Origin of the sequence: Blautia acetigignens, assembly GCF_025566865.1 — a bacterium.
Lineage (GTDB): Bacteria > Bacillota > Clostridia > Lachnospirales > Lachnospiraceae > Blautia_A > Blautia_A acetigignens.
In genome coordinates, this window is sequence record NZ_JAOQJM010000002.1 from 155,859 (window position 1) to 213,529 (window position 57,671).

Genomic DNA, 57,671 nt, shown 5'->3' on the forward strand with positions numbered 1-57,671 from the left:
ATTAATTCTTTAAGCATTAATGTATAATATATTAATAAACTAAAAAATATAGTTTTAAATCATTTTTCTGGTGCGAATCACCTTATAAATTTATGTGCACTTCACATTCGCACCAGTAATTTACAGAATCAGTGGCTGATCTACCGCAATTCCACGTTCAACTCCAACATGTTCTACTTTTGTCTGGTATTTATTGCCCAAATAATAAAAGCGTAAACTATCTACATTCTCATCAATAATATCAATTAAACTTTGTTTTAACACTACACTTTGTGCCTGGTCTAAAATGCATTCAAACACTGAATTCTGAACACGTCTGCCATAGTTTTCACATTGTTTCGCCACTTTTCTTAACCGTTTTTTTCCTGATACAGTTTCTGTATTAACATCATATGTGATAAGTACGAGCATAGCAATTTACCTCATTTCCAAAGGAATACCGGATATCCGTCTAAATCACCGCGCAAATATCTGGCAAGCAGCATAGCTTGTACATATGGCAGCATTCCCCATTCAACTTTTTCTTTTAAAAATGGATGTGTAATAACCTCTTTCTTTTTATTTTGCCATTCTACTAATACCTTTTTGCGCAAATCATCATCCATCAAAATTGCTCCATTTTCTTTGCGTGAAAAATTTTTGCCATTTACAATCTTCTTATTAATCAAGGATAATACAAAGCGATCTGCATAAACGGCCCGAAATTCTTCTATCAAATCGAGTGCTAGTGACACTCTGCCCGGTCGGTCCGTATGAAGATATCCAACATATGGATCCAGACCAACAGTTTCCAGTGCTGAAGCAATTTGATTTGTTAATAAGGTATAAACAAACGAAAGCATCGCATTTACATTATCTAATGGCGGTCTTTTATTACGGCCACTAAAAGTAAAATCTTTTTTCTGTTGCAATATCAATTCATTAAAAACACCAAAATAAATGCTGGCTGCCTCACCTTCATACCCTCGTAACTGCTCTTTTGACTCTGCATTCTGTATTAATTCCAACGCATCCTTTAGCTGCAAAGACGCTTTTTTTACGCGTTCTGAATCAATTTGCATTTCATGGTCGCGTAAGGATCTTTCTAAAATCCATCTTGCATTGTATACTTTACCCAGAATACAGTTTTTCGCAATTTTCAAGCTTATATCTTCATCCTTACAACTCTTATATTGTTGTTCACGCAGAAGAACATTTCCTCTTGTTTTTCCAGATACCCTTGCCAGAAACTTTCCTTGTGGGCTTAGATAACATATAGAAATATTCCGTTCTGCGCAAGCACCCATCAGTGCCGGACTTGTTCCCCGATATCCAAATGATACGATACCTTCCAAATTATGTAATGGCAACCGCCCAATCTCTGTTTGATTGTCATATACTACAATCGTTTCTCCTTCCAATCCCAAATAACTATTTTCAGATGTCACATATAAAGTATTTAATAATTTTTTCACCTTGCATCCTCCCTTAATGACTGCGTTATATAAGCGGTCACTGAAGTCGTCTTTTCTAACTTAGGGAGACATATTTCTTTTAATGAACAGCTATTGCATGATTTGCCTGTTTTCACCTTTGGCGTATAGCCTCTACTATAATACTGATGCATTTCATCAAATAACTCTTTTACTTCATCTCTTAGTTCTTGTGAAAACAATACATTTTCTCGTCTTCTTGTCTCCCCGTAGAAAATTGCCCCTTCTGATATTTCAGTCGAAAACATTTCTTCCAAACACATTGCCTGCGCTGTAAGTTGTAGTTTGTCCTCTTCTGTAATTTTGGGTTTTCCTTTTTTATACTCTACTGGAAATACTGAATATAATCCTCGATGTCCAAATAACGGAATACCATCCTCACACTTATGAAATTCTACAACATCACATTCTCCTGAAATGCCCATTTTTCTGGATGCTATTGGAAGAGCTCTTACAATAATGGTATCTTTTCGTTTTTCTTTACTCATAGGATCATGCACTTTTTTATGCATCAACTCACCAATAACTGTATGAACATTTTCAGCCCATTGCTGTTCAATATGAATTAATGCCCACTGCCTCCGGCAAAATTTAAAATGTTGTATTCCCGACAACATCAAATAGTCATCTTCTTTATATTCCATCAAATCATCCTTTTCACTTCAACTGAATCCGGAATCGCTTCTTCATGAACACACACTTTATAATCCTGGTATTTTCTCGGATACTCCACATCCTCCTTTTTTGATACTTCCACTGCGTCAAACAGCTTATATGCCGGACAGTCTCCTAATTCCTTACTGTGCTTAAATACAATCAATTCTCGTACTGCCATTTTTCCTCTTGCAGCTGAATGATCATTTTCAAACATATTAATAATAGCATCCCATAAAAGTTCCAGATCATCCTCTGAAAATCCTGTTACCTTTCTCGCCAGATTTGCAGAAATATATCCTTCTACTCGGTATAATCCATATGGAACTATACATTTTCTTCCCATCTCTGTGCTCTTATTTTCAGCATCTTTCTCTGTTGTAATCGCCACTCTTGTAATAGTCACTTCCTGACTGATGATCGGATCAATACTTCTGGCAAAGCCAATCTGCACCGGTCCTCTTACTTGTCCACAATTCAAAGCAGCTTTGACAAATGTTGTCATAACAGCACCAAATGTACGAATATCATAAAAATTCTCGCACATGTAATCTCTTAACTTAAGATCTACATTTGGATCATTTTTCTTAAGTTTTTTGAGTGCTTCTGTTACCTTTTTATCGTCGTTCTCTTCCACCCCAAGTTCTTTGCAGGCTTCCCGATCACTTCTGTTAAGCGGCGCATCTTCTTTAATATAAATTTTATACCCTTTCTCCTCTTCTTTGATTGTTTCAATATAATTACGGATTTTTCGCTTAATACAAACATCCGTAACAAGACCCAGACCACTTTCCGGATCAATTCTTGGCATATTCCCTGCATCAGGATCTCCATTTGGATTTCCGTTTTCCACATCAAATAATACTACAAACTCATACCTGTTTTTTATTGCTTCGCTCATTTACTTCTCCTCCTTCTTCTCGTACCTTTTCTGCACCTGATGATAATATCCCAGCATAAATTTCCCCTGTTCTTCCAGTGAAAAACGGCTTGGAAATCCCTGCATTTTCTCAGACAATTCTATTTTACCTATAAGTTCAGTTAACAGCTTTTCATAATACACCTTCGTTCCTGCTGATTCCCTTTCTATTTTTTTCATATGACTGTTTTTTAATTTGATTAATATAGGGAATACAGATGCCGGTGTTGCACAGGCAGAATTAAAGTACCGATCTCTGATGGTAGCATTAATTCCTGGATTCGCCTCTCTTTGAATAAATTCCAATACCGCAAACAATCTTCCAAGAACATAAGCTGTCTCTTTGCAATCCTCGTTCAATCCCATGAATTTTTCGCCTTCCTTCCAATTGTAATTCTTCATTAAAACTGCTTTTATAATCGCCGCTCTTCCACATGTAATGTTCCCCTGTTCTGAACGGATTCGAATCAATGTATCAGTATACAAGGTTGCCGGATATCTATTATTCTGAAGAACTGCATTTAACACCATTGCCGCCATACTGGGAATCGGAGTTTTATCTTTTGACTTTTGATTGACCGTTTCAAATAACATTTTTTGAATACCTAAATAGTCCAATTCCACCCAGGCAGGTTTTACAATCTCCATTCTCTGATAATGCTTGGACAAATTCTCCATAATATTACCAAATGAATTTTGATAAAAAAAGCGCACAGAAAGCCTTGCTGCATTTGGTGCCAGACAAAGAATATAGAATTTTTGCTCCATGTTTAACTGGATATCTTGCACATCTACCCTTATACCTCTTTGCAGATTTCCGAACAGTTTTTTCATTTCCTCTTGATTATCCACTTGTGGATTCATCCATGACATAAAGGTTTTCTGGTATTCTTCTTTTCCGGATTCTGCCCAGAATACAATCATTGAATCGCCTAACGGAAAACAGTATTCTCTTTGATTGAGTAAATAGTTGAGTGCTGTTGTGTATGCAAACTCTGCATATTTACCAACCGGTGCATTATAACTTTGTTCTTTGCCATAAGATTCGAAAGCCGGTGCATTAAATGAAACCAGTGCAGCTCCACTTGACTGTGCTCCCGGAACCCCTTTTATCCCTTTATGAATACGTGAAATATCCGTTCTCTGTCCGGTTACCAGACAGATTCCTTGCTGTTCGTTGCTTTCTGCATTTCTCGCTTCTTCCCATAAAGCTTTTATTTCATCGTCCTCTTGCGCCTCCAAAGCTCTCATGCCAAAAATAATGTTCCCACCCTCATTCAACTCTTCCCAATATTCTCTTAAAATCGGATTCTCTTTTGCAGTTTTCGGATTCCAGTTTCTAAAATAAGCACAGATAGCTTTTGCCATTGCACCTTTTCCCTTACTTAAAATTGATAGGTGCTTATCCTTTGCCGCTAAAAAACAATCCATTATTCTTGGTTTTGTTCCATCCTCATCTATTCCAAGCAGATATTTCGCATTATCGCATAAGAAATTTGCAGAGATTCCAGAAGATCTTATAACCATCTCAGGAACAAAAAGCATTGGCGCAATCAAGACTTTCTTTTTCCCTCTCTCCTCTTCTTGTTTCAAAGAGACTATTCCTTTTATTGTTCCGTCCTCATTCAATTCAATTACGTGTGACACTTTAGCCTGACACCATCCTGCTTTTGCCACTTTTCCTTGCTGAAGAAGATTTTCATAATACTCTTCCAAAGCCTGTAGAATCATCGAAACACCTCACAATCCGTAAGATCTAATACCCCTTTCTTCATAACTGCTCTAAAAAACATGGGCTGAATATTCTCCAGATTACTATAGTCCATATCATATAACATGAATCCCAAATCCTTCTCTGGTACTTCACTATATATAGTTGTTATTTCATTTTCCTCACATAAACAAAACTGTGCCGGGAACTCTCTGCATCCAAAATATGGCATATGATAGCATTCACCCCGTTTCAGTCTTCGCATAATGATATCCTTAAATTTTCCTGCGTTATCAGATTCATTTGCCTTATTAGTCAATTCAAAATGGGCTTCTATCACATAACATACATCACATAAAATCAAAGATGCTCTCTGAACAATGTCTTCCTTTGTGCTTATATAAAATGGTCTCTCATCTCCGTTATATGCCTGTAAAGCATTGCTCCTGGAAACTTTGCTCTTTACTTCATTTCTTCGAACACTTGTAAAACGAATCGGATTTTTCACATAAATCTTATCGATAATCCAACGCATTCCGGGATGCCAGTAAATTGCTTCCAGAATTCCTCTTGCTGCGGACGGCGTCATGACATCATAAGAGCATCGTTCCACTTTAAGCTCGGGACGTGAAAACAAGGCATAATCCCCCCATACCTTTACTTTTACGCCAATCCCCATCTTATAATACCTCTCCTTTCTTATAACAAACTGCTATATAATCCCTTGGCTGATAATAAAAATCTGTATTGAAATTTGATATACATTGATTGATCCAGGAGTGATATACCTCCCACAGTCCTTCTAAAATCTCATCATCTGAATAGCTGTCTTCGATTAACCGTTCATATACTTCACCAATGTCCCAATAATCCGGGATTTTATAATGGCATTCAGATACATTGTCAAAATTTCCCTCTTCTATTTTGCATTCTTCCGAAAACTCATATGCAACTTTTTCTATAGGTTCACAGTGAAAAACATCTGCATATTCATAAATCCTGGCAATTCTTTCTTTTCCAAGAAAATCTGTCACCTCTTTTCTATCTCTTTTTTGTTGACGACCAATATATTCAATCAGACTACATGTATAAAACAGTCTATTATTATTTTTTGTTCCCATATACTTCCTCACTTCCCACATACTTTAGCGTATCTAATGCAGAGATCGTATGAAAACTGATCTGGTGTGTCGGATGACTGAATTTTGCCAGTTCCCAGAAAGCTGCTCTTGAAATTTTTCCATCTATATAATTCTGGATATAATTATAAATAGTGTCATCTGCCATAGGTCCTTCCACAATGTCGTAAGTATGTGATTTTCCACTTCTGCAATGCACGATAAAATCAAGCCACTCCTCTGTCATTTCATCAAAAACCAGATACTTCAACTTATTATCAGGTGTATATTCATAGCAATTCAATACTCCTGATGTTCCATAACGTGTTGCCCACCGTTTTGCCTGCTCCGGAAGTTTTGTACAATAAAAGCCAAAATAAAAATCTTTATGATACAGTGCTTTTCTGATTTCCGGAAATTCTACAACGTCCTTGCTTCCATGATATAAAACCATACAATGTCTCCTTATTAATCGCTTCTACGGTTCACTGCTATTTCTTAATCTCACTATACTACACTTCTACATATTAATCAATGCTTTTCGTGTTTGTTATATAAAATTTTAATGAAGATATAAAAAATACAATTGTAAAAACAAATTAATTCATGTATACTTAAGCTTGTCTGGGGAACCAGTGGATTGAAATATTAATATTTTTTTTAAAGCAAACAGGGTGTATGAATTTTTTTCATACACCCCATTTAATATTACATCATCAACACATCATCCACTGAAAAATCCAATCCCCACTCATCAGAATACTGTTTTTGCGACACCAGTTCATAAAAATCCTGCATATCTTCTGAGATTGGCCGAAGCATTCCGTTACTGTACAGCTTATCAAATAAACTGTTTTCGTTCCTTTCATCTCCATAAATCTGAACACAATATTGACCGGCTTCTCGAAGTCTTTCTTTCGATGCTCCCTTTGTTTTCAATTCGTTCAATAATTCTTCTGCTTTTAATTCTTTGTTGATATAAATCATCTTTGTGTTTTCTTCAATAAGCTTAAACTCTTTTGCTACTTTTGAAAAATTAAACCGCATCTGTTTAAATTCGCCCATGATGTTTTTCTTATCCAGGCTGGTTCCGCGATAATGATAAAGACGTTTAAAATAATCAGAAATCCCTGTCAAGTCATCTACTTTTTCATAGTCTTGTATAACAGATGCTGCTGTTTCAATCTGCAATTTTTGATTTGTCACTTTCTTTTCGTCAATGAAATCAAAAATATAAACTTTACTTTTCGCTAAGTCCTTCTTTCCATTCCGGTTGCACCTTCCGGCTGCCTGAATCAGAGAATCCAATCCTGCAATCTGCCTGTAAACAATGTCAAAATCCAAGTCTACACCAGCTTCTACCAGACTGGTTGAAACAACAATACATTTTTCATTATTATCCAGTCGCTCCCGAATGATTTTTAATACTCTTTTTCTATGTTTTGGATACATGTTTGTGGATAAATGATATATATTTTTTCTTTCTTCCCGCAGCTTTTTGTACAGCTCCTGTGCGGCTTTTTTCGTATTCACAATGCAAAGTATACTTTGATCTCCCTGCATTCGCATGATCAGCTCGTCTTGAGAAATTTTTCCTATTTTTTCATAAGTAACACGCTCAAAGAAACGAAATTGTTCTTCCACACGCGGACATAATTCTATCATTTTATCTTTGGATGAGAAAAACATTTCAAGCGCAGGCTGTGTTGCAGTACACAAAACAATACTTGAGGCATAATTATCGACTAATTCCTGTAAAACAGAAATACAAGGTTTTAAATAATCCATCGGCAACATTTGTGCTTCATCAAAAATTACAACACTGTTTGCAATGTTATGGATTTTCCTGCATTTTGATGATTTGTTTCCAAATAAAGATTCAAAGAACTGCACATTTGTTGTCACAACTACAGGTTTATCCCAATTTTCACTTGCAAGCTGCATTGGATAAAATTCTTCTGAATCTTTATATTCTACATTGCAATGATTTTCCAATACATTTTCTGCACCAAGAATTTCCCGAAACACCTGGGCATTCTGTTCAATTATACTCGTATAAGGAATCACATAAATAATCCGATCCATCTGATGCTTCACTGCATGTCTTAATGCAAAGGCCAGAGAAGCAATCGTCTTCCCTCCTCCGGTTGGAACTGTCAGGCGATAAATTCCCTTTTCTCGCTTCCCCATTTCCATGCAATGAGCTAAAATTTCTGTTCTTCTTCCATTGATACTTTCCAATTCAGTATTGCTTAACCAAGGCTCAATATATTGTTCTAATTTTTCCTCCAAAATCTGCATTGTTTCTCCCGCAACACGGCCAGTATTTTCATTTTTCATAAAAGCTTCCGTATCCAAAAAATCAGCATCTACCAAACATGAATATAACATCCTTACAAAAACACTTAATGAAAAATCAAGATTCTTTGTTGGATCAAACACAATTGGATCCGTATGAAGCTGTGGAATTTCTATTTCCTTTTCATAATTTTTAAAATCACAGATTTTTTTATTATATCTTCCACATAAGCTATTGCCTATTGCAGTGTTTCCATAGTCTGGAAGTCCGGCATGATGTCCGGCAATACAGTAACTTAAAATAGAATAGTAACCGCCTTTTTCATTGCAGACTTTCGCACCTGCAGTTGAATGATCTACTCTTTCACCTGTATCATTTTGAATTTTTCTTTGAAACTCTTTGGAATATTTCCCAAGATCATGTAACATTCCACAACAATAACCCCATTCTTTCTTCCCAAATCTTTCCGCAAAAAATCCTGCTAATTCAGCTGTACCATATAAGTGTTCTTTTACTGTCTGTACTCTTTCATTATCTTTATGCGCTATATACTCCATGATAACAACACCTCGTTTCATCCGGGACAATTTCTTCTGCCTTTGCCAGTACCGCAATTCCTGCCGGTATTGCAATTACAGTCAGTAAAATTATTTTTAATCCAATAATTTTCCTTCACGATACGACCATTCCAGATAGTCTGGATTTTGATAATATAAATCTGTATTAAAATTCGATATTTCATCACTAATAAAAGAAGAAATATTCCATAATCAATGTCATTCAGTTAAGTTCAGATTAGCGAAATAAAGTATATCACATCTTCAAAAACATAGGAAGCCTTTGTCCCACGCTATCAGAATCAGGCAATCAACTTTACCGGGGAAGATATGGGAAGTGACAAAGCTATGATGATCGTGCTTCTTTATATTGTCATAGTAATTATGGCTTTTGTCTTTGGAATTACAATCAGCAATACGATTCGAAAGGAAGCAGGTGTGATCGGAACACTGCGCGCATCCGGCTATACAAAAGGAGAGCTTATCAGGCATTATATGACACTTCCTGTGATCATTACCCTGTTCGGAGCATTGATCGGAAATATTCTGGGATACACCGTAATGAAAAATGTGTGTGCCTCTATGTATTATGGAAGCTATAGCCTGCCGACTTATGTGACAATATGGAATGCAGACGCTTTTTGGATGACAACCCTTGTACCGATAGCAAAATGGCGAAATCAGCAGATTATACATCTGGTCAACATCGGTCGTGGTAGTTCTCTGGCTTTTATTAAGTTTTCCCATTGAAAAAGCAGTCATGGAGATTCTATTTAGGGAAATGATGCTGACAAGTGTTTCAGGATGGATTGCACTTTGGATCGATCCAAAGATTTATCTGGAAATGTTCGTAATAGGTATAGGAACTTATGCAGCTGTGTCACTTCTTGAATACCGCAGAATCCGTAAAATTCCAATGGATGAAGCTCTGAAAAATGTAGAATGACCCCAAAAAATATTTTATTTTTTACGAAAATTTTATTCCATTTTTTAATTTCTATGCTATAATGCTTTGTTATCTAATATACGGTGTATAACACGAGGTGAAGTAAGTGAAGAAAAAAACACTTGTGCCTTTTATCGTTTTTTTGCTGGGCATATGTCTTATCAGTTTCATTGTATACAAAACAAATGCCCATGAGGAAAAACAAAAGCACACAACGGCACAATTAAATGCAACTACTTATGGTGAACGTATAAAAAATGAAATTACAGATGGAATGGAAATTACAGATGTCCTGAAACAGATTTTGATCAGTGAAAATGGGGAGCTTAATCAGTTTGATACGATTGCAAAGAATATTATGTCTGACTCCATTGAAAGTATTCAGCTTGCTCCCAATGGTGTTGTAACAGATATTTATCCTGCCGAGGGAAATGAGGCAGGTAAGATTGACCTGCTCCATGATAAAGACCGCCAAGAAATTTCCTGTTATGCCAGAGACAACCATACCCTGATCACACAAGGCCCCTTCGAATTGAAGCAAGGTAGCTATGGACTCGCTGTCCGTAATCCGGTTTATCTGAAGGATAACAATGGTCAGGAATATTTCTGGGGATTTACTATTGTTATTTTACGTGTTCCCGATATTTTTTCGAACTCGATCAGTGCACTCTCAGACTTTGGCTATGAATATAAGCTTTCCAAAACAGTCACTCCCTGGGATAACACTTATGAAGTTGTTTATCAGTCAGATGGCTCAATGATTCATCCTGTTTCTTATGATTTTACAATAGGTGAGGAAAACTGGAAATTTGAGGTAATGCCTGAAGGTGGATGGCAAAATACTGCGTTTATAGCTTTAACCAGCGGATTTTTTGCTTCTATTGTCTTACTTCTGTCAGGTCTTACCAGGGTTTGGTTAGTATCTAAGGAAAATAAAAACAAATTTCAAATACTGGCACGCATAGATTCTCTTACAAATATTTACAACCGTTATGGATTTGATGAATTAGCAGAGAAGATGATTTCAGAAAATCCCAAAGCGCATTTCATAGCCGCATTCCTTGATATAGATGACTTTAAATTAATTAATGATATCTATGGACATGCCTATGGAGACAAAGCATTAAAGAGTCTGGCCGATAATATGAAAGCATTTTTTCCATCTGATGCGTTGCTGGGCAGAAACGGCGGCGATGAATTTTGCATTCTTCTGCCAAACAATGTCGGTGAAGCTGCTGCGAAGCAGCTGCAGCAATTCACCAGGATACCAAAGACATTCTCATGCAATGGGAAAGAACATCCATTTTATATTTCTCTTGGATATGCGGAATATCCAGACTTTGCATCAAACTGTTCACAGCTCATGCGTTGTGCAGATGCAGCACTTTATGAGGTTAAGCTCCATGGAAAAAATGGATGTATGGCATACAAAGAAGGACTTCAATCAAGAGTTCGCAAGCAGCTTGGATTTGCACTTAAGGATATCTCTGAACACCTTCCGGGTGCATTTATTATTTACAGAGCGGATAAAAAAGAGGATGAGCTTTTCTATGCAAACCATGAGTTTCTCCATATGACCGGATATAAAGATATGGAAGAACTTTTTAGGCTTACAAAGAGAAGCTTCCGCAACCTGATCCGGGAAGATGAACGACAGCAGATCGAATCAAGCATCTGGGAGCAGATTGATAATGGCAATGAAAATGACTATATTCATTTTCATCTTCGGAAGGCTGACGGATCCTATCTTTCTGTGCTTGACCATGGCAGAATCGTAGAGAATCAACAATACGGCAGAGTATTTTATGTAATGTTTATGGACTGGAAAGACATGCACATTCATTATAGCGATAAATTTTCTTACAGCGATAAATTTTCAAAACGAACAGCAGGAAATATCATAAATTAAAATAAAGTCGGTACAGGATATGAAAATCCCGCACCGACTTTATTTGTTATGTTTTGATTTGTCAATACCTTTTTCAATTTATAAAATATATTCCATCTGTTTTTCTTTTGTTTTCATTCCCATCTTTTCATAGAATTTTTCTGCTGAAATATTTCCTGTCCATACATTCAAGGTTACTTCATAGCATCCCTTTTGCTTTGCCTCATTTTTTACATGTTCGAATAATCTTTCACCGATATGCTGTCCTCGTGCTTGTTGGTCCACACACAGGTCATCTATAAAAAGGGATTTAAACGGCACCATATTATTAGAAAAAGGTTGTTCCCGTAATTGACAAAATGCATATCCTACACAAATATCAGCTTCATTGGCGGCAACATATATTGGATTTTTTTCGTTTTTTAAAAGCTCAGTCAGTTCGTCTACCGTATATTTTGTAGTACCGGGAATAAAAATATCAGGTCTTATGTCTGCATGAATCTGCAGCACCTGTCCCAACAGTTCAATAATTCTCGGAATGTCTTTTTCTTCTGCTTTTCTGATGATCATTTTTTTACTCCTTCTAATCTCTTCCAAAAACAATTTTGCCTTCGTTTCTAATTTCTTATTTTAATCTCATTTCTGCTATTTCACAACCAAAACTCAAATCTGTTCGTTTCCATTTTTTTCTTAATTCTTTTCATTGAAAAATTGCATAAAAACAGTAGTATAAAATTGTTTAGTATATACAAAACACTTCTTGATTTTTTATAAAAAAAGTAGTAAAACATTAGATAATTAATAAAGAAAATTCTTCCTTTGTTATCACTTAGATGACAGGGGCGTTTTTAATATATTCCATATTCAAAGAAAGACGAGGAGAAAGATTATGAGTGGAATTATGATGATGGTGATTGCCATTGTAGTTCTGGGCGGCGCATATCTTCTGTATGGCCGCTATCTGCAGAACAAATGGGGAATTGATCCAAAAGCAAAAACTCCGGCATATGAGATGGAGGACGGAGTTGATTATGTACCTGCTGATACTAATGTTGTATTCGGGCATCAGTTTGCCTCAATTGCAGGTGCAGGCCCGATCAACGGACCTATCCAGGCTGCAATTTTTGGTTGGCTTCCGGTTATGCTGTGGATTCTGATTGGCGGAGTATTTTTTGGCGCAGTTCAGGATTTTGCTTCCATGTATGCATCTGTAAAGAACAAAGGACGTACAATCGGATATATTATCGAAGCATATATTGGAAAATTAGGAAAAAAATTATTCCTTTTATTCTGCTGGTTATTCTGTATTCTGGTTGTTGCAGCATTTGCAGACGTAGTAGCCGGAACCTTTAATGGATTTGCCACAAATGACGCAGGCGAAGTTACAAAGGTAGCAGCAAACGGAGCTGTCGCAACTACCTCCATGTTATTCATAATAGAAGCTGTTGGACTTGGATTTTTCCTGAAATACACAAGATTCAATAAATGGATCAATACAGCATTTGCGATTGTATTACTGGTAGCCGCAATTGCACTGGGACTTAAATTCCCGATGTATATAAATCTTGGAACCTGGCACCTTATTATATTTGCATACATCCTGGTAGCCAGTGTTGCACCTGTATGGGCATTGCTTCAGCCACGTGATTATCTGAACAGTTATCTGCTTATTTTTATGATTGTGGGTGCGGTAATTGGTGTATTTGTTGCTAACCCTTCCTGTAATCTAAAAGCTTTTACAAGCTTTAATGTTAATGGACAGTATATGTTTCCGATTCTATTCGTAACGATTGCCTGTGGTGCGGTTTCTGGCTTCCATTCCCTGGTATCCTCAGGCACTGCATCCAAACAGATTAAAAATGAAAAGAACATGCTCCCTGTTTCATTTGGCGCAATGCTCATGGAAAGCATGCTTGCCATCATCGCACTGATTGCAGTAGCATCTTTTGCAGATGGTGAGGCGGCAGCACAGGGACTGACAACCCAGCCGCAGATTTTTGCAGGTGCGATTGCAAATTTCCTTTCTGTGATTGGTTTGTCCCATTCATTAGTATTTACATTAATTAACCTTGCTGTATCTGCATTTGCACTGACATCACTTGACTCTGTAGCACGAGTAGGACGACTCTCTTTCCAGTAGTTTTTCCTTGATTCTGATACAGATGAAGAAAATATGAACCCGTTTTTAAAGGTGATGACTAATAAATATTTTGCAACGATTATCACACTTGTACTGGCCTATCTGCTTACAAAAGTGGGTTACGCAGAAATCTGGCCATTGTTTGGTTCTGCAAACCAGCTGTTATCTGTGCTTGCGCTTGTAGCCTGTGCAGTATTTTTAAAGAAGACAAAACGTCAGGGCTGGATGCTCTGGGTTCCAATGGTATTCATGATGGCAGTAACCTTTACAGCACTTGGCATGACAATTGTAAAGCTTTCCAAGGCATTTGTTACCACCGGTCTTGATCTTGGAAATTCTTTACAGCTGATATTTGCAGTCCTGCTGTTAATACTTGGTGTACTGGTAGCAATCCAGGGCATTAAAAAGCTTTTGGAAAAACCAGAGGTTAAAAAGCAGTAAAATCAGTAAAATCAGCATAGACTGACAGATTTCTTCAAACAAACCGCTGCAGCTATTTGCAGCGGTTTGTTTTCATTCCCCAGAATATGGCATTCATGATAATCACAATCAGCAACACAGCAGCCATAGATACCCAGAATCCCATATTGAGTCCGAGCCATTCACAGGTTCCAAAAAGTGTCATCCATAATTCTTTCCAATTCATTCTTTCCACCTCCTAGAGCGTGTTTGAAAAAGGCTTTCTGCAAGATGTGCGTCACAATTTGTGGGAGATTTTGTCCGGATGAGGGCGCCGTAGCGGGCTACGGCAACTGAATTCGGGCAAAATATACCGCAAAGTGGGGCGTGCAGATTGTGGGAATGATTTTTCAAACACGCTCTAGAGCAGTTCGCCATAATAGCGGACATATGCTTTTTTCAAGCTTGTTGCCAGCAGATTGCATCTGCAGTAGATGAAACCAGTGAGTTCACAATGTATATTCGTGAGCAGGTCATTTCAGGAGCGCTCTTAACGGAGACGAGATCCACTGTCTACGAAGACTTAACATCGAAGGCTCTCCTGAGATGTTTAGTCGTAGTTGGCAGTTAGCTCGGCGAAGTGTTGCGACGACCTGCGATGAATATACATTGCGAACTCACGTCCTGGTAACAACTGCTTCACTAAGCACCTGCTTATTTTGTTAATTTCCTGTAATTCTCCGGGTTTTCATATTCCTTATGGATTCCATCATCCTCGTACAGAAGATAGCTGCTGCCATCATAGCCAAGAAGCTGCAGCTTTGCTGTGTCAATGTCCTTTACGCACTGGGCAGCTTCAGCAACAGGGATACATTTGTGATTGCGGATAAAGAGAGGAACCTCATTTAATGCAATGTCTACATAATGAACACCTTTTTGCAGAACCTCTTCCGAAATAGTTCCATCGGCAAGGAATTTTACAAACTTCATTTCCTCAGGCAGATATACGTAGCGTCCTCTTGCATTCTGCTGGTAAACAGGAGCGATCATAATCTCGTTTCCAAGAATCAGCTGATCCTCTATCCGGACCGCCATCTTGTCATCCGGGTAAACGAAGCCAAGAGGTTTAAAATACATATCATCATTTAAAGCAGCCTTCATGTACTCACTGTACAGATACGGTACCAGACGGTATCTGACATTTACTACATTGCGAAAATCCTCAATATCCTCAAACTGGTAGCATTCCTGCTCTCTTGTTCCAAGAGCTGCATGGTTCCGCATAAGAGGCGTAAACACGCCAAGTGCCATATGGCGAAGCACCAGATCTCTGGTTGTATCTGCACCAAATCCTCCAAGATCAGCACCTGTATACAAAAAGCCGCACATATTCAAAGATGGAAGCATTTTCAGATTCAGAAGAATATGTGACCACCAGGACTTGTTATCTCCCATCCAGATTCCACCGTAGCGGTGCATTCCAATATAGGAGGATCTGGAAAACATCAGGAAACGCTTTTGCGGGTCAATGCGCCGGAAGGCTTCGCCGGCTGCTCTTGTCATGTTGTAGCCGAAGAGATTGTGTACCTTATCATGACGGATCTTTTCACCATTTACATTGTGATAAAATCTACAGTAATCCTCTGAATTATTGGCAATCCCGTTTAGTTTGCCCTGCATTTCCCAGACATGAATCCTGCCATCCTGATCCTGTGCAAATTCTCCGGCAAGCTTTTTTGCCTCTTCCAGTCCCTCAGAGGAATAAAAAATAGCCGGCTCGTTCATGTCGTTCCAGAAGCCTTCGATGCCCTGGTCAATAAGAATACGGTATTTATCACCGAACCACCTTCTGGCATCCTGATTCAGAACATCTGGAAAATGGGTATCCCCAGGCCATACGGCTGCAACGAAGTCACTTCCGTCCTCTCTCTGGCAGAAGTAACGGTTTTCTACCCCTTCCTCGTAAACATCATAGCCCTTTTCAACCTTCACACCAGCATCAATGATAGGGATCAGATAAAGATCCTGTTCTTTCATTTCTTTTACAAATGCAGGAAAATCAGGGAAATTTTCCGGATTTACGGTGAAATCCTTATAAGCATCCATATAATCAATATCCATATAGATCATGTCTAATGGGATATGATTCTCACGGTATCCTGCTGCCACCTTGCGAAAATCTTCCATTGTCGTGTAGCCCCATCTGCTCTGGCCGAAACCAAAAGCAAATTTCGGAGGAATGTAGCTGCGTCCGATTACATGACGAAACTGCTTCACAATGTCATAGGCAGACTCCCCTTCAAGCACATATACATCCAGGTCAGCCGCTCCACAGGAAACCTTTAAGGTATCCATTCTGGTGTATCCGATGTCAAAGGTAATTGCTGATGGATAATCGAAAAACAGACCAAATGTAGTTTTACCGCTTATAATAATAAAGTTATGCGCGCCATACAAAGAGCGCTTGTCTTCCGTATGATTGGGCTCATCTGTACAATTGCTGATATAACAATATCCTCTTTTGTTGATTCCACGGTTCGCTTCTCCAAGCCCATAGACGATATCATCCTCATCCATTATATATGTAAAATCAAAGCCATTGTCCAGACTGATTTTTCCGTAGGGAAATTCTCCATTCGCGCTGTCAACATTCTTAATCAAGGCCTCTGTATCAAATGGCGTGCCATATCGGTATTTTCTGATCATCTCATTCTTCCTTTCATCTGGCTTCAGAACAAATTCTGCAGACTCTTACTTTATGGGGTCTTAACAGTAATTTATCTGAAATCGCAGGCTATCCATAATTTTCACTAAGTTATGTACATAACTTATGTAAAATAAACATATCATCATGTTTGTCATTCGTCAATAGGTTATGTATATAACCTACTTAATGTATAATAGAATATTTTTGTTTTTGTGTACTTTTGACAAGCGCCAAAAGCTTTGCTATAATTTGATAAATCAATTATAGGAAGTATTTATATGACAACAATCAAAGATATTGCAAATCGTGCCGGAGTAAGTACTACTACAGTATCAAATGTAATTCATGGAAAGACAAAGAAGGTTTCTCCTGCTACAATAGAATTAATTGAAAAATTGATTCAGGAAATGGGATATGTGCAAAAATTAGGACTGAACGTATTAAATAACACCAGCTCCAGAATGATTGCTCTGGTCATACATGCACATAGAAAATATGAAAATTCTATAATATCTGATCCATTTTATGGGAAAATCATCGGATTTATTGAAGAAAAGCTGCAAATGCAGGGATATTATATCATGCTGTATTCCACAGATGATGTAAATAAAGTTTTCCACACTGTAATGGCATGGAATATTGATGGTGTTGTTGCCTTATCCTTTTCTCGAAATGACTGCAATAAGATCTGGTCTCTGATTCACAAGCCAGTTATTTCTATTGATGCCTATGGAAGCTCTCAGGGCAGCCCTTTTGTAACTAACATTGGTTTGGATGATTTCACCGGCGGTTCCCGTATGATCGAATATATTCTGGGATGTGGCTATCACGATATCTTTGTCTGTGCAACCAGTGATTATGGTATTGATCAGACACGCTGGAACGGGGCAAGAGAAATGTTTGCCAGGCTTACAGAAAAAAACAGCAGCAAAAAAATCCGTTTTATCAATATCGGAGAAACCACTCTCACCAGAGAAAGCTTCTATCAGCAATTAATACGACGGATTCCTTTTCCTCAAAAAACTGCGGTCTTTTTTCTGTCTGATTTTTATGCAATAGAGGCTATCAGTTATCTTGCCACCAGAGGTGTTTGCATTCCTGCAGATATTGGAATTGCGGGATTTGACGATATTACATATGCCCGTCTTACAGTTCCAAGGCTTACTACCATTCACCAGGACATGGAGAAAAAAGCTGAGCTGGCTGTTTCAGAGCTTTTAAAAGCAATTGAAAATCCAGCTGCATATACAGGGAAAGAGGCTCTTCTGGATGTAATACTGATAGCCCGCGACTCCATATAGAAGATACCAGGGGCAAAAGGTCAAAAAGCCGATGCCGGACTATTATAAAATCCGGCACCAGCTTTATGATTTAGAAGGAAACCAGTCCTCCCTTTAGCATTGAATCTGTAAATTCAACAAAGCCGCCATCTGAATTCAGATTCAGATACAGGTTATCCAGGTCCGTTTCATCCACGATCCATGCCATCACCACCTGAACAGATTCTCCCGGAGCCAATGCTCCAATATAATTGCCGCCGTTTCCATAATCTTCCACCGCACTGCAATATGTCATGGAGCCTGTTTTTGCCACGCCATCTTCCATGTAATAATCGTAGCCATCACCAGGCTCTTCAGATGGGAGATAAATCCTGTACGAACCGTTTTCATGTTTGATTGTCACCAGGCTGCCATGATATAAAATATTTCTCATTTCAGCATCTGTATTGTTGGTATAGGTAACCTGTGCATAAACCAGCTTCTGATTTACAGCTGCTTCGTCTACAACTTTGTCCAATGTATTTTCTCCGTCACCGGATTTAACATAAGATAAATGGTTCTGTTTGAGCTTGCCATCACCTGTAACAGCCGTTTTCCATTCTTCCGGAATGTCTGCTCCCTCAAGTACGCTAAGGTTATCCAAAACCTGAATGCTGTCTGCACAAACCGAAATCCCATCGGAAATATCCGTATTTCCTTCTGTATCCTCATACATTGCTTCTAACGCCATGGTATCCCCAATGCCATTTATGGTGATCTGATCCTCCGCAACTTTGTTTCTGATTTCGCCTGTATCTGCCACAGGATCTACCATATCACTCCAGGTTTGCAGTCCCTTTGTTTCAATTAGGTCTTCTTTCTCTGTGATGGTCATATTTTCAGCAAATTTAATGGCATCTTCCTTTGTAACATCATCGCCAAAGTAAATAGTGAATACCCGATATTCTTCCGGATAAAACAGATATATCCGTTTATCAAAGGATTTGTCCTGTTTCAGGTCCAACAGCTTCACATATACGCCCTCATGTTCACCAAAGGTCAGTTCTTCGCTTTCAATAACCCCTTTATCGATCCATGTCTTGCCCAGATCATCCTGATCTATAAGCACAGAGGATATGGAAATACCGCCCAGGTATGGTGTGTCCGAATAACTTAGCTTGTAGTCATCCATCCATTCCATTCCCTCAGGAATATATCCGGCTGAAATTTCTATATCTTTTATTTCTTTGGGAAGCTTTGTCTTCTTTGCGCCTTCGTCCACATTAATTCCTGTGGCAACACTATATTCCCCCCTATGCTCCAAATACATGTAATACAGCTTGGTTCCTGCATAGGCTGCCGCAGATGTTCCCATTATACAAATTAACGCAACAGCTGCAGCATGTCCCATTTTCCATTTATATTTGTGTCTCTTTTTCATTGGAACCATATTCGTTATTTTTGTCTGTCTTGCAACCTCTTCCTGTATCATATTGTGAATAAAATCCGGTGTTTCCGGCAAATCATTTTTTAATCCGTCTAATCTCATGCAAATATCTCCTCTAATTGAACGACTTTTTTTAGTTTTTCCCTGGCTCTTGCAAGTCTCTTTTGTACCGCGCCTTCTGATATGTCAAGAATCTGTGCAACCTCTTTTACACTGAATTCTTCCATGTAGTACAAAATAACCGGTACTCTCAGTTCTTCCTTAAGGGTATTGACTGCTTTATAAAGCTCGCTGTAGTCATAATGTTCCTCGTGCCAGGTCAGATTTTCAACATAGGACTCATCTAACTGCTCACTCATTTTGTTTTGCCTCGCAATGTTATAGCATTCGTTGATCAGTATTCGTATCAGCCATGTTTTTGCGTAACGATCCTTTTTTAATGTATGAATTTTTGTAAATGCTTTTACAATTGATTCCTGTATTGCATCGGCACAATCCTGATCATCCGCAAGGATTGTTTTTGCAGTTGCATATAGTTGTCGTTCTGAAGAAAGAATCAACTGTCCAAGTTCTTCTTTTGTCAATTCGTTACCACCTTTCATGCCGGCCAGCTTTTTTATTTACATAGATTAGACGGATAAAAACCAAAAATATCCCTGATTTCAGAAAAAAAATCCCCTTAAGCAGATTTTGGTTATTTACCTTGTCTGCTTAAGGGGAATCATATCACAGAATATCATCCGGCGAAATGGCTTTTATTAATCATACGATACCCAATTCCAATATGCGTCTGGATATATTGCATCCCATTTTTTTCCCGTTCCAGTTTTTTTCGCAGTGTTGCCATAAAAACGCGAAGGGAGGCAATGTCATTTTCGGAGCACCGTCCCCAGATCTGCTGGGTAATATAAGTGTGCGTCAGTACTTTTCCTACATTACGGGATAAAAGACAGAGCAGCTTATATTCGATGGGTGTCAGATGTAATTCTTCGTCCTTCAGATATGCACAGCCGGCGCTGTAATCTATCTTCAATTCACCATTTGTAAAAACAGAGGTTTCCTGCTGTTCACCTGTCTGCGTGATTGCAAGTCTCCTTTGTGTAACGCGAATACGCGCAAGTAATTCCTCTACGGAAAATGGTTTCGTAATATAATCGTCCGCACCTGCATCCAGAGCTTCAATTTTATCTGTATCCTCACTTCTGGCACTGATCACAATAATCGGCATGTTGGACCAGGTACGGATTTTTTTTATCACCTCTACGCCTTCCATATCAGGAAGTCCAAGATCCAGAAGAACAATATCCGGATGATGGGAGGACGCTTCCAGAATGGCCGATGAGCCGTTTTCTGCTGCCAGATATTTATAATCATGTGTCTTTAATGTAGTAATGATCAGGTTTCTTATAGGTCTGTCATCCTCAACCACCAGAATTAATGCTTTATTCATTTAAAGTCACCTCACTTAAGGGTAAAGTAAAAGTAAAATTACATCCATGAGGATCATGGTCAGTCAGTATCAGAGTTCCGTCATGGGCTTCTATAATAGAGTGGCAAAGTGCCAGGCCAAGTCCCAGACTTCGGTGACTGTCCGCAACTGTTGTTTTCCCGGTATAAAACATCTGGAAAATATGCGGCTTCATTTCGTCTGGGATTCCGGGGCCATTGTCTTTTACGCTGATCTGCGCTTTTCCATCTGTTTTTGTTCCCTGAATGCAGATGACTGTACCCGGCGGCGTATATTTTATGGCATTGTCAATTAGATTTACCAGAACCTGAATGATCAGGCGGACATCCATACGTGCAAGAACAAGCTCTTCGCAATCGGATACAATTCTATAGTCATCATGTTTCCTGCTGATATGCCGCAGGGATTCTGCAATCACCTCATCTAAAAGCTGATCTGAAAATTTAAATTTCAGTCTCCCATCATTTAGCCTGGTAATGGAAAGCAGATTCTCCACAACTCCGATCAGCCATTCAGAATCATCATAGATGTCCGTATAAATCTGGTGCTTTGTAGCTTCGTCCAGGCGTTCGCTGTTGCTAAGAAGCATATCTGCATTGCCTGAAATGGAGCAAAGGGGAGTTCGAAGATCATGGGAAATTGCCCGAAGAAGATCTGCCCGCAGCTGTTCATTTTTGGCTATCACTGCATTTTTCTCTTTTTCCATGGCATTTTGTGCGTTTTCCATTGCAAGTGCACATTCATTTATCACAGACAGCAGGATGCTGTATTCAAAAGAATCCAATGTTTCTTTTTGCAGCGGTATTCCAATTACACCGTAAACATTGTTCCCGCTTCGAATTGCCAGATATAAGCATTTGGCCTGTGGAAAATGATGTGTGGATGCACCGGCACGCTGCCTGTTTTCATAGGTCCATCTGGCTATCTGCTGCTCTTCTTTTGTCAGGAAGTCTTCTGTGTCCTCTCCTGCCCCGGAGAAAAGCTTTCCCTCTGATAAAGCGTTATTTTCTACTACATATGCTGTAATATTACGGTTCAGAAGACGAAGAAGCTGTGTACAGGTAACATCAAGAATTTCTCTTTCTCCTTTTGCCTTTTGCAGCAAGCGATCTGTATCAAAGAGAATCTGCGTGCGAAAGGCAAGCTGTGCGGAAAGCTTTGCATGTGTTTTCAGCTTTGCTGCAAGTGCCCCTGTAAGCACAGATGAAATAAGCGTTATGAGAAAGGTCACGGGATAACCCACAGCATAGGTCTGAAAAGACATTCTTGGTTCTGTCAGGAAAAAACAGAATAAAAAAACACTTAAGAAAGAGCCTGCCACACTGCAAAGATAGCCATCTGTCACAATGGAGGTAAGCAAAACTCCCAGAATGTATATGGTTACAATATTCGTATCCGTAAAATTCAGCTTCTGAAACAAAAGACCAATCAGGGTACACACTGCAAATATAAAAGCCGTCAGGAAATAATCCCTTGCAGATGGTTTTTCCATATACCATGCAAATGGCCGTTTCTGATAGGTTTTGGTTTTGACTGCATCCGGGATAATATGGATATCAATGTCCGGTACAAGCTCAATCAGCTTTTCTGTCAGAGTCATCCTGCCGAAAAAGTGATTTCGTCTGGCATTGTTTTGTCCAATCACGATTTTGGTAACATTGGACAGCCTGGCATACTCTGCAATCTGTACCGGTATGTTTTCCCCATGAGTCATTACGATTTCTGCTCCCAGCTTTTCTGCATATCGGATATGCTCTTCCAGCCTTTCTTTATCCATGGCTTCTGCTTTTGTACCAGTTTGCACATACAGGGCGGTGAAACGTGCATGCAGCACTTCTGCCATTTTGGTCGCTGTATCTATTATTTTTTTATTGGAGGGTGCTGCTGACAAACAAACAAGGATATGTTCCTCTGAATTTATGTTATTCTTCTCTGTTATTAAGCTCATCCGGCCTGCTCCCTTTTTCTGCCTTTTTTGCAATTATATCATGCAACTGTATTATGGTCAAAATCCTTTTTTTCATCCCTGGACTGTGCATCAAAAATTATAATTTCAGCTTCCTTATATTCAATTTTACACTCATGAATCTTTCTTAACAGCTCTTCATCCGAAAGAGTATTCAAAAACAATGTCTTTGATAAATGCTGCTTTTCTTCCGTATTTTCCTGAATTTCGCCCCAAAACTGATCTGCTTTATTTGCAATATAAAATCCAAGTCCAAACATACAAAATACAGTAACTATCAACATTACTTCTGCCATTATCTTCACCTCTATAGCAACATCTTTATAACAAATGACTATATGCGGAAGCACTTCTGAAGTGCCCTGTATTCTCCTAACACCAGCAATTTATTGTGCTCTTCAAAATACGTATCCGGGGAAATTGCAATACCAAATTCTCCTTCATTTTTCACTGCCAGAATATTAATGTTGTAGCGTTTTCGGATGTCCAGCCCTCCTACTGTTTTTCCAACCCATTCTTTTGGCACCTCCACCTCAAAAATTGCGTGGGAAGCATCCACCTCCATATAGTCGAGGATGTGATCATCTGTGTAACGGATAGAGGCCCATTTTGCGACCTGCTTTTCCGGATAAACCACTTTGTCGGCACCGTTTCGCAAAAGGAATTTTTCCTGAACATCACGTTCAGCTCTGGATATTACCAGTTTTGCTCCCAGTTCCTTTAGAAGTGAAGTGGTTTCAAGGGAATTCTGAAAGCTTCCTCCAATGGTCACAAAGCAGATATCGTAATTTCCAATTCCAAGGGAGCGCAAAAATTCAGCATTGGTACTGTCGCCGATCTGTGCATTGGTCACAAATGGCAATACTTTATCTACCCTTTCTTCATTCCAGTCAACTGCCATGATTTCATGCCCCAGCTGGCTTAACTGCATGGCAATATGACGGCCAAATCTTCCAAGTCCAATAAGCAATACACTTTTCATAATTTTATTTTCTCCTTCTTATCCAACTGTTATTTTCTCCAGCGGCAGCTTTGCATTCCCCCTGTTTTTTCCGGAAAGCACCGCATAAATCAGGGTCAGACCACCTACACGTCCCAGATACATTAGTATAATCAGCACAATTTGCGAAAAAATATGAAGCTTTGGCGTAACTCCCAATGTAAGTCCTACTGTTCCAACTGCTGAAGCAGACTCATACAGACAGTCTAAAAGAGGAAGCTCTTCATATATACTGATTGCAAGCCCGCCGCAAAAAAACAATGCAAAATAAAGCATGGCGATTGTTGCTGCATTTTTTATCACATGATTTTCCAGTCTTCGTCCAAAGGCCCCTGCATTTTCCTGGCTTCGGAATGTGGCAATTGCATTTAAAACAAGAACTGTAAATGTTGTGGTTTTCATTCCACCAGCTGTAGAACCAGGCGAACCGCCGATCAGCATTAGCAATATCATAACTGCCTTTGAGGGTTCACTCATCTTTGAAATGTCAATGGTATTAAATCCGGCAGTTCTTGTAGTTACCGATTGAAACGCCGCAGCCAATAAACGGTTTCCTGTGGATAAATTTTTCAGATCGCAGGTGAAAAAGAAAACAACAGGAAACAAAATCAGGCATGCGGTAGTCATAAGAATAATCTTGCTTTGCATGCGGTAGCGTTTAAAATTCAGTTTGTTCGTATAAATATCATCCCAGGTGAGAAAACCGATTCCCCCTATGACGATCAGAAGCATAATTACCACATTTACAAGGGCATTTGCAGAATACCCGGTCAGGGAAGGAAAGGGATTGGCAGCGGTTCCCAGAATATCAAATCCTGCATTGCAAAAAGCGGAGATGGAATGAAAGACGGACAGCCAGATTCCCCTTCCCCCGTAATCCGGTAAAAAAACCGGCAGCAGAAACAATGCCCCGGCAGCCTCAATCAAAAATGTTCCCTTTAAAATAAACCTTGTCAATCTGACGATTCCACCAACCTTAGGCGCAGAAATTGCATCCTGCATGGTGCTTCTTTGCATGAGGGATATTTTTTTACCGGAGAGAAGGGAAACGGATGCAGCTACAGTTACCACTCCAAGTCCGCCTATTTGTATGAGCATAAGAATAATCGTCTGGCCTGCCACCGACCAGTAGCTTCCGGTATCCTTCACAACAAGCCCTGTAACACATACCGCCGAAGTGGCTGTAAAAAGAGCCTCATGAAACGGAGTCAGTGTTCTATCAACAGATGAAAAGGGAAGCATCAGAAGAAAGCTTCCCAAAAGGATCACTCCTGCAAATCCCAGAATTATCAGCTGAAAAGATGTCAGATGTTTTTTCTTATATGATTTTTTCGGCATAAATAATCAGAACTCCTTACGAACAATTACTTTTTTGTTGCATCCCATTATATATAATTGCCCTTAAAGATGGTATAAGAGTATCTGATTTCGTATTAAGATTGTATAAAGATGTGTAAAAAATCAAATCATTAAAGTACAAATTAAAAAAGAAGGCGCTATCTGCGCCTTCCAAGTCTTCCTTTAAAATCTGTATAATCAAAATCTGTAAGCTGCACCATAGTGTTATCGGCTTGTCTGAGCCAGATATCAGGTAATGGCATTCCGTTAAAGGTATTGTTCTTGCAGGTGGTATAAATGGCCATATCTCCAAACATAAGAAGATCTCCATATTTAGGAAGCTGACCAAATTTATAGTCTCCGATCACATCTCCTGACAGACAGGTGGGACCTCCCAACCGGACGGTAATTCCCTCTTCCCTCTCATCAGCTCCAAGAAGCAGCGGACGATAGGGCATTTCCAGTACATCCGGCATGTGACAGGCTGCGCTGGCATCTACAATCGCAAGTTGTGTCTTTCCGTTTTTCAAAACATCCAGCACACTGGTCAGAAGAAATCCGGCATTTAATGCCCACGCTTCCCCCGGTTCCAGATAAACCTCTACATTCCATTCCTCTTTTGCCATCTGAATACATCGCTTAAGTCGTTCAATGTCATATCCCGGTCTTGTAATATGATGGCCGCCGCCAAAATTGATCCACTTCATCCGGGATACCAGATCGCCAAATTTCTTCTTTACAGAAGCAAGGGTTTTCTCCAGATCATCCGAGTCCTGTTCGCAGAGAGTGTGAAAATGAATGCCATCCAGTAAATCCAAAAGCTCCGGATTCTTTAAAATTGCTTCGTCCCACTGAGCTCTTGTGGTGCCCATGCGGCTTCCCGGTGCACAAGGATCATAAATCTCGTGTCCTTCCTGGGTAGAGCATTCTGGATTGATCCGAAGCCCCACGCTTTTCCCTGCTTTTTTCGCCATCAAGCCAAAACGAAGAAGCTGAGAGGGAGAATTAAACACAATATGATCTGCATAATGAAGCAGCTCCTTAAATTCATCAGCCCGATAGCCGGCACAAAATACATGTACCTCTTTTCCGGGCATTTCCTCTGCACCAAGCCTTGCCTCAAACAGTCCGCTGGCCTCTGTGCCTGCAAGATACGGCTCAAAAAAGCGGTAACAGTCATAATTGCTGAAGGCCTTCTGTGCCAGAAGCATCTTACAGCCTGTCTCCTTCGCCACTTTACCAAGAAGCTTTGCGTTTTTTATGAGTGCTTTTTCATCCAGAATATAGCAGGGTGTTTTTATGTTCCGAAATTCCGGCGGAATGCTTCCGCCGGCTGCTGTAAATGGTGCTCTTTTATCCAGCTCTTCCATCAGTCTACCAGCTTCGGATTATGGCTTTCGCTGCGTGGCAGACCATACTGATCAAGAGCCTCCAGGAACGGATCCGGATCAAATTCTTCTACTGTATATACACCTGGTTTGATCCATTTCCCGGTCAGCATCATAAGTGCGCCGCACATTGCCGGAACACCTGTTGTATAGCTGATTGCCTGGCTTCCAACCTCATGATAGCATTCCTGATGATCGCATACATTATAAATATAATAGGTTTTTTCTTTTCCATCCTTTACGCCGGTAAAGATACAGCCAATGTTTGTTTTACCCTTTGTACGTGGTCCAAGGCTTGCAGGATCCGGAAGCAGTGCCTTCAAAAACTGAATGGGGACAATTTCCTGTCCATTGTACTGGATCGGGGTTGTGGAAAGCATGCCCACATCCTCAAGACAGCGCATGTGATCCAGATAGCTCTGTCCAAAGGTCATAAAGAAACGAATCCGTTTTACACCTGGAATTGTTTTTGCAAGAGACTCAATTTCCTCATGATGGAGCAGGTACATGTCCTTGTCTCCCACCTGGTCAAAGTTATATTCTCTCTTAATTGCCATCGGCGGGATTTCCACCCAGTGTCCGTCTTCCCAGTAGCTTCCCGGTGCACTTACTTCACGGAGATTGATTTCTGGGTTAAAGTTTGTGGCAAATGCATATCCATGGTCTCCGCCGTTGCAGTCCAGAATGTCAATCGTATCAATCTGGTCAAATTCATGCTTTAATGCATGAGCGCAGTATGCCTGTGTAACGCCTGGATCAAATCCGCAGCCAAGCAGTGCGGTAAGCCCTGCATCTTCGAATTTTTTACGATATGCCCACTGCCAGGAATAGTCAAAGTAAGCGGAAAATCCCTCTTCTTTACAGCGTTTTTCATAAATGGCACGCCACTTTGGATCATCGGTATCCTCCGGCTCATAATTCGCTGTGTCCATATAATTTACGCCACAGGCCAGACATGCATCCATGATGGTCAGATCCTGATAAGGAAGTGCAATGTTCATAACCAGATCCGGTTTATAACCATTGATCAGTTGGATCAGCTGCTCCACATCATCTGCATCAACCTTGGCTGTAGTAAGAACAGTCTTTGTCTTTCCCTTTAATTTTTCTGCAAGTGCATCACATTTTTCCTTTGTACGGCTTGCAATACACAGCTCCGTAAATACCTCATCTGCCTGACAACATTTCTGAATTGCTACACTGGCTACTCCTCCGCAGCCGATTACAAGTACTCTGCTCATAATCATTCTCCTTTTCATATTGATATATAACTGTTTTTCAACAGCTTTTGTTTACATATTATTGATTTATTCTGTAATTGCCAGAAGCAGCTCTCTGAGAACCTTACATGCTGTTGCAGTGGAAACACCACTTACATCCAGCATAGGTGCCAGCTCATTAACGTCTGCCCCCACTATATTTGTCTGGGAAACAGTGCGGATCGCATCAAGAAGCTCAAGGAAGCTTACCCCTCCTGCCTCCGGTGTTCCTGTACCTGGAAATACTGATGGATCCAGGCAGTCCAGATCAATTGTAAAATATACCGGAGCCTTTTTTTCCTTCAGGTCCCTCACGGTCTCCTTCAGACCATCAAAGGTAAATGGATGAAAGTCAGTATGCAATCTGGCAAACTGAAATTCTTCCCTCTCACCGCTTCTGATGCAGAACTGATGAATGCGGTTATCTCCCAAAAGGTCGTGGCATCTTCGCAGCACGCAGGCATGGCTTAGCCTTGCCCCCAGATAATCATCTCTTAAATCTGCATGTGCGTCAAAATGAATAATATGAAGATCCGGGTATTTCTCAAAAACAGCCCGTACCGCCCCTAAGGTCACCAGATGCTCCCCTCCCAGCAGCAGCGGGAGCTTATCTGCTTTTAATATTTCCTTTGCTCTCTTTTCTATATCCAAAAGAGCCATTTCACTGCTTCCAAAGCAAAGCTCCAGATCTCCGCTGTCAAATACCCTGATATCCATAAGGTCTCTATCCTGATAGGGACTGTAGGTCTCAAGGCCAAAGCTTTCATGGCGCATGGCTGACGGGCCAAATCTGGCCCCCGGGCGAAAGCTTGTTGTGGAATCAAACGGTGCCCCGTAAAGAACTACAGATGCTTCCTCAAAGCTGCTTTCACAGCCGATAAAGGTTTCTACGTTAGGTCGGATCATATGTTATTCCTCCACTTCTTTTAGCATCTCCTCCAGAAATGCAGGAAGATAAAATGCTCCTTTATGAAGCCTTGTTGTATAGTAACGTGTGCGAAGATTTAATGCATTCCATGCCTCAGGATCCAGGTCATCTACCGGATGATATTTTTTGCTTGCAAATCCAAACAACCAGTAGCCTGCAGCAAATGTGGGGATATGTGCCTGATAAACACGGCTGATCTGGAAGGTACTGGCAATTTTCTTATGGCTGCGCTGCATGGCATGTGCATCCTCGGTATAGAAGGGGCTTCCCTGCTGATTTACCATAATTCCGTCGTCCTTTAGTGCATTGTAGCAGTTCCCATAAAATTCACGGGTAAAAAGTCCTTCGGAGGGTCCAAAGGGATCGGAGGAATCTACAATAATAAGGTCGTATTTTCCCTCACACCTTCTGATAAATTTCAGTGCATTTTCGTAATGAAGATGTACTCTTCTGTCATCCAGTCTGCATGCATTTCCGGGAAGATATGCGCGGCAGGCTTCCACAACCATAGGGTCCATTTCTACCAGGTCAATGCGTCTGACTCTGTCATATCTGGTCAGTTCACGGACAACACCGCCGTCTCCGGCACCAATTACAAGGATATCCTTTGCCTCCTTATGGATTGCCATGGGCACATGGGTGATCATCTCATCATAAATAAATTCGTCTCTCTCCGTGAGCATTACATTTCCATCCAAAGTCAGCACACGGCCAAATTCCGGTGTCTCAAAAATATCAATTCTCTGATAATCACTCTGTTTCGAATAAAGCTGACGGTTTACCCGAATGCTATGCTTCACATCCGGTGTATGAAATTCTGAAAACCACATTTCCATTGCCTTTACCTCCCTTTCAGAACATTCAGTCTCAAAATATCCGGGTCCTCCGGTCCTGTCATATTGCAGCCCTTTGCTTTTGCATATTCAATATAATCCAGGATCTCTGCTGTAATCCGCTCTCCAGGTGCAAGAATGGGAATTCCAGGCGGATAGCACATTACAAATTCACTGCAGACCTTCCCTTCTGTTTCCCGAAGAGGCAGGCTGCATTTATCCGCATAAAAAGCCTCCTGGGGGCTGGTTATTACCTGTGGGTCAATATACTCCTGGCTTAAAAGTCCAGAGCCGTCTGTCTGAAAACGTCTGCGGATTTCAGCAAGTGCACTTACAAGCCGTTCCACCTCCTGGGCGCGGTCACCAATGGAAAGATAGGCAAGAATGTTTCCGATATCACCGAATTCTATCTGGATATCGTATTCATCCCGCAAAATATCATAAACCTCAATTCCGGCAAGTCCGATGTCCAGTGTATGTACACTTAATTTGGTAATGTCAAAATCAAAAACTGAATTTCCGTTTACCAGTTCTTTTCCAAATGCATAATAGCCACCGATTGCATTAATTTCCTCTCTGGCATATTCTGCCATATCGGCTACCTGATGAAAGATCTGACGGCCGCGCTGGGCAAGGTTTCTTCTTGAAATATCAAGGCTTGACATCAGAAGATAGCTTCCTGAGGTGGTCTGAGTCAGGTTAATGATCTGGCGCACATAGCCTGCGTGTACCCCCGGGCCTGTAAGGAGAAGACTTGACTGTGTAAGACTTCCTCCGCTCTTATGCATGGATACAGATGCCATGTCTGCACCTGCTGCCATGGCAGAAACCGGAAGCCCGCCGCCAAAATAAAAATGGGTTCCATGTGCTTCATCTGCCAGACACAGCATTCCTGCGTCATGGGCCATCTTCACAATGGCACGAAGATCGCTGCAGATTCCATAATAGGTCGGGTTATTTACCAGCACTGCAACTGCCTTGGGATGCTCTTTTATGGCCTTCTCAACCTGTTCCCTGCGCATTCCCAGGGATATTCCAAGTCTTTGATCCACTTCCGGATTTACATAAACAGGGATTGCGCCGCACAGAACAAGGGCATTTAAAACGCTTCTGTGAACATTACGCGGCAGTATGATTTCATCTCCACGCTTACAGGCAGTCAATACCATTGTCTGAACAGAGCTTGTTGTACCCCCTACCATCAGAAATGCATGTGCTGCGCCAAAAGCATCTGCTGCCAGCTCTTCTGCTTCCCGTATTACGGAGACCGGATGACAAAGGTTGTCCAGAGGCTTCATACTGTTAACATCCACCCCTACACATTTTTGTCCAAGAAACTCTGTCAGCTCCGGATTACCTCTTCCACGCTTATGTCCTGGAACATCAAATGGCACAACTCTCATTCGTCTAAAGGTCTCCAGAGCTTCATGTATAGGTGCATGATTCTGGTTCAGTTTAAAACGACTTCCTATCATCATTCCTCCATTTCCGGTTTCCTTTGCTTAAGCCCTCAATCAGCAATCCTGCAGTCTATTCCATAAAACAATTCTCATTACATAAAAAAAGCGCAGGCAAGGGCACTAAACCACAAACCTGCGTTTTGATCGGTATTTATCTGCTTTATTTACAACATAAAAAGAAAAGGATGTACTTTTCGTTTTCATAAATAATGCTTCTGGATCATGGGTGTCAGAGTCTATATAGCAATTATACTTTTACTACTCTTATTGACCGTTTCACAAGTCTGCGCTTCTGGCGCATCGCGGTTATCAAAGGAACCTACTTATAAAATTTGAGCTTTTAACTCAATCAATAAGGTAACCAAAGTTACCATAATCGGCAGTGGACCCGGCTGTCCGTATGGCCTTAACCCTGATCGGGTGGTCCAAAACAATTGCTTTGAAAAGACTCTGTCTGTTACTCTGTATCTTCGTCTTCCAAAATCGAATTTATCATATCATGCAGAAAATAAACTGTCAATAACAAATATTTATTGATGAATATAACAATGGAGCGTGTTTAAAAACCATTCCCGCAAAGTGTGACGCACATCTTGCAGAAAATCTTTTTCAAACACGCTCCAGAGCCTGCTTTATTTATAGAGTACAAATGCCTCATAAGGCTTCAGCACAATTTTTCCCTCAAAGCTCTTTCTTTCAAGGTTCGAGATCAGACATCTGGCTTTCGTAAATTCCTCCGGAATTTCCATTTCTGCCGGATGCTCACTGAAATTGCAGACAGTAAGAAGTCTTTCCTCCCCAAGCCTTCTTATATATGCAAAAATCTGGTCATCCTCACGGTACAGCGGCTCAAACTCGCCATATACCACAATATCCTTTTCCTTACGAATGCGGATCAGCTTCTGATAATAGTGGAAAATGGAATCCGGATCTGCCAGCTGGCTCTTTGCATTGATCTCTTTATAATTAGGATTTACCTTAATCCAGGGCTGACCCTTGGTAAATCCGGCCTGCTCAGAATCATTCCACTGCATAGGAGTTCTGGCATTGTCACGGCTTCTGAGCATGAGACATTTCATCATGTAATCCGGATTCATAAGTCCGGAATCTGTCAGCTCTGTGTAATACTGAATGCTCTCTATGTCGCGGTAATCTTCAAGCTTATCGAAATAGACATTGGTCATTCCAAGCTCTTCCCCCTGATATACATAAGGGGTACCCTGCATCATATGCAGACAGGTTGCCAGCATTTTTGCGGAGGCTTCTCTGTAGGCAGGATTGTCATTTCCGAATCTGGATACGCTTCGGGGCTGGTCATGGTTTCCAAGAAACAGGCTGTTCCATGCTTTTCCCTGAAGCTGCTCCTGCCACTTGATCATGATCTTTTTGAACGCCTTGAAATCATATCTGGCTGTAGTCCATTTGCCAAACTCCGCATGCTGGGAAGCGTCCTCCACATGCTCGAACTGGAAAACCATGTTCAGCTCACCGCTGTTTTCTCCTGCATATTTCTGTGCCTCTTCTATGGTGACACCGGATGTTTCCCCAACTGTCATGATATCATATTTAGAAAGAACTTCACGGTTCATTTCCTTAAGGAATTCGTGAACCCTTGGTCCATGAACACAGTACGGGCCGAAATCTCCATAAAGACCGCTGCCAACCTTTCCATCCGGGAAGGACTGGTCCTTGGAAATCATGCTGATCACGTCCATGCGGAAGCCGTCGATTCCTTTGTCGCACCAGAATTTCATCATGTCATAAACTTCCTGACGGACCTTTTCGTTTTCCCAGTTCAGGTCAGGCTGTTTTTTGGAAAAAAGGTGAAGATAATACATCTGTGTCTCATCATCATATTCCCATGCAGAACCTCCAAAACAACCGCCCCAGTTGTTAGGCTCTTTTCCGTTTACCGGATTTTTCCAGATGTAGTAGTCCCGGTATGGATTGTCTTTGGACTTTTTGCTTTCCAGGAACCACTGGTGCTCATCAGAGGTATGGTTTACCACCAGATCCATCAGCACCTTGATTTCACGCCTGTGCGCTTCCTCAAGAAGCTTTTCATAGTCGTCCATAGTTCCGTAGTCCTTGTAAATTCTGCGGTAATCGGAAATGTCGTAGCCATTGTCATCCTGAGGAGACTCCAGCATAGGGGAAATCCACAAAACATTAACGCCAAGCTCTTTCAAGTAATCCAGTTTTTCTATAATTCCGTTGATATCTCCGATTCCGTCCCCATTGCTGTCATTAAAGCTTTTGGGATAAATCTGATATACAACGCTTTCTTTCCACCAGTTTTTTTTCATACAAAGCAATTCCTTTCTGTCTTATTTTTCAGCATTCACATACGATGCTTATTTCACTGCTCCGGCAACAACGCCATTCATGATCCATTTCTGGCAGAAGATGTACACAATCAGTACAGGAAGCAGTACAAGCAGATAGGAGGCAAATGCCAGATTGTAATCTACGGAAAACTGTTTCTTAAACACATACTGTGCAAGCTGCAGGGTCTGCTGGCTCTCATCACTTAAAAGCACCAGCGGCATAGTGAAGTCGTTCCAGGTCCACATAAAGGAAAGAATCGCTACTGTTGCAGTGGTTGGTTTTAATATCGGAAAAATAATTCTGCTGAATATCTGGATGGGGTTTGCGCCATCAATCATTGCAGCTTCGTCCAGTGCCTCCGGAATGGCTTTTACAGCACCTGTATACAAGAAGGTATTCATAGGAAGACCGAAAATAATATACAGGAAAGTGATTCCGAAAATATTATCCAGATGGAAGGTATTTGCCTGCACAACCAATGGCAGCATAATTACCTGGAAGGGAATAAACATGGCACTGATAAAATAGTAATACATAACGGAGAAGAATTTGCTCTTCTTGCGGTTTCTTGTAATTGCATAAGCTGCAAAGGAGTTTGTGATCAGGGTGAAAATCAGGTTGATCACAGTGATAAATGCAGTATTAAAAAACTTTCTGGGAAAATCTGTCATTACCCATGCATCCGCAAAGTTCTGAAGACGGATTTTCTTTGGAAATGCCAGAATATTATTCATATCAGATGGGTCTTTGATGGCAATCATAAGTGCCATATAAAGAGGCAGGAGAATAACTACTACGATTCCAATGATCAGAAGAATCGTAACAGGCCAGTTATAACGCTCTTTTACTTTTACTGTATCGTGTTTCATCCTAATTTTTCCTCCCTCTTCTCAAGTATACGCAGCTGGAATACAGAAATCAGCACAACTACTATAAAAAGCATAACAGCATTGGCAGACTGGTAAGCAAACTGTCCGCCTCCAAAGCCTTTCTTATAAATTAATACGGCAATAGAGGTAGTGCTGGTTCCAGGACCTCCTTCTGTCATGGCCATAATCTGGTCATAAACCATCAGATAGCCTTTTGCAGAAAGAACCATGTTGATGGTAAAGGACGGAGCCAGAAGGGGGAAGGTGATCTTGCTGAATCGACGGAATCCGGTTGCACCATCCAGGTCAGCTGCTTCATACACATCAGTATCAATAGACTGAAGTCCTGCAATATAAATCAATGTATTAAATGCACATCCGATCCAGAGGGATACGGCAATGATGCCCCAGATGGCATTGTTGGTTCCAAGAATATTTACGCTTAAGGCCTTGATGCCAAGTCCTTTTCCCAACTGAGGAATGAGATTAGCGAAAATATAGTTGAAAATAAATCCAACAATCAGACTTCCAAGCATGTATGGAAGGAAGTAGAATGCTTTGATGGTATTTTTAAATTTGATTTTTGCATTTAAGGCACAGGCAAGAATCAGGCTGATTACGTTGACCAGGATCGTGGTGATCACTGCAAACTTAAATGTAAATAAATATGCATTTCCGGTATCTGCATCGGAAAACATGTGGATATAATTCCGAAGTCCTACAAAGTTCCAGTCTCCGTAGCCTCTCCAGTCTGTAAAGCTGTACATAACACCCTTCAGGAATGGTATTGTATGAAATGTAAAAAACAGAACTGCAAGGATTCCTACGTAGATGTAGTAGATCCGGTTTACCGCCGGTCTTTTCCGTGATGTTTTTTTCTTCATGAGATCCTCTCCTCATCTATATCAGATTTCTTCAGCCTCTGCCAGATTTATATATTTATCCGGCAGAGGCTAAAGAGGGCTTCTCTTGCTTTAATCAGCAGATTAATCTACATTTGCAATATCATATTTCTCGTCGCACTGTGCAAGGAACTGGTTCATATTTTCCTCATTGTCCATTCCGTTTGTGTAGTTCAAGCACATTTCGGAAATCAGAGCGGAAAGATCAAAGCCTGATGGATAGTAGTGATCCGGGAAGTTGGCAACCTTGCCGTTTGCAATGTCTTCTTTTACACCTGCAACGGTTTCATTTTCCTGCTCCACGCCTTTTACAGCGGAGAAAGCAAACTGATCTTCAATATACATTTTTGCATTTTCCGGTTCCAGCATAAAGGATACAAATTCCTTTGCCATCTCTTCGTTTGCACTGTCCTTGCATACGCCCAGGAGTACATCAACACCGGAGGTCACATAATTCTGTGCTTCGTCATTAGATGCCGGGAATGCAAACATATTAACCTTCAGGTCTGAATTGGAATTCAGATACTGGTTGATTGCCCAGTTACCGTTGACGATCATAGCTGCTTCGCCGTTTGCAAATGCTTTATTTCCATCGTCATAGGTAAGTCCCATGAAGTCGTCCTGTGCATAGTCAAGAAGCTTCAGGTATTTCTCTACGATTTCTTCGTGAGTTCCCACAAATGTAGTCTTGCCTGCTTTACGGTCATCATTAAATGTAGTCGGTGCAAGGTCCGGTGCCATACTGTTCCATGGGCACAGGCTGGTCCATGCATCCTTGTAGGTCATAAGAAGCGGCTGCTCTCCTGCATCCTGAAGCTTCTCGATCACAGCGATGAATTCGTCCCAGGTTTTTGGAATTTCAATACCGTATTCTTCAAACTTGTCTACATTGTAAATGACACCGGAAGCATTTGTTGCATATGGAACGCCGTATGCTTTTTCTTCTTTGTCCTTGTTTACATCATAAACCATCTGCAGGTAGGATTCCTGAACTGTGGAAATGTAATCCTCACCACTTAAGTCTACCAGCATTCCTGCGCTTTCCACTTCTGTGTAGTTATTATCACCGCCCATTGCAACAATGTCCGGCATATCGTTCTTCGCCATTCTGGTTTTCAATACAGTTCCTGCATCTGCCGGAGCTGTGATCTTGATTGTCACGTCCTCATGTGTCTCGTTAAATTTGTCCACCAGCTTCTGAAGAATGTCTTTGTTTTCTGCCTTTGTAGAGAAAAGCTCCAGCTCTGTTCCTTTGGAGCCTTTTGCTGAAGAGCCGCCTTCAGAGGAGCCTCCACAGCCTGTAAGCATACCTGCCAGTAAGGTACCAACCATCAATGTGCAAACGATTTTCTTATTCATTTTTTATTCCTCCATTTTTCCTTTATGAAGGCTGCGCAGCATTTGTTTTTGTGAAAGCATTTCCTGAACACGTCTGTCCTGCTTCCCTTTTGGTGGCTCTATCATATCGCGTGATTGCAGTAAAATCAACAGGTTTCTCGAGAAACTTAAATAACTGACAAAGTTCCTTTATTGTTTTTGTGCATATATGACAAAACCAGGAATGGCGGCAGACGAAGCATTGCAGCTTACTGTCAGATTTTTCCCCGTTAAAGGAAATTTCATGCAGAAAAACAAAGTACGAACTGCTCATAACGCAATAACAGCCCAGATCTGCACATAGGGCAGCTGGGCTGTTATTCAAATAAGAGGTCTATTTTTTTCTTTTACAGATTCTCTTCTCACAAGATGCACCGGGCTTTTCACATTCATTTCCTTTAGCTGTTCGCCTGCTGCCATCCGAAGCAGACGGCTTAAGGCCAGATGTGCTTTCTGGCTGACGTCCTGATGAACCGTGGTCAGCTTGGGGCGCACCATTTGCGCGTAAATGCTGTCATCATAGCCTGTAATGGAAATTTGATCCGGAATTTTAATTCCCTGATCCAAAAAGAAGTTCATTGCCTCAATGGCATCATAATCTGAAGAAAAAGCCAGTGCTTTTACTTCAAGAAAGCGGGGCAGAAGCTCACTGTATTTTTGAAGCCGCTTTTTTTTCTCATAGGATACTATCACAAGACGTGTACGGCTGCAGAACTTCCCATCCTGTTCCATGGCCTGTTTGAAGCCCACCCAACGGCTGTAATCACTGTCAATATCCGTTTCTGCTATAAAAATTGCCTTGTCGTAGCCACAGGAATACAGATAATTTCCAATCTGATAGCCGCCGGAATAATCATCTACACCTACATTCTGGAAAAAATATTCACCGGCAGGATAGGTATCGATGAGAACCATTTTCTTGTTCAGCTTCCGGGACAGCTGCCTGTATTTCTCGTCATTGTAACCCAGGATAATCAGGCCTTCCACATTCCATCTGGAAGCAATGTCTACCACATGCTGAATATTTTCCCCGCCGATGAGCATGATATAGTAGCCCTTCGCTTCCGCTTCGTTCTGGATGGTTCCCACCAGCTCCCCTACAAAGGAATCCTGCAAGGGCTGCATTCCGTGTGCCTGGTTAAAGCCAACCACAACCCCGATGATCCTGGAACCATGACCGGACAGCATCACAGAGCCCATATGTGGAACGTAATTCTGCTCTTTAAGGATTGCCGTTATTTTATCAATGGTTTCCTGAGAAACCCGTTTCGTATTTCCATTAATTACATTCGATACTGTGGTTCTGCTGACCCCAGCCATATCTGCAATATCCTGAAGACGAATCATAGGTGTGCCGCTCCTTTCCCTGGAAAATGGAATCTTCCCAAATTAAAGCTTACGGCTCATATCGTGCCACTCTTCGCCTCCCCAGACGGAACCGGAGATGCCATCGTCGGTGTAGCCCATTTTTTTGTACATTTCCACCTTCTGGTCCAGGCAGGTGAGGTACAGGCATTTGCGGCCTTTGGCCTGCTCACGGGCTGCGTAGTGGGTCATGATCTCGCGGGCAAGACCCTGGTGACGGTACTCCGGGAGCACATCAAGGCCAAGGAGCATAATGTTTTTTCCTTTTGGATCATGAAGGGTGATGTCCGTAAAAAATTCATCGCGGAACACTTCTTCATCTGTTGCGACGCCGTTTAAAAATCCCGCAATTTTACCAGTTGCCTTATCTACTGCCACCAGGAATGTCTCAGATGCATGCTCGGTACGCTCTCTCATGCTTTTGGGAGAGCAGGCTTCGTTGGGAGGAAAACAGATCTGCTCGATTTCCACTGCCTGTTCTGCCTCATCTGGACGAATATTTCTAAATTCAAATTTCTCTGTCATTTTCTTTATACCCCTCTTTCTATTTTATCCCAGAATTTTTCCCAGCATATTCAGAAGCTTTGGAATCTCCACAGCCGATGCACCGTCAGACACAGCGTCCACGGCAAAACATATGTTTCTGGGTGCGCTCCTGCACACTGCCTTCTCCCACAGAAGCCAAAATTCCAACACCAAGATAAAAGGCCATGAAAAGATATGCGGAAGCATGAACCAGCCACCGCTTATTTTTCACCACTGTATTGCCCACAGCAAGAATTCCGAATATAAAAATTGCTGCAATAAATACAATTTTGTTGGTATATGGCACCTCCGAATAGCTAAGGCACAGGCGTGCCGCAAAACTTTTGTTCTTTTCATTATAAGGCATCCCACTGTCCTGTGTCAATTTCCAACAGTGCAGACCAAAGAAAGGCGCCCGCATAAGCGAACGCCTTTTCCATTTTCCATATTTTTACGCATCAAGACCTGCGTGATATCCCATGTAAATTGCGTTTGTGATGTTGCTTGGGCGGACACAGTCTCCGATCTCGCGTACCACAGGTGCACAATTTCGAAGTGCATTTACTGCATCACGGTTGGCTCTCTGGCCAACTGCGCAGATTACGGATTTTCCAGGTACCAAAACCTCATTTCCATCTGCGTCCTTGCAAAGTACGCCGTCCGGTGTCACTTCCATTCCCTGGTAACAGGTATGTGCTTCCACATACTTGTCGATCATCTGCATCAGGATCGGACGGTGGCGGATGTTTGCGTCCGGTGCAAGCTCAGGTCTCATCTCTACCAGATGCACCTTTTTGCCCTCCTGTGCAAGGTGGATGGCAGCTTCACAGCCTGCCAGACCGCCGCCAAGAACTACAACGGAATCGCCTACCTTTTCTTTTTCCAGGTAATAGTTGTTAACGACAACCACGTTGTCTTGGTCCATACCTTTGAGCAGGGGAACAATCGGATTGGAGCCAACTGCCAGGATCATCACATCTGCATTCTGTGCCTCTGCATATTCCGGAGTCACCTCTGTGTTGCAGCGGATCTCAACGCCAGCTTCTTTTGCCTGTGCTTCCAGTGAAAGACCAAGCTGGTACATTTCCTGCTTGAAATCAATCGCCTGCTCGCACTTTAAAATTCCACCCACCTTGTCGCTCTTCTCGCAAAGCACAACCCTGTGACCGCGAAGGGCTGCTGTCACAGCTGCCTTCAGTCCGGCTACGCCGCCGCCAACTACAAGCACTTTCTTCTTCACAGCTGCAGGAAGTACCTCTGTACCTTCAATCTCACGTCCGATCAGCGGGTTGACGGTACATCTTCTGGTCTGTGTGGTAGGTCTTTCTGCCATACATGCAAAGCAGCGCAGACATTTCACGATCTTGTCATCATTTCCGGACACAACCTTCTGGGGCAGGTATGGATCTGCCAGAAGGGCACGTCCCATGTAAACCACATCAGCTTTTCCGGACGCAATGATCTCTTCCATCTGTGCCGGATCATTTAAGGCACCGATGGTGGCAACCGGTTTGCTTACGTGCTTTTTGATTTCTTCTGCAAGGTACACATTCACGCCATGCTCTGCAAACATAGACGGATGAGTTCTGAAAAATCCGAACTGGTAGGATCCTGCGGATACATGGATCAGGTCTACATAAGGCTCCACTGCCTGTGCGATCCGAACACCCTCGTCCAGGTCATAACCGCCCTCGAACAGCTCAGAACCGCTCATACGAAACTCGATCGGGAACATAGGGCCAACTGCATTTCGCACTTCCTTCAGCACTTCGATGGTGAAGCGCATTCTGTTCTCGAAGCTTCCGCCGTACTCATCCGTTCTGTGGTTGAAATAAGGGGAAATAAACTGGTTTAGAAGCCAGGTGTGTCCGCCGTGGATCATGATCATCTCAAAGCCTGCACGTTTTGCAAGAATGGCGGTCTCGCCGTAGCGCTTCACAATGTCTGCAATCTGCTCTTTGGTAAGGGCAGTTACCTTCATTCCGTCTGGACGGACGCCATCGCTTGGTCCGTACTGGGTCAGGCCCTGCTTTTTGTTCTTATCTGCCATGTAAGTACCTGCATACTGGCCGGAATGGGAAAATTCCACGCTTGGCACTGCACCGTGTCTCTTGATTGCATCTGCTGTGAAGGTGAAAGCAGCCAGGGAGCCAACTGTGGCAAGGTCAAGATGAAGCATGTGGGAACCGTCTGTCTCCGGGTGAACTACAAGCTCACTCATGGTTACAGCTGCGGCTCCGCCTTTGGCACGAAGCTCGTAGAAGGCACGGGTTCTCTCGCCTGGTACGCAGTCCTTGTCAATATCGGTTGCTCCGATCGGGGATGCAAACATGCGGTTGCGGAAGGTTACGTTTCCTAAAGTGATAGGCTGACATAAATGCGGGTATTTTCTTTCCATTGTGAAGGTCCTTTCTATGTGTTTTTATAACAATTTTTATATAATCAATATGTTTCTTTATTTATAGTGCAATTATTTAAACAATATTTTCATTTCGTGTTTTTCACGCCTTTTTCTTTGCGAAAAAGCGGTACACAAATGTAAGTGCCAGTCCGGCTGCTGCAAATGCACAGGCAACCAGAAATGCGCCATGGTAGGTTCCCTCTGCCATGTAGATTTTTCTCATTGCAGAAGGTCCGAAGTATCCGGCACCTGCAAGGCCGATAAACATGATTCCATAGTTTACACTGTTATTCTTTGCTCCAAACTGGTCTGCTGTAAAGCCAGGATATACACCCATGAAAGAACCGAAGCTTAAGCCGATTCCTGCAATTCCAATGTAGAATGTAGCGTATCCCCCCTGACCAGTCATATATAAAAGTAAAAGACCGATGATTCCAAGCACGCTTGCCACAGACAGGGTGTTAATCCTTCCGATCCTGTCAGACAAAAGCCCTGCCAGAATACGTCCTGCAGCATTGAAAACAGCCAGAACGGAAACGGCTGTACTTGCCATAATAGCGGTCATTCCCACCATATTGGCAGCAACTGCAGATGCCTGTGAAATTACCATCATTCCGCTGAATGCACCGCAGGTAAACAGAAGAAGCATAACGTAGAATACCGGAGTTTTCAGCATTTCTTTCCAGTTTTTGTTCTCTGCTTTATTTCCTGCTGCCACTGCCGGCGGTGTCCATCCATCTGGCACAAAATCTGCCGGACACTGCTCCATAAAGAAGGAACATCCGCAAATGAGGATCAGGAATGCGACGCCTACGATTTTAAAAGCTGCGGCCGCATCTGTCACTGCTACTATCTCTGTTACGATTGGCGGCAGGATAACGGATCCAAGTCCGTAAATTGCGGTGGTGATTCCGCCGATCAGGCCTCTTTTATCCGGGAAAAATTTCATACATGTGCTGACCGCTGTACCGTAGGTCATTCCAAGTCCAAGTCCGAAGATCAGTCCGTATGTCACGATCAGGGCTCCTACGCTTGTGGCAAACCCGGAAGCGATCATTCCGATTCCAACCATAAGTCCGCCTGTAAGAATCACCTTCTTCGGGCCAAACTTATCGTTAAAGCTTCCTCCTGTGATCATGGTAATCGGTCCTACGGAATTGGCAATGGTATACACAATTGCAAGATCCGCTGTGGTTAAGGCAACACCATTTCCGGTGCTTAAGAACTCAGCCATGGAAGCTGCGAATACACTCCATACATAAATGGACCCAAGGCATAAATTGATGAAACAGCATGCGATTAAGGTTCTCCACCGTTTTCTGGTTAAGTTCATCTTGTCTCTCCTTTTCTCTGTTTGTTATTTTTCTATCAAAGCCAGTTTATCTTAGCACATTTTGTTTTATATGTAAATATAGACATATAAATTATTACATGTAATTATTAACAATCTTTCCATGGATTTTTTGTAGAATATTGAGAAATTGAGGAAAAAGAGTTGGAAAATTCTGCTGGTGTGCTATGATATGAAATATGCCGCATTGAAAACTAAAGCATGTTTGAATCCCTAAATACGAAAGAGAAATCATATGAGAACATTAAAATACGCCATTCTTGGCCTTTTAAATCAAAAAAAAATGACCGGATACGATCTGATGAAGCAGTTTGAATCCGCATTGTGCGAGTTCTGGTCTGCCAAGCACAGCCAGATCTATCCGGAACTGAAGAAGCTTACAGAGGAAGGCTGCGTTGCCTACAGGCAGGAAGCCTCCGACAATGGCCTGGAGAAAAAGCTGTACCATATTACCGAAAAGGGACGGACAGATTTCATGTCCTGGCTCTCCTCAGAAACGCCGGCCCAGCCCACCCCTAAGGACATCTCCCGACTGAAGATTTTTTTCTGCAGCTGCCTGCCCAAAGAAGAACGGAAATTTATGCTGGAAGAACAGGTCTACAGGCACACCGCCCGCCTGAAGCACCTTCAGAACAACCAGCAGAAATTCTCCCAGGTTCCAGACAGTGATTCCAATGAATTCGGCGACTATCTGGTACTCATGGGCGCTATTATGCGGGAAGAAATGATGATTGAGTGGCTGAAGAAATCCATTAGTCTGTTAAACTAAGCAACTCGATGTTCACTCCTTGCTTCGTTCCGCCCGGTACTGGGACGGAGTTTTTCCCACGTATTTCTTAAAGATCCGGTTAAAATAACTTACGTTGTCATATCCTGCACATCTGGCAATGTAAGTTATTTTCTCAGAGGTTTCCCGAAGCATTTTGCAGGCATTATTCAGACGATACTGCATCAGGTATTCCACTGGAGAAATTCCTATATTTTCCTGAAAATAACGCAAAGCAGTATTTTTGCTGATATTAGCTGCCCCTGCAATATCGGCAAGGGTAATTGGCCTTTCAAAATGCATCTGGATGTACTGAATCATAGCCTGCAGCATTTTCCTGGAATGGGCGGAACCATTGACCATTTTCGGGGCAAGCTGTTCGCTGTTCAACTTTAAAAACATAAGAAGCCATATTTCGCTTAGCTGATTTCGAATAGATAATTCATTCCATTCAGCAGTTTTCAGGTTAGAAAACAGTTCCTGTAAAAGAGACAACATCTGCTTTTTCCATACTTCTTCTTTTCTTAACACAATACATGGCATCTCAGCCTTTTCCAGCGGCATCACATATTTTCTGTAAATAAGGCTCTCTTTGGCAGCCAGAAAAGCCGGCAGAAATATCACATTCGTTATAATCCCGTATTTTTCCGAGGTAAAACGGTGCAGCACACTGCTGTTAATAAAAATACCCTCCCCTGGCTGAAGTTCATATACACTCTGATTAATATGACAGGCAACACATCCTTCTATAATATAGACCAGTTCAAATTCCTCATGCCAATGCCAGTTAATATCATTCTTGTAATAATCCCGTGTATCATCTGTATTAAATTCCAGGGGAAAGTCAGGACTGCCGTGTCTTCTTGTTTCCTGAAGGTTAAGATTGGTGCTGACACTCTGCATAAATTCCCACATCCTTTTCAATAGTGATATTGTACTATATAATTGTGAGATTATGCAATATTTTTTCTTTTTTTGATGATATAATACAAATCGTTTTGATTACACATATGGAAGTGTGATTGTACGAATACGTATCAGAAAAAATGTAAGAAACAGCAGGCTATTATGAACCGTTCGCAAAAAAAGGATTTAACAAGCGAGAATCCATTTTGGTGTCTGCTGAAATTTGCGGTTCCTGTTATTATCGGAAATCTATTCCAGCTGTTTTACACGCTGGCAGATTCTGTGATTGTGGGAAAAACACTTGGCACGAATTCACTTGCAGCAGTTGGTTCCACCAGTATTATTATTTACTTTGTGTTATGCGAAAAAGCATTGCAGCATCTGCTGTCTTAAGTATTTTCTTCTCTGTTTTGCTGACTTTGATCTGCTGCCTGCTGGCGCACCAGCTTATAACCATTATGAAAATACCGGAAGACATTTCCAAAGAGGCCTATGACTATATGTTTGTTGTTCTTCTTGGAACCAGTGCAACCGTCTTTTATAACCTGATTTCCAATATGCTTCGTGCCCTGGGAGACAGCAATATGCCTCTGTATTTTCTGGTGTTTTCTTCTATATTGAATATTTTTTTAGATCTGCTTTTTATTGTTCCGTTCCATATGGGCGTTGCAGGTGCAGCCTGGGCTACTGTTATTTCCCAGCTCCTTTCCGCATTCTTCTGTCTGCTGGTCGGGCTGAAAAAATATCAGGTTTTGCATATCAGCCGACAGGATTTCGACCAGCTGAAAAGTCCGCTTTTTTCCCATTTAAAAATTGGATTTCAGATGGGATTTCAAATGTCTGTTATGTGTATCGGGCAGCTTGCCATGCAGGCAGTTGTCAATTCCCTGGGAACTTATGCAGTTGCAGGATACACAGCTGCCTCCAAAGCAGACCAGGTATCCGTGCTTGTAAATAATGCCATGATCGCTGCAATTTCTGCTTATGTATCACAAAATTTTGGTGCTGGCAATAAGAAACGGATTCGTCTGAGCGTGCGTGCATGCCTGATACAGACAGAAGCCTTGAATCTGATCATGTGCCTTGGAATTCTTTTTCTGCGCCATCCTATTGTAGAGCTTTTTCTTTCCAATCCAACTGCAGAAATTTATTCCTACTCAGACCAGTACTTAACCTTTGTCGCTCCCTGTTACTTTCTTTTGGGATTACTGTCCATTTACCGGGCATCTGTACAAAGTATGGGAAATGGCTGGGCTCCATTTACTGCCTGTATGATCGAACTTGTTATGCGCATCGCAACAACACTGGGACTTTCTGCAGTTCTTGGATATTTCTCCGTCTGCATCGCCAGCCCCCTTGCATGGTTCGGAGCCTGCGCACTGCTGATTTCCTGCTACTACCGGATGATGAAAAAACAGGTTTGCTGAAAGTCAGCGTGTCAGGTCCTTCACCCATTTGTATTTCTGGAAATGATGGAGTACCCAGGGGAGCTTGCCCACCTCGTCGATGCAGGTGCAGGCGTATACTACCACAACGGGCCAGTGGAAGTAGTAGGTTCCGGCGGCTGCCAGGGGAATGGCCAAGCACCACATGCACACTGCCAGGCTGTACATATCAAACATGGTATCTCCTCCTGCGCCGAAGATTCCATTGATGGTCACATCATTGATGGCACGGCCGATCATATGGATATAAAATCCTGATTTCCAATGGAAATTACTGATTTCATGAGTTTGTTTTCCTTTCTGATTGAATCAACAATGCCTGTATGGAATTTCTTTTCCAAATTCAAATACCTATCATAATGAAAACAGATACAGAGCATATCGGTTAACATGGCTACTTCAAGTATTACTCATAATTTTGTCGTATCCAATCCCAATAGCGTAAAACGTTTTGTTGCAGCAATTGACGAAGCTGATCATGACCGCACACCAAAGCAGACACTTCCCGGACGTCAATTAACAAACCCACAGGAGATTTTAGCCTTAATGTCAAAAAGGAAGAAACACAGTTTTACACCACAGTAGCTCACCTGATTGCCCAATTAGGTAATAACTATTCTCTTCCAAAAGAAAACGGATTCCTTGGAACACTCGAGTATCTACTTCCTTGTCCTTTCACACAAAAAAATAAACCTGCTGCCATCTGCAGATCTCTCCACAGACAACAACAGGTTTCCCCTGATGCATTTATTTACTTTACCATCCGTTCAATACCATCGGTCATACGGATTCCCACGCACCTTCTTTGTCTCTGATGCCTTCTCAATACTCTTTTCAGCTTCTTCCCTCGTTGCAAACAGCCTGTGAGCCTTCACCTGTATTCCGCCGCCCGTATCTGTAAAACGGACCAGAAACATCCTTCATCCGCACCAGAACCGGAAGAACCTGCCCCGCAGCAAATCTCCCAGATCTTCCAGAAGTTTAATATACTGGCTTTTATCCGGATCATTCAATAAAAGGACAGACCGGATTGCCTGTATTTTGCCAGTATTCGTCAATCTTATTCACCGCCTTGCTTTAATCGAATATACGTTCTATTATGATACCATATTCCTTACCGCACTTCAAGCAATCTTTCACTATAAAAAATATAAGAAAAGATTCTGACACACACCTTTCAGTGTGTGTGCACCGCTTATTTAACATTACCCTATCAATTATTTCACCAATTTATGAATTACTTTTACCAGTAATTCCACATCAACAGGCTTAGCAACATGTTCATCCATTCCTGCTTCTTTTGCTCTTATTCTGTCCTCCGTGAACGCATTTGCTGTCATTGCAATGATCGGTATTACCTTTGCATCCTCTCTGTCCAGAGACCTGATTATTTTTGTAGCTTCATAACCATTCATGATCGGCATCATAATGTCCATAAGAATGACATCAAATTCACCAGGCTCACTTTTTTTGAATACTTCGATCGCTTCCTGTCCATTCCATGCTTTTGACACGTGAGCGCCTTCATTCTGAAGCATAAATTCGGCGATTTCCATATTCAGCTCATTATCTTCTGCCAGAAGAATATTCAACCCCTTTATAGATTTTTCTGATGCATCCGTCTGTTCTTCATGTTTATCCGCATCCAGATCTATTTTAAATGGAACCCGGATCACAAATGTCGTCCCTACGCCTTTTTCACTTTCAAAAGTAATGGTTCCATCCATTTTCTCGACCAGCTTCCTTGAAATGGCCATTCCCAGTCCGGTTCCGGCAAACTTTGTGCGGCTTCCCGTATGTTCCTGTGCAAATGGTTCAAACACACATTTCTGGAACTCCTCAGTCATTCCGATTCCTGTATCCTGGCAGACAAATTCCATTGTCGTCATTTCTGGCTGTTCGGATGGAATTTCAATGCAGCTGATATAGATATGTCCGTTTTCTCTGTTATATTTCACCGCATTGGACAGAATATTCATCATCACACGTTTCACATATCCCGGACTTCCAATAAGAGCACAGTGCGTGATTTCTTTCTTCTCCCATTTGATCCGGATATTCTGTTCTGCTGCCATCTGCTCGATCACAACAAATACTTCCATGAAAATTTTGTTCAGATTAAATGGAATCTTTTCCAGAACGATTTCACCTGACTCAAGCTTACTCATGTCCAGAACATCATTTACCAGTTCCAGCAGCAGATTGGATGCCTCTTTCACCTTTGTTCTGTATTCTGTCTGCTTTTCTATATCATCTGCATAATGATCTGCCATATTTACCATGCCACAGATTCCATTGATTGGAGTCCGGATATCATGACTCATTCGCTGTAGAAGCTCTGTTTTTGTCTCATTGGCTGCTTCTGCCTTTTTTGCTGCTATCAGAAGTTCTGCTTTATATTTTTCATCTTTTTCCTGTTCCTGTTTCCGGTGTGCCAGATTGGTTCTGTATGTCCAGAACCAGAATATACTAAACATCAGAAAATAAAGAAAAATAACGCTTATCACACTTAATGGAAGATTATGGAACACTTCTGTATCCGGAAGATACGCATAGATATAATAATCTCTCTGCTTAAGCATGATTCCGTAACATCCGATTCCTTCATTTTTCAAATGGTAAATGTGTTGACTATCTGTATGCCTCTTCATTGCCTGAACAACTTCGTTGTCAGCCGTATTCTGCCCCAGCAAGCTCTCATCATTGCTGGCAACAACGATCCCCTCGTCTGCAACAATAATCGTTCCATCTTTCTGGATACTATAACCATTTAAAAGTCCCTGTATCGTCAGTGTATAATTTCTGGCAAATTCAGGAGGTGTGTAATAGTAGATTGCCACAATACCCGGTGCATCTTTTCTGGCACAGGCTGCAACATCAATATAGGATCCGTCTTCCCTGGCAAACCGTTCTGAATAAGATCTTTCTTCATATCCGGCAAAATCCATAATAATATCTTTTTGCAGATATGCCGTAATTTCATTGGCCAGAGATTCATCCGTGCTGTATTCACAGTCTATCTTTCCCTCTGTATCCAGTACAATGATACCATCCACCCAGAGAGTCTGCAGATTTTCTTTCAGGAACTCCTGACTTAGCTGACCATCATTTTCTGTTTCCATGTCGATATTTGTACTCATCTGTCTGGCACTTTCAATGGCACGGAGAAGACTTTTGGATTCTGAAGATTCATTATAATGGGTGTAGGTGGAGCACTGCACTTTCACATAGTTTACAATCTCCACCATTCTTTTCTCTGCTTCCTCTTTTTCTGCGTGAAAGAAATAAAACAGAGAGGCTACAGCCACACAGATTCCAATCAGACCGCCGAGCAGCTGGATTCGTTTTTCTTTTTTCTTAATATCCAAGATCATCCACCTCCAGATACTTCTGGGGATCATCCAGATATTTTTCAATAATTTTCAAGGATGTGCCATCCTGACGCATTTCTTCCAGTGTCTGGCTCATCTGTTCACAGATTCCTCTGTCATCATCTTTTGCAAAAGCAACACCTATTCCAGTGATCATCAAAGGCTCTTCCAGAATACGGAAGCTTGCATCATAATCTTTCATATACTGAACAATAGATTCCTCATGTGCGGCGACTGCATCTACATATCCTTTTCCCAGAAACGTATAGATCAGCTCCCTGTGTCCCAGGCTGATCAGATTGCCCAGCTTTGGGATTCTCTCATCCGTCCGGTTCAGAAAGATGCCTTCCGGTTTGGTTGTGGACTGAACAGCCAGGTTCTTTCCCTCCAGGTCACTCAGTGTATAGATATCACTATTCTCATTTACCGCAACCACCTGACGGCTTGCTATATATGGTCCCGCCCAGCGGTAATCATCAAGACGCCCTTCCATGGAAAAGCAGCCCATGATACAGTCAATCTCTCCGCTTTCCACCATTTCTTTTTTCTTCTCCCAGTTGATCTGGACAACCTCCACCTGATATCCCATTCTTTTGAAAGCTTCTGTAGCCAGTTCTACATCAATTCCCGTCGGTACACCATCCTCATTCAGATAATTATATGGTGGATAGTTGTCGCTGCCGAGGGTAATAATAGGCTTTTCGTTTTCTTCTTTCGTGTTATCTGTGTTTTTACACCCTGCCAGGGTGACTGCTAAAATTCCCGCAAGCAGAATGCCTGCAATCACTCTTTTTCCTTTCATTTTCTATCTATTCCTAACTATCCTTTTCGATTTTTTTATGTCTGGTTACTTTTCATTTGTCACTGTTCAGTGACCTGCGGTTCGATACCCCCACGAATTTTATGCTTCTGATTGTCTTTTCCAGTACCTTCATCTCAACCGGTTTTGAAATATGTACGTTCATACCAGCCGCAAAGGAATACTGGATATCCTCCGAAAATGCATTGGCAGTCATGGCAATGATTGGAATCGTCTTATTGATTGTTTCCAGTTTTGTGTTATTTTCTCTTTCAACTTCAATTGCTTCACTCTGTTTTTTTCTAAGCACTGTTACGATAGCTGTAATTACACAAACTGCCGCAACAACTGCAAACAGAATGATAAAGCACATGAATTGTACCTGGACATAATCCCATTTTGTGCCCATAACATCTTCCAGATTTAAAAACATCTGATGGGTCACTTCATCCATCTGATTCAGCCGTTCTTCATAAATAAGCTTTTTTATTCGTACAGCCCGTAAGACATAACAGCACAGTTACAACAGATACACCAAATATTTTTTTCAATTTCATAATTTTCCTTTCATCTTCTGTTGATAAGTCATTCCGCAAAAAAAGCACTGTCAAACAGACAGTGCATCTCATTTCATGCAACTGGCTGCCATTTTACAGGCCCTGTAGCTTTGCGTCCCAGATTTTCATCTGGTTTGCCGATTTCCTTATTATGGCTTTTAAACTTATGCAAAAAACTGGTTTTATTATACTCTAATGTTCTACTATACACAAGATAAACATTACCGTTTTAACGTTCGAAAATAAAAAAAGAACAGCCGATACATATACTCGAACTGTTCTTCTACTTTTCTTACATACGTCTGAACAACCTCAGCTCCGTCTCTGTCACCTGTATAGGTAACCGAAGCTTTGATTCCATCCCACTTTCATCCTTATTCAGCATTCTTTCTTTTCTTATATCCTCTGATTACCAGTACTTCCATTCCTGCCATGAAAAGTGCTATTACAATGTCGATACCAATTCCTGCTTTTTTCCAGTTTTCCATACCTGTTTCTTCATGTTCTCCATCATAAGCCCAGCTGCTTACAACTGTATACATGACATTTTTGCAGGCATTCCTCATCTGAAGTACAGATGTTGGATGCTCCGGATTGGCTACATTGTTCTCTTCTCCGTTGAATGTGGACAACATTGCATCTACTCCATTCGCCAAAGCTGCATCTGCATTCATAAATCCATGACCATTGTTTCGGAAGAAGTCTGTAAGCGCCATTCCCCTGAATCCCCATTCATCTCTGAGAACTGTATTCATAAGGTTACTGCTTTCTCCAGTCCATTTATCTCCAAGGAAGCTCCAGGAAACCATAACCGCATTTGCGCCACCCTGTTTTACAGAAATTTCAAATGGTTTCAGATAGATTTCCCGGATTGCCTGCTCATTTGACCAGACACTTACCATCTTTGCATTTCCCTCATACAGAGCAAAATGTTTGATATAAGAATAAACTCCATATTTTCTTGCTCCTTCTACTGCTTTTGCTCCCATATTTCCTGCAAGAACTCCATCTTCTGAAAAGTATTCATAGTTTCTTGCTCCAAATGCAGTTCTATGAGTATTCATACCTGGTGCATACCAGCCCTCTGCACCCATTTCCTGACTGATCTTGCCCATGTATTCACCCCAGGCCTGTGCAAGTTCCTTATTCCATGTGGAAGCAACCACAACTTCAATTGGAAATCCAATAGAACCAACTCCTGTAAAGTTGTTATTAATTGCTGCTGGTCCATCGAAATCAAGTGTAGCCACTTTTCCCACAGAATCCATGGCTGCTGTCTGATAACCAGCCATTGCAATCATATTTGTCATTTCGTCAACAGTAAGCTGATCCAGAAGTTTTTCCCAACGAGGATCGTCATAATCAGCATCACGCATATCAGCTAATGTAAGTCCATTATCTGCTCCCGTTGTCGGCATTACATCCTCATCATTGAGGTATGTAGTCTTATCAAAGTTGCTGTTCAGATGATATTCAGAAACATATGGCTCACCCAGCTCTGCAGATGCCGGTGCTGCTGTAGCCTCTTCATAATTTGCAAAATGATCTGCTCGTGATAAATATGTCACATCGCCTTTTGCATCTTCAAATACATTTGTTGCTGCAGTATCATCTGATGCTCTTTTATTTTCTCCCTTATATACTACATCTTTATCTGCAGTATAAGTTTTCTGATCCAGCACAGTATGTGAATCGCTGTTGATAGAAATCATATAATCGCCTTTTTCAAGAACATATGCTTTTGCAGTATTCTCATCATAAGAGGCCATATCTTCTATACTGAATGTAGCTGTAACAATCTGAGATTCTCCCGGCTGAAGCAGATCTGTTTTTGCAAACTCGATCAGATTTGCAGATGCTTTCTCAATTCCGCCATTTGTATATGGCGGTTTATAATACACTTCTACTACATCTTTTCCGGCAACATCTCCGGTGTTGGTTACTTCTACATCTACAGAAATCTGTCCGTCTTTTTCCTCCAGTTCACCCATTTTCTGTTCAAATTCCGTGTAACTCAGACCATATCCAAATGGATACTGTACAGTCTTATCGTAATCAATCGCACCTTCCTGTGCAGCTGTTTCATAGTACTTGTATCCTACATAAATGCCTTCCACATAATTGGTAAATGCCGGAGCATACACCTGCGCAGTTCCTGCGTTCATTCCTTCAACGGCCATATCTGCCAGATTTGTATACTCCGTTTTTTCTGCATTATTCCACCACGGAGCAGTTGTCATATCATAAATAAATGTATCCGGTGTTTTTCCGGAAGGATTGACTTCACCTGAAAATACTTTACCAAGTGCATTAAATCCCACATTTCCCGTTCCGGGGCACCATACAACAGATTTAATCTGAGGATATTCATCTGCGAAACCAAGTTCAAACTGATTTGCTCCATTATAAATCACAATCACATTATCAAAGTTTGAGCAAACCATATCCACCATATCTCTCTCAGTTTGTGAAAGCTGTAAATAATGCTCTCCCTCAGGAAAATCATCATATTCATCTGAATTATTATCATATGCTGCTTTTCTTACATCCATAGGAATATCATTATGACCTTCACCTGCTTTTCTGGAAAGAACCACAGCTGCCACATCAGAATATTCTTTCGCGCTTTTAATAAGCTCAGCACTGTAAGTATCTACAGGTGGCTCCGGTAATGTCCAGCTCTGTTTCTGGATAGACATTTCCGGATTATCTGCACCATAATTGTTATAAAAATCAACCAGTTCCTGGTTAATAGAAAATCCGGCATTTTCAAGTCCCTGATTCAGACTGACAATATCATACAGATCATTAATACCACCGGAACCAGCTCCTCCGTAAGCCGGATTAATAGATTCCCAGCCAAAAATATTCAGTTTTTTTGTTTCATTTAAAGGAAGCAGGCTTTCATTCTTCAGAAGAACAATTCCGTCTTCCATAATTTTTTCTGCCACTTCCGCAGCTTCTTCATTTGTTTCATCGCTTAAAGTTCCATTTCCCTTTGCCAGTCCAATCAACGTAGCCATTGGTCCAAAACAGATCATATTCACGCAGACAACGACTGCAAGAGCCATTGCAATCGCAGCTTCTCCCCTTATCAGAAATCTTTTTCCCCTGGACATTCTGCGGCATGCGATCATAATTACGATTCCAATTACAAGTGCAGCAATAATACCGATAATATACGGTTTGCATAATTGTAATACTGCCAGAACATCTTCCATTTCAACACTGATCATTCTCTTTTTTCCTCCATTTCGCATTAAATAGAAAGTAGAAATTCTGTTAAGTTTTCAATAGCATCTGGTTTTTCTGATAGTTCTTTTCCTATCAGTCCCTCTCCCATAATACTAGGATCCGCACTAAGAGATACAGCGACTCGACTTGAATTCCATACAGATTCATACATCATTTCCTGATTCTCTTTTGTTACTTTATTGAGAACGTAATAAAATGGTTTTCGAATACTTTCCGATAATTCCCCGATTTTTTTGGAAAGCTGTAGGGATTCATAGGATGGATCTATGATTATCAATATCAAATCTACACCGTTATCAATTCCACGTCCAAAGTGTTCAACACCAGCCTCCATATCCATTAGCGCAAATTGATCTTCTGTAAGCCTAAGATTTTGGATAAATTGAGTCATAACAGTTCCCATAGCACAAGAACACCCTTCATTTGCTTGATGAATTTTTCCACTGGTCATCAGTTTTACACCGTCCTTCAGACTATAATAATCTTCCGGTATATCATTTATAGTCCAGGTTTCTTCAAAAAACTGATGAGTAAATTTTGATAACATCATGTCATTTAAAACATTTTGCTTACCACCGAAATAGTCTGTAAAATCTCTGGGAAGCTTCATACCTAGCTGCCGGTGCAGACCATAATTAGATTCATCGGAATCAATTACCAAAATTTCTTTTCCTCGTCTGGCTAAAGCCTTAGCCAAAAGACTGGTTACTGTACTTTTTCCACATCCACCTTTTCCAGTTACAGCAATTTTCATCTGTTATCTCCTTAAATACTTCTTACTCCACTTCCTCCAGTTCTGTTCCTTCTGGAAGAATATATCCGCAGTTATCACATACTCCGTCCTCTGCAAGTATCCCGTCTTTCACAAAGGCTTCAATGCCTCCCGGTTCATGACAGCGTGGACAATCTAATTCCTGTATCTTTTTCTGATTTCTTACATCCTGGCAATTGGCAAATTCAATTTTACCCATAGTGATTTCTCCATTTTCATTCCATATCAATTTGTCTTCGCAAAAAAGTTCCTACCATACGGGAAAAATTGCTGATATTACGAATATAGGCAAAGTCTTTTCCATAGATTCTCTTTTCCACGGAGAGTTCTTCTTCATTCCCTACAAAAATACCAATCACGAAAATTCCCTGATTTCTGGCCCGACGCACCTCATAAGCAGTATCTTTCACAGCTCCTTCTCCGTCATAGATCTTGGGCTGGCGGGTTCCTGGTCGTTGTATGCTCATATCACAGGGTTTTCCATCACTTAATACGATTAAAATCTTATTTTTTTCCGGTCGCTCCATGAGAGAGGAACAGACTGTTTTCAGTGCAAGCCCATCTCTGTTATTGGCATACGCCCGAAATTGAAAGATTCTTTCATTTGTTTCCCTTGGATCTTCATAATCCCGAAATCTCTGAAGTACTGTATATCCCCAGAAAGCACAGTATCCTGTCACCCGATGAGGAATTCCTGCCTGGCTTAATGCTTCACTGATAATATATCCCTGAGCCGCTACCTGAGCCTGTCTGCCAGCTTGGGAACCACTGGAATCAATCAGGACGTCTATTACAAACTCAGAATCTTCAGATCTCTTTTTTCTATTAAATAACTTGTCATCGTCTGTTCTTCCAATTTTCCATAACCTTTCAGGAACAAGCTGCCCTGCATCAGATCTGCTGACAGAATCATCCTTTCGGATTATAAATGCCCGTTTCAGTGACTCTGCCAACACAGAAATATTTCTTTTGATGATCCAGTGATTATTTCCATAATAGGCTTTATTTTTTTCAAACTGCAGCTGAGAAAAACGGTATTGATTATTTTTTATGACAGGGTTCTGTAAAATTCCATCTGTAAGATACAGGATACAGTTTTTGTGGATTCCTGTACAAAATTTCCGGTTGATTCTGGCCTGCTCCGATTCACTCAGATACGATTTCCCGTAATTCAGTTCCACATATTCCCGTATCCGTCGCACTGCCTGTGGATTTATATTCTCCGAGCTTTCCGGAACTTCTTCATTTTCCGGAGAGAAATAAAATCTTTTTTTCTTTTTGTTTCTGATATCCAGACTCATCATCTTTTTTTTGAGATTAGAAAGATATTTTTGAATGATGTCTTCCATCTGTTCATCTGTCATGCATTCCTGCCACGCATCATTGGCCAATGCCATATCCGGTAAATTCAGAATCTTCTCCAGATTTCCATTCCTTTTTTCAAAAGAAGGATCCAGAACATGATTATAAATCTCATCTATCACGTTTATGACATCTTCCGTATTTTCCGCATTCTTCAGAGATAGAATCTTGTACAATGCAATCTCTGCCTGTGGATCCATTCCCTTATCGTCTGTGTTCTCCAGAACATGCCTTATATACAGAAGCCTAATCCTGTGAATCAGGTCTGTTCCAGCTTTGTCTGATACCTGTTCTTCCTCGGCCTTTTCCAATTCTCTGAACGCCTGTTCTCTGATTTCCTTTGTTCCCAAACGTTCTCGAATGATAAAACAATTCACTGCAGCATCCATGCATAATCCAGCAAGAGGCAAAAGCATATCTTCTCCAGCAGAAAAATGTAATTTTTTCATCAAATACATGCCAAGTTTCTTCTGATCAAAATATCGTGCAAAGGCACCCTGCTTCACTGCCTCATATAGAACCGTTTGTTGTGAATAAACATATTTTTCTGTGTCCGGTTCAAATTCTATATCATAATCACCACTGACTGTCCAAAAAAGATTTCTGATACGATTGCTGATCTCCAGACGATGTTCTTCCAGTTGTTCCGCCGGCCATCTGACATCCTCCATACAAGTTTACCCCCATATGTCTTTTCCGGTCCAGGAAGATGGGATTCTGGTAGAAACCACATCTTCTACGATCTCTTTTTCAAATACATCAAAACTTTTATTTATGATCCCCATCTGGATTGCATCAATTGGAGAAAGTCCGCTTCTTGTTGCTTTTACAGCAGAAACCAATCCTCTCAGGTCAAGAGATTTTGTTGAGATTTCTCCATGATAAGCTTTGATCTGCAAATCCAGAAACAGCCCTGCAAAAGCTTTCAGTGCACTTTTTTCCCCATCTGGAAAATGTTGTCTTAATACAAAAAGGACACTATCCTCATCCATTTCAGGCATATCAATTACCATAAACCTTGAAACTAATGCTTCATTTAGCTCTCTGGTACCTGCATAACCATAATTCATCGTGCCGATAAATCGTGTTGCCGGATGAAGTAAAATCCTGTTATATCCTGGAATATCGATTCTGCGCCGATGATCCAGTGTGGCATGCAGTACAGAAACTGCATCATTTTTTGCCATATTGATTTCGTCCAGGATTCCAAATCCTCCAAATTCCGCTCATTGGTAGATGGGACCTTTCCGAAGGCGAACCTCATTATTTATAAAGGTATCCGTTCCAATCAGATCGGCACTGTCTGTATTTACATGAAAAGAAATGTCGTATTCCGGTCTTCCGAATATCCATGCCAGTGTCTCACATAGTACATTTTTCCCTGTAGCTTTTGCACCGGAAAGTAACAGGTTATCTCCCTGAAGAAGCGCTGCTATTGACATTTCCAGAATCTTTTTCCCATAAAATAGGATATCCGGTTTTTCTACCCGTTCCTTTACCTGATCCTCTACCTCATAACGCATGTGAAAATCTCTCAATTCTCCAATCAGTTCCTGCGCTATCTTCTGGTCTTCTAAATATTTTTCTATTTCTGTCCAATGATTTCCCATGAAGATTTTCCTTTCTTTGCAATTGGTTATACCAAATCAGATAATATTTCTGTTTACTCAATCTTCAAACTTTCAACCCTCCAACTCACAATCCTAACTTCTTTACAATTTCTCCCAGTGCACTTCTTACAGGAGAATCTTTCGGAAGCCGTATGATCGGCTTTCCATCACAGTCATACTGATATACCTGGTCATCATGTGGTACAACCCCTAACAGCTCCAGTCCCTGATTTCGGATTTCTTCCAGAGTTCCGGCATCCAATTTTCCATCCGGAACACGATTCACAATTAATCCTGTCTTTTGTGGCTTAAAGTTTAATTCCTTCATCAGCTTTGCAATACGTCCGGCTGCCTGAACACCTCTTCTGGAACAGTCACTTACAAGAATCGCAACTTCCATCATTGGCAGGATTCCTCTGCTGATGTGTTCCATACCCGCTTCGTTATCAACCACAATATATGGATAATGGCTTTGCAGTTTCTGAACCTGGGTCTGTACAAGACCATTTACAAAACAATAACAGCCCTGTCCCTGGGTTCGCCCCATTACCATC

At 41.3% G+C, this 57,671-nt stretch carries 50 protein-coding genes, 5 pseudogenes and 1 riboswitch (1 of these 56 only partly in view); of the genes and pseudogenes, 10 read left to right on the forward strand and 45 right to left on the reverse strand.

The genetic code is table 11. From position 1 onward, the window contains the following. Nucleotides 1–120 precede the first annotated feature (120 nt). From cas2 to cas3, 9 genes are all read right to left on the reverse strand, one after another. Nucleotides 121–411, reverse strand: a complete 291-nt coding sequence (gene cas2, locus OCV70_RS03570) for a CRISPR-associated endonuclease Cas2 (RefSeq protein ID WP_262579224.1) — start codon at nucleotides 409–411, stop codon at nucleotides 121–123. Nucleotides 412–422: 11 nt separating this feature from the next. After that, on the reverse strand, nucleotides 423–1,454 hold the full coding sequence (cas1c, locus tag OCV70_RS03575) for a type I-C CRISPR-associated endonuclease Cas1c (RefSeq protein WP_021926686.1): 1,032 nt from the start codon (nucleotides 1,452–1,454) through the stop codon (nucleotides 423–425). Beyond that, nucleotides 1,451–2,116, reverse strand: a complete 666-nt coding sequence (gene cas4 / locus OCV70_RS03580) for a CRISPR-associated protein Cas4 (RefSeq protein ID WP_195587287.1) — start codon at nucleotides 2,114–2,116, stop codon at nucleotides 1,451–1,453. Before cas4 ends, cas1c begins: the two co-directional genes overlap by 4 nt. After that, complete coding sequence (gene cas7c, locus OCV70_RS03585; RefSeq protein ID WP_021926688.1) at nucleotides 2,116–3,027, reverse strand: type I-C CRISPR-associated protein Cas7/Csd2; 912 nt, start codon at nucleotides 3,025–3,027, stop codon at nucleotides 2,116–2,118. Before cas7c ends, cas4 begins: the two co-directional genes overlap by 1 nt. Next, nucleotides 3,028–4,776 (reverse strand): type I-C CRISPR-associated protein Cas8c/Csd1, encoded by a 1,749-nt coding sequence (gene cas8c, locus OCV70_RS03590; RefSeq protein WP_195587289.1) that lies wholly within the window; start codon nucleotides 4,774–4,776, stop codon nucleotides 3,028–3,030. Continuing rightward, on the reverse strand, nucleotides 4,773–5,435 hold the full coding sequence (gene cas5c / locus OCV70_RS03595; protein WP_195587290.1) for a type I-C CRISPR-associated protein Cas5c: 663 nt from the start codon (nucleotides 5,433–5,435) through the stop codon (nucleotides 4,773–4,775). The genes cas8c and cas5c overlap by 4 nt, the downstream gene beginning before the upstream one ends. 1 nt (nucleotide 5,436) lies before the next feature. Then, nucleotides 5,437–5,877 carry a hypothetical protein gene (locus OCV70_RS03600; RefSeq protein ID WP_021926690.1) on the reverse strand — a complete coding sequence of 147 codons (441 nt, stop codon included), beginning with the start codon at nucleotides 5,875–5,877 and terminating at the stop codon, nucleotides 5,437–5,439. Next, nucleotides 5,861–6,328 carry a DUF3990 domain-containing protein gene (locus tag OCV70_RS03605; RefSeq protein ID WP_195587291.1) on the reverse strand — a complete coding sequence of 156 codons (468 nt, stop codon included), beginning with the start codon at nucleotides 6,326–6,328 and terminating at the stop codon, nucleotides 5,861–5,863. The genes OCV70_RS03600 and OCV70_RS03605 overlap by 17 nt, the downstream gene beginning before the upstream one ends. Before the next feature lie 254 nt (nucleotides 6,329–6,582). After that, on the reverse strand, nucleotides 6,583–8,730 hold the full coding sequence (cas3, locus tag OCV70_RS03610; protein ID WP_262579335.1) for a CRISPR-associated helicase Cas3': 2,148 nt from the start codon (nucleotides 8,728–8,730) through the stop codon (nucleotides 6,583–6,585). Nucleotides 8,731–9,006: 276 nt separating this feature from the next. Here cas3 and OCV70_RS19280 point away from each other — a divergent pair. The 3 genes and pseudogenes from OCV70_RS19280 to OCV70_RS03625 form a co-directional block, all read left to right on the forward strand. Beyond that, nucleotides 9,007–9,396: pseudogene (locus tag OCV70_RS19280) on the forward strand (FtsX-like permease family protein); the annotation flags it as partial. 115 nt (nucleotides 9,397–9,511) lie between these two features. Then, a complete protein-coding gene (locus OCV70_RS19285) occupies nucleotides 9,512–9,676 on the forward strand; it encodes a hypothetical protein (RefSeq protein WP_243176641.1) in 165 nt (54 codons plus the stop codon). A gap of 106 nt (nucleotides 9,677–9,782) precedes the next feature. After that, nucleotides 9,783–11,585 carry a diguanylate cyclase domain-containing protein gene (locus tag OCV70_RS03625; RefSeq protein ID WP_262579230.1) on the forward strand — a complete coding sequence of 601 codons (1,803 nt, stop codon included), beginning with the start codon at nucleotides 9,783–9,785 and terminating at the stop codon, nucleotides 11,583–11,585. Nucleotides 11,586–11,663: 78 nt separating this feature from the next. Here the strand turns inward: OCV70_RS03625 and OCV70_RS03630 are convergent, their stop codons facing one another. Then, a complete protein-coding gene (locus OCV70_RS03630; RefSeq protein WP_186901003.1) occupies nucleotides 11,664–12,134 on the reverse strand; it encodes a GNAT family N-acetyltransferase in 471 nt (156 codons plus the stop codon). A 319-nt stretch (nucleotides 12,135–12,453) separates the two neighbouring features. On the opposite strand from OCV70_RS03630, the pseudogene OCV70_RS03635 reads away from it, so the two are divergent. Next, a pseudogene (locus tag OCV70_RS03635) lies at nucleotides 12,454–14,145 on the forward strand (carbon starvation CstA family protein). A gap of 52 nt (nucleotides 14,146–14,197) precedes the next feature. On the opposite strand, the gene OCV70_RS03640 reads toward OCV70_RS03635, so the two are convergent. Together OCV70_RS03640 and OCV70_RS19590 are read right to left on the reverse strand one after the other, a co-directional pair. Further along, nucleotides 14,198–14,350: a hypothetical protein gene (locus OCV70_RS03640; RefSeq protein WP_021924475.1), complete on the reverse strand. Its 153-nt coding sequence runs from the start codon at nucleotides 14,348–14,350 to the stop codon at nucleotides 14,198–14,200. A gap of 65 nt (nucleotides 14,351–14,415) precedes the next feature. After that, nucleotides 14,416–14,541, reverse strand: a pseudogene (locus tag OCV70_RS19590) (DUF6783 domain-containing protein); the annotation flags it as partial. Here OCV70_RS19590 and OCV70_RS19595 point away from each other — a divergent pair. Next, a complete protein-coding gene (locus tag OCV70_RS19595; RefSeq protein WP_334292260.1) occupies nucleotides 14,500–14,601 on the forward strand; it encodes a hypothetical protein in 102 nt (33 codons plus the stop codon). The pseudogene OCV70_RS19590 and the gene OCV70_RS19595 sit on opposite strands and share 42 nt — an antisense overlap. Nucleotides 14,602–14,817: 216 nt before the next feature. Here OCV70_RS19595 and OCV70_RS03645 read toward each other — a convergent pair whose 3' ends face one another. After that, nucleotides 14,818–16,809 carry a glycoside hydrolase family 31 protein gene (locus OCV70_RS03645; protein ID WP_262579231.1) on the reverse strand — a complete coding sequence of 664 codons (1,992 nt, stop codon included), beginning with the start codon at nucleotides 16,807–16,809 and terminating at the stop codon, nucleotides 14,818–14,820. Between the two features lie 279 nt (nucleotides 16,810–17,088). On the opposite strand from OCV70_RS03645, the gene OCV70_RS03650 reads away from it, so the two are divergent. Further along, entirely contained in the window at nucleotides 17,089–18,111 is a 1,023-nt protein-coding gene (locus OCV70_RS03650) for a LacI family DNA-binding transcriptional regulator (protein WP_117852386.1), read from the forward strand. A 70-nt stretch (nucleotides 18,112–18,181) separates the two neighbouring features. On the opposite strand, the gene OCV70_RS03655 is transcribed toward OCV70_RS03650, so the two are convergent. From OCV70_RS03655 to OCV70_RS03710, 12 genes are all read right to left on the reverse strand, one after another. Then, nucleotides 18,182–19,618, reverse strand: a complete 1,437-nt coding sequence (locus OCV70_RS03655) for a DUF4367 domain-containing protein (protein ID WP_262579232.1) — start codon at nucleotides 19,616–19,618, stop codon at nucleotides 18,182–18,184. Continuing rightward, a complete protein-coding gene (locus tag OCV70_RS03660; protein WP_262579233.1) occupies nucleotides 19,615–20,100 on the reverse strand; it encodes an RNA polymerase sigma factor in 486 nt (161 codons plus the stop codon). The genes OCV70_RS03655 and OCV70_RS03660 overlap by 4 nt, the downstream gene beginning before the upstream one ends. A 152-nt stretch (nucleotides 20,101–20,252) precedes the next feature. Next, nucleotides 20,253–20,966, reverse strand: coding sequence for a response regulator (locus tag OCV70_RS03665; RefSeq protein WP_262579234.1), 714 nt, complete (start codon nucleotides 20,964–20,966; stop codon nucleotides 20,253–20,255). Continuing rightward, nucleotides 20,959–22,932 carry an ATP-binding protein gene (locus OCV70_RS03670; protein ID WP_262579236.1) on the reverse strand — a complete coding sequence of 658 codons (1,974 nt, stop codon included), beginning with the start codon at nucleotides 22,930–22,932 and terminating at the stop codon, nucleotides 20,959–20,961. Before OCV70_RS03670 ends, OCV70_RS03665 begins: the two co-directional genes overlap by 8 nt. A gap of 38 nt (nucleotides 22,933–22,970) precedes the next feature. After that, nucleotides 22,971–23,246 carry a hypothetical protein gene (locus OCV70_RS03675; protein WP_262579237.1) on the reverse strand — a complete coding sequence of 92 codons (276 nt, stop codon included), beginning with the start codon at nucleotides 23,244–23,246 and terminating at the stop codon, nucleotides 22,971–22,973. 38 nt (nucleotides 23,247–23,284) lie between these two features. Next, the gene (locus OCV70_RS03680) at nucleotides 23,285–23,932 is read right to left on the reverse strand and encodes a potassium channel family protein (protein WP_262579238.1); all 648 of its coding nucleotides are present in this window, start codon (nucleotides 23,930–23,932) and stop codon (nucleotides 23,285–23,287) included. A gap of 18 nt (nucleotides 23,933–23,950) precedes the next feature. Next, nucleotides 23,951–25,288, reverse strand: coding sequence for a TrkH family potassium uptake protein (locus OCV70_RS03685; protein ID WP_262579239.1), 1,338 nt, complete (start codon nucleotides 25,286–25,288; stop codon nucleotides 23,951–23,953). A gap of 158 nt (nucleotides 25,289–25,446) precedes the next feature. Further along, nucleotides 25,447–26,658 carry a carboxynorspermidine decarboxylase gene (locus OCV70_RS03690; protein WP_173766782.1) on the reverse strand — a complete coding sequence of 404 codons (1,212 nt, stop codon included), beginning with the start codon at nucleotides 26,656–26,658 and terminating at the stop codon, nucleotides 25,447–25,449. Next, nucleotides 26,658–27,917, reverse strand: a complete 1,260-nt coding sequence (locus tag OCV70_RS03695) for a saccharopine dehydrogenase family protein (RefSeq protein ID WP_021926741.1) — start codon at nucleotides 27,915–27,917, stop codon at nucleotides 26,658–26,660. Before OCV70_RS03695 ends, OCV70_RS03690 begins: the two co-directional genes overlap by 1 nt. Before the next feature lie 66 nt (nucleotides 27,918–27,983). Continuing rightward, nucleotides 27,984–28,841, reverse strand: coding sequence for an agmatinase (gene speB / locus OCV70_RS03700; RefSeq protein WP_173766784.1), 858 nt, complete (start codon nucleotides 28,839–28,841; stop codon nucleotides 27,984–27,986). A gap of 3 nt (nucleotides 28,842–28,844) precedes the next feature. Further along, a complete protein-coding gene (speE, locus tag OCV70_RS03705) occupies nucleotides 28,845–29,699 on the reverse strand; it encodes a polyamine aminopropyltransferase (RefSeq protein WP_021926739.1) in 855 nt (284 codons plus the stop codon). Nucleotides 29,700–29,704: 5 nt separating this feature from the next. Continuing rightward, entirely contained in the window at nucleotides 29,705–31,174 is a 1,470-nt protein-coding gene (locus OCV70_RS03710; RefSeq protein ID WP_117852368.1) for an aminotransferase class I/II-fold pyridoxal phosphate-dependent enzyme, read from the reverse strand. A gap of 508 nt (nucleotides 31,175–31,682) precedes the next feature. Here OCV70_RS03710 and OCV70_RS20060 point away from each other — a divergent pair. Further along, nucleotides 31,683–31,886 (forward strand): DUF6783 domain-containing protein, encoded by a 204-nt coding sequence (locus OCV70_RS20060; RefSeq protein ID WP_416795300.1) that lies wholly within the window; start codon nucleotides 31,683–31,685, stop codon nucleotides 31,884–31,886. Here the strand turns inward: OCV70_RS20060 and OCV70_RS03715 are convergent. The 9 genes from OCV70_RS03715 to OCV70_RS03755 all read right to left on the reverse strand — a co-directional run bounded on the left by OCV70_RS03715 (nucleotide 31,789) and on the right by OCV70_RS03755 (nucleotide 42,256). Next, nucleotides 31,789–33,462: a glycoside hydrolase family 13 protein gene (locus OCV70_RS03715; protein WP_173766786.1), complete on the reverse strand. Its 1,674-nt coding sequence runs from the start codon at nucleotides 33,460–33,462 to the stop codon at nucleotides 31,789–31,791. The genes OCV70_RS20060 and OCV70_RS03715 overlap by 98 nt on opposite strands. 48 nt (nucleotides 33,463–33,510) lie before the next feature. Next, the gene (locus OCV70_RS03720; protein ID WP_173766788.1) at nucleotides 33,511–34,353 is read right to left on the reverse strand and encodes a carbohydrate ABC transporter permease; all 843 of its coding nucleotides are present in this window, start codon (nucleotides 34,351–34,353) and stop codon (nucleotides 33,511–33,513) included. Next, a complete protein-coding gene (locus OCV70_RS03725) occupies nucleotides 34,350–35,237 on the reverse strand; it encodes a carbohydrate ABC transporter permease (protein WP_173766790.1) in 888 nt (295 codons plus the stop codon). The genes OCV70_RS03720 and OCV70_RS03725 overlap by 4 nt, the downstream gene beginning before the upstream one ends. 102 nt (nucleotides 35,238–35,339) lie before the next feature. Beyond that, entirely contained in the window at nucleotides 35,340–36,614 is a 1,275-nt protein-coding gene (locus tag OCV70_RS03730; RefSeq protein ID WP_021926734.1) for an ABC transporter substrate-binding protein, read from the reverse strand. A gap of 339 nt (nucleotides 36,615–36,953) precedes the next feature. Then, nucleotides 36,954–37,979: a LacI family DNA-binding transcriptional regulator gene (locus OCV70_RS03735; RefSeq protein WP_173766792.1), complete on the reverse strand. Its 1,026-nt coding sequence runs from the start codon at nucleotides 37,977–37,979 to the stop codon at nucleotides 36,954–36,956. A 42-nt stretch (nucleotides 37,980–38,021) separates the two neighbouring features. After that, complete coding sequence (locus tag OCV70_RS03740; protein ID WP_021926731.1) at nucleotides 38,022–38,522, reverse strand: GNAT family N-acetyltransferase; 501 nt, start codon at nucleotides 38,520–38,522, stop codon at nucleotides 38,022–38,024. A gap of 85 nt (nucleotides 38,523–38,607) precedes the next feature. Further along, nucleotides 38,608–38,889, reverse strand: a complete 282-nt coding sequence (locus tag OCV70_RS03745) for a hypothetical protein (RefSeq protein WP_117852357.1) — start codon at nucleotides 38,887–38,889, stop codon at nucleotides 38,608–38,610. A gap of 84 nt (nucleotides 38,890–38,973) precedes the next feature. Next, nucleotides 38,974–40,920, reverse strand: coding sequence for an oxidoreductase (locus OCV70_RS03750; protein WP_173766794.1), 1,947 nt, complete (start codon nucleotides 40,918–40,920; stop codon nucleotides 38,974–38,976). A 103-nt stretch (nucleotides 40,921–41,023) separates the two neighbouring features. Beyond that, a complete protein-coding gene (locus OCV70_RS03755) occupies nucleotides 41,024–42,256 on the reverse strand; it encodes an L-lactate MFS transporter (protein WP_173766796.1) in 1,233 nt (410 codons plus the stop codon). Nucleotides 42,257–42,509: 253 nt separating this feature from the next. Here OCV70_RS03755 and OCV70_RS03760 point away from each other — a divergent pair, with 253 nt between their 5' ends. After that, the gene (locus OCV70_RS03760; protein ID WP_021926726.1) at nucleotides 42,510–43,043 is read left to right on the forward strand and encodes a PadR family transcriptional regulator; all 534 of its coding nucleotides are present in this window, start codon (nucleotides 42,510–42,512) and stop codon (nucleotides 43,041–43,043) included. Nucleotides 43,044–43,055: 12 nt separating this feature from the next. Here the strand turns inward: OCV70_RS03760 and OCV70_RS03765 are convergent, their stop codons facing one another. Further along, nucleotides 43,056–43,943 carry an AraC family transcriptional regulator gene (locus tag OCV70_RS03765; protein WP_173766798.1) on the reverse strand — a complete coding sequence of 296 codons (888 nt, stop codon included), beginning with the start codon at nucleotides 43,941–43,943 and terminating at the stop codon, nucleotides 43,056–43,058. Between the two features lie 165 nt (nucleotides 43,944–44,108). Between OCV70_RS03765 and OCV70_RS03770 the strand changes: the two genes are divergently transcribed. Together OCV70_RS03770 and OCV70_RS03775 are read left to right on the forward strand one after the other, a co-directional pair. Next, nucleotides 44,109–44,339: an MATE family efflux transporter gene (locus tag OCV70_RS03770; protein ID WP_243280730.1), complete on the forward strand. Its 231-nt coding sequence runs from the start codon at nucleotides 44,109–44,111 to the stop codon at nucleotides 44,337–44,339. Beyond that, nucleotides 44,306–45,373 carry an MATE family efflux transporter gene (locus tag OCV70_RS03775; RefSeq protein ID WP_243176637.1) on the forward strand — a complete coding sequence of 356 codons (1,068 nt, stop codon included), beginning with the start codon at nucleotides 44,306–44,308 and terminating at the stop codon, nucleotides 45,371–45,373. Before OCV70_RS03770 ends, OCV70_RS03775 begins: the two co-directional genes overlap by 34 nt. A gap of 3 nt (nucleotides 45,374–45,376) precedes the next feature. Here the strand turns inward: OCV70_RS03775 and OCV70_RS03780 are convergent. The 10 genes and pseudogenes from OCV70_RS03780 to OCV70_RS03825 form a co-directional block, all read right to left on the reverse strand. Next, nucleotides 45,377–45,634: pseudogene (locus OCV70_RS03780) on the reverse strand (MATE family efflux transporter); the annotation flags it as partial. A gap of 974 nt (nucleotides 45,635–46,608) precedes the next feature. Beyond that, nucleotides 46,609–48,765 carry an ATP-binding protein gene (locus tag OCV70_RS03785; RefSeq protein ID WP_173766800.1) on the reverse strand — a complete coding sequence of 719 codons (2,157 nt, stop codon included), beginning with the start codon at nucleotides 48,763–48,765 and terminating at the stop codon, nucleotides 46,609–46,611. Next, nucleotides 48,749–49,564, reverse strand: coding sequence for a substrate-binding periplasmic protein (locus tag OCV70_RS03790; protein WP_173766802.1), 816 nt, complete (start codon nucleotides 49,562–49,564; stop codon nucleotides 48,749–48,751). Before OCV70_RS03790 ends, OCV70_RS03785 begins: the two co-directional genes overlap by 17 nt. Nucleotides 49,565–49,616: 52 nt before the next feature. Continuing rightward, complete coding sequence (locus OCV70_RS20065) at nucleotides 49,617–50,015, reverse strand: response regulator (protein ID WP_021925539.1); 399 nt, start codon at nucleotides 50,013–50,015, stop codon at nucleotides 49,617–49,619. 176 nt (nucleotides 50,016–50,191) lie between these two features. After that, a riboswitch (cyclic di-GMP riboswitch) is annotated at nucleotides 50,192–50,267 on the reverse strand. A 225-nt stretch (nucleotides 50,268–50,492) separates the two neighbouring features. Beyond that, nucleotides 50,493–53,354 (reverse strand): glycoside hydrolase family 3 N-terminal domain-containing protein, encoded by a 2,862-nt coding sequence (locus tag OCV70_RS03800; RefSeq protein WP_173766804.1) that lies wholly within the window; start codon nucleotides 53,352–53,354, stop codon nucleotides 50,493–50,495. Nucleotides 53,355–53,377: 23 nt separating this feature from the next. Beyond that, entirely contained in the window at nucleotides 53,378–54,127 is a 750-nt protein-coding gene (locus OCV70_RS03805) for an ATP-binding protein (RefSeq protein WP_117852337.1), read from the reverse strand. Between the two features lie 22 nt (nucleotides 54,128–54,149). Continuing rightward, nucleotides 54,150–54,344 (reverse strand): hypothetical protein, encoded by a 195-nt coding sequence (locus OCV70_RS03810; RefSeq protein ID WP_015542178.1) that lies wholly within the window; start codon nucleotides 54,342–54,344, stop codon nucleotides 54,150–54,152. Nucleotides 54,345–54,360: 16 nt separating this feature from the next. Further along, nucleotides 54,361–56,178 (reverse strand): cobaltochelatase CobT-related protein, encoded by a 1,818-nt coding sequence (locus OCV70_RS03815; RefSeq protein WP_173766806.1) that lies wholly within the window; start codon nucleotides 56,176–56,178, stop codon nucleotides 54,361–54,363. A gap of 6 nt (nucleotides 56,179–56,184) precedes the next feature. Beyond that, a pseudogene (locus OCV70_RS19605) lies at nucleotides 56,185–57,117 on the reverse strand (AAA family ATPase). 85 nt (nucleotides 57,118–57,202) lie between these two features. After that, a protein-coding gene (locus OCV70_RS03825) for an ATP-binding protein (protein ID WP_117455971.1) crosses the window boundary here: on the reverse strand, nucleotides 57,203–57,671 show its 3' portion. Its footprint extends 302 nt past the window's final position; only the last 469 of its 771 coding nucleotides appear in the window; its start codon lies beyond the right edge, outside the window — the gene reads right to left on this strand; it ends in the stop codon at nucleotides 57,203–57,205.

Excerpts from the sequence above, each read along its gene's own strand:
- cas2 (WP_262579224.1), bottom strand. The coding sequence starts at position 411 with ATGCTCGTACTTATCACATATGATGTTAATACAGAAACTGTATCAGGA.
- cas4 (WP_195587287.1), bottom strand. The coding sequence starts at position 2,116 with ATGGAATATAAAGAAGATGACTATTTGATGTTGTCGGGAATACAACAT.
- cas7c (WP_021926688.1), bottom strand. The coding sequence starts at position 3,027 with ATGAGCGAAGCAATAAAAAACAGGTATGAGTTTGTAGTATTATTTGAT.
- cas8c (WP_195587289.1), bottom strand. The coding sequence starts at position 4,776 with ATGATTCTACAGGCTTTGGAAGAGTATTATGAAAATCTTCTTCAGCAA.
- cas5c (WP_195587290.1), bottom strand. The coding sequence starts at position 5,435 with ATGGGGATTGGCGTAAAAGTAAAGGTATGGGGGGATTATGCCTTGTTT.
- OCV70_RS03600 (WP_021926690.1), bottom strand. The coding sequence starts at position 5,877 with ATGGGAACAAAAAATAATAATAGACTGTTTTATACATGTAGTCTGATT.
- OCV70_RS03605 (WP_195587291.1), bottom strand. The coding sequence starts at position 6,328 with ATGGTTTTATATCATGGAAGCAAGGACGTTGTAGAATTTCCGGAAATC.
- cas3 (WP_262579335.1), bottom strand. The coding sequence starts at position 8,730 with ATGGAGTATATAGCGCATAAAGATAATGAAAGAGTACAGACAGTAAAA.
- OCV70_RS19285 (WP_243176641.1), top strand. The coding sequence starts at position 9,512 with ATGATGCTGACAAGTGTTTCAGGATGGATTGCACTTTGGATCGATCCA.
- OCV70_RS03630 (WP_186901003.1), bottom strand. The coding sequence starts at position 12,134 with ATGATCATCAGAAAAGCAGAAGAAAAAGACATTCCGAGAATTATTGAA.
- OCV70_RS03640 (WP_021924475.1), bottom strand. The coding sequence starts at position 14,350 with ATGAATTGGAAAGAATTATGGATGACACTTTTTGGAACCTGTGAATGG.
- OCV70_RS03645 (WP_262579231.1), bottom strand. The coding sequence starts at position 16,809 with ATGATCAGAAAATACCGATATGGCACGCCATTTGATACAGAGGCCTTG.
- OCV70_RS03650 (WP_117852386.1), top strand. The coding sequence starts at position 17,089 with ATGACAACAATCAAAGATATTGCAAATCGTGCCGGAGTAAGTACTACT.
- OCV70_RS03655 (WP_262579232.1), bottom strand. The coding sequence starts at position 19,618 with ATGAGATTAGACGGATTAAAAAATGATTTGCCGGAAACACCGGATTTT.
- OCV70_RS03665 (WP_262579234.1), bottom strand. The coding sequence starts at position 20,966 with ATGAATAAAGCATTAATTCTGGTGGTTGAGGATGACAGACCTATAAGA.
- OCV70_RS03670 (WP_262579236.1), bottom strand. The coding sequence starts at position 22,932 with ATGAGCTTAATAACAGAGAAGAATAACATAAATTCAGAGGAACATATC.
- OCV70_RS03675 (WP_262579237.1), bottom strand. The coding sequence starts at position 23,246 with ATGGCAGAAGTAATGTTGATAGTTACTGTATTTTGTATGTTTGGACTT.
- OCV70_RS03680 (WP_262579238.1), bottom strand. The coding sequence starts at position 23,932 with ATGAAAAGTGTATTGCTTATTGGACTTGGAAGATTTGGCCGTCATATT.
- OCV70_RS03685 (WP_262579239.1), bottom strand. The coding sequence starts at position 25,288 with ATGCCGAAAAAATCATATAAGAAAAAACATCTGACATCTTTTCAGCTG.
- OCV70_RS03690 (WP_173766782.1), bottom strand. The coding sequence starts at position 26,658 with ATGGAAGAGCTGGATAAAAGAGCACCATTTACAGCAGCCGGCGGAAGC.
- OCV70_RS03695 (WP_021926741.1), bottom strand. The coding sequence starts at position 27,917 with ATGAGCAGAGTACTTGTAATCGGCTGCGGAGGAGTAGCCAGTGTAGCA.
- speB (WP_173766784.1), bottom strand. The coding sequence starts at position 28,841 with ATGATCCGACCTAACGTAGAAACCTTTATCGGCTGTGAAAGCAGCTTT.
- speE (WP_021926739.1), bottom strand. The coding sequence starts at position 29,699 with ATGGAAATGTGGTTTTCAGAATTTCATACACCGGATGTGAAGCATAGC.
- OCV70_RS03710 (WP_117852368.1), bottom strand. The coding sequence starts at position 31,174 with ATGATGATAGGAAGTCGTTTTAAACTGAACCAGAATCATGCACCTATA.
- OCV70_RS03715 (WP_173766786.1), bottom strand. The coding sequence starts at position 33,462 with ATGAAAAAAAACTGGTGGAAAGAAAGCGTTGTATATCAGATTTATCCC.
- OCV70_RS03720 (WP_173766788.1), bottom strand. The coding sequence starts at position 34,353 with ATGAAACACGATACAGTAAAAGTAAAAGAGCGTTATAACTGGCCTGTT.
- OCV70_RS03725 (WP_173766790.1), bottom strand. The coding sequence starts at position 35,237 with ATGAAGAAAAAAACATCACGGAAAAGACCGGCGGTAAACCGGATCTAC.
- OCV70_RS03730 (WP_021926734.1), bottom strand. The coding sequence starts at position 36,614 with ATGAATAAGAAAATCGTTTGCACATTGATGGTTGGTACCTTACTGGCA.
- OCV70_RS03735 (WP_173766792.1), bottom strand. The coding sequence starts at position 37,979 with ATGATTCGTCTTCAGGATATTGCAGATATGGCTGGGGTCAGCAGAACC.
- OCV70_RS03740 (WP_021926731.1), bottom strand. The coding sequence starts at position 38,522 with ATGACAGAGAAATTTGAATTTAGAAATATTCGTCCAGATGAGGCAGAA.
- OCV70_RS03745 (WP_117852357.1), bottom strand. The coding sequence starts at position 38,889 with ATGCCTTATAATGAAAAGAACAAAAGTTTTGCGGCACGCCTGTGCCTT.
- OCV70_RS03750 (WP_173766794.1), bottom strand. The coding sequence starts at position 40,920 with ATGGAAAGAAAATACCCGCATTTATGTCAGCCTATCACTTTAGGAAAC.
- OCV70_RS03755 (WP_173766796.1), bottom strand. The coding sequence starts at position 42,256 with ATGAACTTAACCAGAAAACGGTGGAGAACCTTAATCGCATGCTGTTTC.
- OCV70_RS03760 (WP_021926726.1), top strand. The coding sequence starts at position 42,510 with ATGAGAACATTAAAATACGCCATTCTTGGCCTTTTAAATCAAAAAAAA.
- OCV70_RS03765 (WP_173766798.1), bottom strand. The coding sequence starts at position 43,943 with ATGCAGAGTGTCAGCACCAATCTTAACCTTCAGGAAACAAGAAGACAC.
- OCV70_RS03770 (WP_243280730.1), top strand. The coding sequence starts at position 44,109 with ATGAACCGTTCGCAAAAAAAGGATTTAACAAGCGAGAATCCATTTTGG.
- OCV70_RS03775 (WP_243176637.1), top strand. The coding sequence starts at position 44,306 with ATGCGAAAAAGCATTGCAGCATCTGCTGTCTTAAGTATTTTCTTCTCT.
- OCV70_RS03785 (WP_173766800.1), bottom strand. The coding sequence starts at position 48,765 with ATGATCTTGGATATTAAGAAAAAAGAAAAACGAATCCAGCTGCTCGGC.
- OCV70_RS03790 (WP_173766802.1), bottom strand. The coding sequence starts at position 49,564 with ATGAAAGGAAAAAGAGTGATTGCAGGCATTCTGCTTGCGGGAATTTTA.
- OCV70_RS20065 (WP_021925539.1), bottom strand. The coding sequence starts at position 50,015 with ATGGATGAAGTGACCCATCAGATGTTTTTAAATCTGGAAGATGTTATG.
- OCV70_RS03800 (WP_173766804.1), bottom strand. The coding sequence starts at position 53,354 with ATGATCAGTGTTGAAATGGAAGATGTTCTGGCAGTATTACAATTATGC.
- OCV70_RS03805 (WP_117852337.1), bottom strand. The coding sequence starts at position 54,127 with ATGAAAATTGCTGTAACTGGAAAAGGTGGATGTGGAAAAAGTACAGTA.
- OCV70_RS03810 (WP_015542178.1), bottom strand. The coding sequence starts at position 54,344 with ATGGGTAAAATTGAATTTGCCAATTGCCAGGATGTAAGAAATCAGAAA.
- OCV70_RS03815 (WP_173766806.1), bottom strand. The coding sequence starts at position 56,178 with ATGGAGGATGTCAGATGGCCGGCGGAACAACTGGAAGAACATCGTCTG.